We start from the raw sequence: 54282 nt of genomic DNA on the forward strand, positions 1-54282 counted from the left end.
CTTGAACGGAAACGTGTAGCGCACCAGCACCCACGCCACCAGAAAGCCGAACACCGCGTTGATCAGCGCGCCGCCCAACGCCGAGAAGAACGTCAGGCGATACGACGCGAGCACGCGCGGCGAACTCACCGCGCGCACGAACTGCGCCCAGTCGAGCGTCGCGGTCTTGAGGAAGGTTGCGGCAAGCGGAATCAGCACCACGAGGCTCAGATAAGCCACCGTGATGCCGAGTGTCAGGCCAAAACCGGGCAAGGCGCTCGGTTTTCGGAAGGTCAACGTCGTCATGCTCAATGCTCTTTCAGGGTTCACGCCTGCGTGTTCTGGCCGCCGGGCCCTGGCTGGCCAAAGCGCGCCACTGGGGCGCGCCCGGATTGGACGCGTTGCCGCGTCGCTCGGTCGATGCCGTTGCCGGCACCGGCGGTCTTACTGCGGCTGATAGATCGAATCGAATACGCCGCCGTCCGCGAAGTGCGTTTTCTGCGCGTTCGTCCAGCCGCCGAACGAGTCGTCCACCGTGTACAGCTTCAGCTTCGGAAACTTCGAGGTCAACTCCGCCGGCACCTTGTTCGAACGCGGCCGGTAGAAGTTCTTCGCGGCGATCTCCTGGCCCTGCTCGCTGTACAGGAAGTTCAGATACGCCTCGGCCAGCTTGCGCGTGCCGCGCTTGTCGACGACTTTGTCGACCACGGCAACCGGCGGCTCGGCCAGGATGCTCACGGACGGCACGACGATTTCGAACTTGTCCGTGCCGAACTCCTTCAGCGACAGGAACGCTTCGTTTTCCCACGCGATCAGCACGTCGCCGATGCCGCGTTGCACGAAGCTGGTGGTCGCGCCGCGCGCGCCCGAATCGAGCACGCCGGCATTCTTATAGAGCTTGCCGACGAACTCCTTCGCCTTCTGGTCGTTGCCGCCCGGCTGATGCGCGGCATACGACCACGCCGCGAGGTAGTTCCAGCGCGCGCCGCCCGAGGTTTTCGGGTTCGGCGTGACGATCGACACGCCCGGTTTGATCAGATCGTCCCAGTCCTTGATGTGCTTCGGGTTGCCCTTGCGCACCAGAAACACGATCGTCGACGTGTACGGCGATGCGTTGTCGGGCAGACGCTTTTGCCAGCCCTTGTCGAGCAGGCCCTTGTTAGCGAGGGCGTCGATGTCGTAGGCGAGCGCGAGAGTCACGACGTCCGCCTGCAGGCCGTCGAGCACGGAGCGCGCCTGCGCGCCCGAGCCGCCGTGCGACTGCTTGAAGGTGATCGTTTCGCCGGTTTTTGCCTTCCACTCCTTGCCGAACGCCTGGTTGACGTCCTGGTAGAGCTCGCGCGTCGGGTCGTAGGACACGTTCAGCAGCGTCGTGTCGGCGGCGTGCGCCTGCCCCGCGACGCCGAGCGCGGCTGCCGCGCCGAAGGCGAGCGCCGCGATCAGTTTCTTCGTCTTGCCTGCCAGCCCCGTGTGTCGATGGTTCATGCCAACTTTCTCCGCGTTGTGGTCCGTTGAAACGGCGTGTGATGTTGTTTTGCGTCGTCTGCGTGCGGCCACGCGTGCGTGGCGCCAACTGGAGGCCAGTCTATCGAAGGGCTTTCATCATTAAAAATAATGTTTCTTCATTCTTTAATACGCAAAAGTGGTAATGACAGCCAGATAAGGCGTTGCGGCACGAAAACGGGTGTTGGAGCGTCCGGTTCGGACGTTTCCACGACTCCACTTCGTCGCCTGCCCGCACGAACTTAAAGTAAAGCTTGAATTGCGCCGGATACTGTATAAAAATACAGCCACCTGTTCATACATACAGTGGCGCCATGACAAAACTCACCGCACGACAGCAGCAGGTTTTCGATCTGATCCGCCGGGCCATCGAACGCACCGGTTTTCCGCCCACCCGCGCGGAGATCGCCGCCGAACTGGGCTTCAGCTCGGCCAACTCGGCAGAAGAACATCTGCGCGCGCTCGCTCGCAAGGGTGTCATCGAACTGGCGGCCGGCGCATCGCGCGGCATACGCCTTCTCACCAGCCCCGAAGACTCGCCGCACCAGTTCACGCTGCCGCACGCGAGCATCATGCAACTGTCGTTGCCGCTGATCGGCCGGGTCGCCGCGGGTAGCCCGATACTCGCGCAGGAACATATCTCGCAGCATTACGCATGCGACCCGGCGCTCTTCTCGAGCAAGCCCGATTACCTGCTGAAAGTGCGCGGGCTGTCCATGCGCGACGCCGGCATCTTCGACGGCGACCTGCTCGCGGTGCAAAAGCGCAGCGAGGCGAAAGACGGCCAGATCATCATCGCCCGGCTCGGCGACGACGTCACGGTCAAGCGCCTGAAGCGCCGGCCAAACGGTATCGAGCTGATCGCCGAGAACCCCGATTACGACAACATCTTCGTTGAAACCGGCAGCGCGGATTTCGCGCTGGAGGGTATCGCCGTGGGGCTGATCCGCCCCGGAGAGTTTTAACCCGCCCGCTCGCCGGTTCGCCGGATCGCAGCCGCCCCAACGTTGAATCGCCTGGAGAGACTCATGGAACGCCTTGCCCGCCTGCTGCCCTTTCGCCAGTTCGGTCGTCTGCGCCGTCTGCGCAAGCTGGTGCCCTGCTCAGTGAGCGGAGCGCCCGCGGTCAGCACGCCATCGCTGTTCGACTCGCCCGACGGGGTATCGAGCTTGCCGTCGTCGTTGCCCGCCTTTGCCCGCGTGTCGTTGAATGCCGGGTTGAATATGGCGGAGCCGGAGCGGCGCGCACCGGTTCGGGTTTATCACGGGCCGTCGCGGCTCATCATGGTCGGCACCATGGAGGCCGTATGCCGCATGATCGATCGCTGCATCGCTGACGAGGCCAACGTGCACGGCGCCGTATTCGAGTCCTGATCGGCTTTCAGATACCGTTGTCGCGTGGGATCGTTTTTGCGTGGCCACGGTCCACGCTAGATCAAACGCGATGGAGAGTCCCACCCGATGGCAGTTTCGACACGCACGAAGCGCGGCGCCAACCGGCCCTTGATCGTCACTCTAGTTGTGATTGTGGTGATCGCCGCGCTGGGGTTCGTCTACGCGTCGCCGTATATCGCGCTGAATAATCTCAAGCGCGCGGCGGACGCGCGCGACGCGCAAACCGTCAATCAATACGTCGACTTTCCCGCGTTGCGCGAGAGCCTGAAGCAGGAGGTCACAGGCTTGCTGACACGCCGGCTCGACGCGCAGGGCAACGGCAATCCATTAGCCGCGATCGGCGCGATGATCGGCGTGGCATTGATCGGTCCGCTGGTGAACGCTTATGCGACGCCGGACGGCGTGGCGGCATTGCTGAACGGCATGCCGCCGCGCGGCAATCCTGGCGAGCGGCCGCCTGCTCCGCCCGCGGCCAACAATCCGCCCGCAACACCCGCGCCGGCGCCCGTGCCTGCATCGCCCACCGCGGGAGGCTCGGCCAACAGCGCGGCAAACAAGAACGCCGCGCCGCCGCAGCCGCCGGAAACCACGGCGGGCTATCGCGGCCTCAACCAGTTCGTCGTTACTTACCGGCATGGCGCCGGCGACGCACGTTATTCGGCGATCTTCCAGCGTGAAGGCCTGCTCACCTGGAAGCTGAGCGCTGTCAATTTGAATGAGTGATTGTCTGTTCGCATGAACGGAGCTGGAAGAGCAACCGTTTTCCTGTCAGGACCGCACTCGGCCACGCGCCACACTTGCCACACTTCCCGCGCATCAAGCCGCCGCTTGCTGCTGCTCCTGCGCGGAGGAACACGCCACCAGGATGCTGCACGATACGCGGTCGAGCAACGGCGTATTGCCCGCGCCCATCCACCATCGCGACAAACCGGTGCGGCAACGGTGACCGACCACCACGAGGTCCACGTTCAACTCGTTGGCGAGATTCGCGATCTCGTCGATTGGATGGCCGAACGCAAAGTGCCCTTGCGCGGTCACGCCACGCTCGGTGAGCCAGTCCACCCCTTCCTGCAGAATGTCGCGGGCGGTCTTCTCGAAACTGCCGCAGGCCACATCGGTCAGCAGGCCCGCGCTTTGCGCAATGCTCGAACGCATGTCGACCACGGACAACAGATGCGTTTCCGCCTTCAGATCCAACGCCAGGTCGGCGCCGCAACGCAACGCCTTGCGGCCTTCGCGCGAGCCGTCGTAGCACAGCAGGATTTTCTTGTAGCTCGCCATGATTTTCTCCCTACCCGCGAAAAGCGCGGTCTTCATGAATCATGGTGCGCCGCAATTCAGCTTGCAAGGGATGGAAAACGCTAAGTGCGCACCGATCCGGAGCGTGCGGGGTTTTGATCGGGATCGAGGCTGTCTTGCGAGGTTTGCGGCAGTGCAAGAAACGCGCTCGGAACGGCTGCGGGCTCGCCGACGGCAACTCGCCGATGCCCTAGAATAGACGGCCTTCCCGGCCCTTAGCACCATCGGCGAGTTTTTCCCGGAACCTCCATCGATCCCATGCCCGAAGCCCCCATTGAATTCCAGCAGGTCAAGAAAAGCTACGGCGACAAAACAGTCGTCGACGGGCTCTCGTTTCACGTCGATGCCGGCGAATGCTTCGGCTTGCTCGGCCCCAACGGCGCGGGCAAGACCACCACGCTGCGCATGCTGCTCGGCATCGCCGCACCGGATGCCGGCGTGATCCGCCTGTGCGGCGAGCCGATTCCGCGCCGCGCGCGGGTGGCGCGGGCGCGCGTCGGCGTGGTGCCGCAGTTCGACAATCTCGATCCCGACTTCACGGTGCGCGAGAACCTGCTGGTGTTCGGCCGTTACTTCGGACTGAGCGCCGCGCAATGCCGCGCGATGGTGCCGTCGCTGCTCGAATTCGCGCGCCTCGAAAGCAAGGCGGATGCGCGCGTGAGCGAGCTATCGGGCGGCATGAAGCGGCGCCTGACGCTCGCGCGGGCGCTCGTCAACGACCCCGACGTGCTGATCATGGACGAACCGACCACCGGCCTCGACCCCCAGGCGCGGCATCTGATCTGGGAGCGGCTGCGCTCGTTGCTCGCGCGCGGCAAGACGATCCTGCTGACCACGCATTTCATGGAAGAAGCCGAGCGGCTCTGCAACCGGCTGTGCGTGATCGAGGAAGGACGCAAGATCGCCGAGGGCGCGCCGAGCACGTTGATCGCGTCGGAGATCGGCTGCGACGTGATCGAGATCTTCGGTCCCGACCCGGTTGCGTTGCGCGACGAACTGGCGCCGCTTGTCGAGCGAACCGAGATCAGCGGTGAGACGCTCTTCTGCTATGTGAACGACGCGCAGCCGGTGCATGCGCGGCTCAAGCAACGCGCCGACCTGCGCTATCTGCATCGTCCGGCGAATCTGGAAGATGTGTTCCTGCGGCTCACCGGCCGCGAGATGCAGGACTGACGCCGGGCAAATCTGTTACGGCTACAACGACACCGCACGAGACACGCAATGGACGCACGCACTTACGAAACACACGGCAACGGCGACGCACCGTCGAGGCAGGAACCGTTCGCCGCGTTGCCCGCGAACGCCGTGAACTGGATTGCGGTGTGGCGCCGCAACTATCTGGTGTGGAGAAAGCTCGCGATCGCCTCGATGTTCGGCAATCTCGCCGATCCGATGATCTATCTGTTCGGGCTCGGCTTCGGGCCCGGCCTGATGGTCGGACACGTCGACGGCGTGTCGTATATCGCGTTTCTGGCGGCCGGCACGGTCGCGTCGAGCGTGATGATGTCCGCGAGTTTCGAGTCGATGTACTCGGGCTTCTCGCGCATGCACGTGCAGCGCACCTGGGAGGCGATCATGCACACGCCGCTCACGCTCGGCGACATCGTGCTCGGTGAAGTGATCTGGGCGGGCAGTAAGTCGGTGCTGTCCGGCACGGCGATCATGCTGGTGGCCGGCGCGCTCGGCTACGCGAACTTTCCGTCGATGCTGCTGGCGTTGCCGGTCATCGTGCTGACCGGGCTCGCGTTCGCCAGTATCGCGATGGTGGTGACGGCACTCGCGCCATCGTATGACTTCTTTATGTTTTATCAGACGCTGGTGTTGACGCCGATGCTGTTGCTCTCCGGCGTGTTCTTTCCCGCTTCGCAACTGCCCGCCGCCGCGCGTGCCGCGACCCAGGTGTTGCCCCTCGCGCACGCCGTCGATCTGATTCGCCCGGCAATGCTCGGGCGGCCCGTCGAGGACGCGGTTTTGCACGTCGCGGTGCTGGCGGTGTATGCGGTGGGTGGGTTCGTCGTCTCGGCGGTGCTGTTCCGGCGCCGGATGATGAAGTAGCGCGGGGTTATTTCCAACACGGCGGCGGACGGCGCGCTCCTGTCGCCCGCCGCGAATGGACTGTTCTCAGTCCTCGTCGTCCGTCCACGGAATATCCACGTCGGAGATGAACGCGACCGTCGCGAACGGCCCGCCATCCTGGCGGCCGATCTTGCCGTCGGCGCGCTGCCATTCAACGCGAAACACCGTGCCTGGGTCGTCGGCGATCAGCCTGACCGTGCGAAGCTCATCGGGATCCGCCTCTTCGACAGGACCGTCGAGCGAGATCAGCAATTCCTGCGGCCATAGTCCGTCGGCGGGATCGTAAATCTTGTCGCCGTCGGGTATCAGCGTGAACGCCTCCACGCCGATCGTCGCGGAAGCGTCGACGATCATCTTGGCCAATGCACGCAGCAATGCGGTCGCGCGCGCCGAGTTCGCCTGACGAATTGCAAGGTCCCCGCGCGTCAGCGCCTGCTCGAGTTTTGGGTTTGTTTTTTGTTGCGCCATTCGATGTCCTGAGTCCTATCGCTCTGTTGTAGGCGGCACGCCGCATTGATCCGCCGCCGCTCGCCGTTTTTCGGGCTGAATCCTACCATTGGCGTGCATCCCGGCATGGCGATCCGCGCGGCCCGGTCCGACAGCCCGCCCCGTCCACCACAGTTTAGGTCGTGATTCGTGTTCCGGCTTGGGAGATTTGGTTTTGAAGCGCCGGTCGAGCGCGGCGCCTGCAGCAATTCCGATGGTTTGCCGCATGCTTCGCATCGTTTGAAACGGTGCTGGCGAGCTTGATTGCCGCCGTCTGTCCGAAGCCGTGTGCGGTGGCGCGCGAAGCGAAAGATTCGCCGAACGCGATGGCGTTGAAGCAAGGCGCAACCAACCCACGCAACCCCACGCCACATCACTATCCCGGCAACGAGGCCGGGGCACGTTCCGACGACGTTCAGGCGCGTCGCTCGAATCGATCACGAGGCAACGCGCCCAGGCCACTCCATCAAGGCGCCGGGTTCGGCTGCAACTCGTGCAGCGCATCGATTTCCGCGAGCGCCTCAACCGGAAGCTTGACGTCCGCGCTCGCGATGTTTTCCCTCAGCTGATCGAGCGACGTGGCGCCGATCAGATTGCTGGTCAAAAACGGCCGGCTGTTGACGAACGCGAGCGCGAATTGCGCGGGCGACAAGCCGTGACGTTTCGCCAGTTCCACATAACGCGTGGTCGCCTGGATCGATTGCGGCTTGCTGTAGCGTTGAAAGCGCTCGAACAGCGAGATGCGGGCGCCCGCCGGCCGCGCGCCGCCTTCATACTTGCCCGACAGCCAGCCGAAGGCCAGCGGCGAATAAGCGAGCAAGCCGATGTTGTCGCGATGCGCGTATTCGGAGAGCCCCACTTCGTAGGTGCGATTGAGCAGGCTGTACGGATTCTGGATGCTGACGATGCGCGGCAAGCCGAGCTTTTCGGCCGCGCGCAGAAACTGCGCGACGCCCCACGGCGTTTCATTCGACACGCCGATGTGCCGCACCTTGCCCGCCTTCACGAACTCGGCGAGCACCGACAACGTCTCTTCGATCGGCACCGTGTACGCGTCGTCGACCCAAGGGTACGCCGTGCGGCCGAACGTCATCGTGCTGCGATCCGGCCAGTGCAATTGATACAGATCGACGTAATCCGTTTGCAAGCGCGTGAGGCTGTCGTTCAGCGCTTCCGTCAGATTCTTACGGTCGAACTGATTGCCTTCGCCGCGAATATGTCGCGGGTTGTGCGGTTGACGCGCGGGGCCGGCGATCTTGGTGGCGAGCACGATCTTCTCGCGCGCGCCGCGATGCCGCCCGAGCCACGTGCCGATGAAGCGCTCCGTCGAGCCTTGCGTTTCGGCGCGCGGCGGCACCGGGTACATTTCAGCGGTGTCGATCAGGTTGACGCCGTGGTCGAGCGCATAGTCGATCTGCGCATGCGCTTCCTGCTCGGTGTTCTGCTCGCCCCATGTCATGGTGCCGAGGCCGATCAGGCTGACCTGCACGTCGGAGTCGCCGAGTCTGCGGTATTCCATCGAACTTGTCCTGTTGATTTGTATGAACGGAAAGCGCTGACGTTACCACGCCGGCGTCATGCGTGCAGCACGGCTAAAATGCCGTTCGAACAGCGCCAACCGGCTCTGTCGACTCAGCCGCGCTCAATAATTTTTGCGTCGATCTCCCCACGATGAATCCCGAACACCTCGAACTGCTGGTCACGCGCGTGATGCCTTACGGGAAGTACAAAGGCCGTGTGATCGCGGACCTGCCCGGCCACTATCTGAACTGGTTCGCGAGCCAGGGCTTTCCGCCGGGCGAAATCGGCCGGCTGCTCGCCTTGATGCACGAGATCGATCACAACGGTTTGTCGTCCCTCATCGAGCCTTTGCGCAAGCGCTGAGGCGAAGCTTTCGTCTGATGGGAACGTGACAGCGCGCCTAGGGTTGCGGCTCGAAAAATTTAACTAACTGTTACGACGCGGAGAACCGCTGAGGCGCGAAAAGTTCGCGGCCTTGCCTTGCTGTCATGGCGTTGAACCGGGGTGCAGCGATAGTGCACGCCCAATGACGCGCGACGGCGGTAACTTGCGGACACAACCGCCGCTGAACTCTCTTACGCACGATCTTTCTGATCCTTATCCACGAAGGAGAAGATCGTGAGCAAGCTGATTGCATCGACGGCTCTATTGGCTGTAGTGGCGAGTCTCGCGGGATGCGCGGTCGCGCCGGGATATGACTACGCCTACGGTCAATCCTATTACCCCGGCTACGGTTACGCATACGGGCCGCCGTACCAACCGGTGTACGGCACGATAGGCATCTGGGGCGGCTCGTCCTGCTGTTATTACCGCGGCGACGGTGGGCGCTGGCATGGCGGCCACGGTGGTGGCGGCTGGCACGGTGGGAACGGCTGGCACGGCGGTGGATATGGCGGCTCCCACGGCGGAAGTTCATGGAGCGGCGGCGGGCGTGGGGGTCGTTGGCATTGACGCGGCTGGGTCGCGCATTCCGGGTCGCGCATCTGGGTCGCTCCGCCAGCGCGATAAACGGATCGGTAAGCGAGCCAGGACATCGGGTGCCTTGCGGTAAAATCGCATTTTGATTCAAGCCGCCTGGCCGCCATGTCTTCAGTTCAAACTCCCAGTCCGCGCCGCGTTTCGGTCGCACCCATGATGGACTGGACGGATCGTCACTGCCGCTCGCTGCATCGCATGATTTCGCGCCATACGTGGCTTTACACGGAGATGGTCACGACCGGTGCGCTGCTCCACGGCGACGTGCCGCGTCATCTAGCGTTTGCGCCGGAAGAAGCGCCGGTCGCGTTGCAACTCGGCGGCAGCGAGCCTGACGACCTCGCCCGTTCGGCCAAGCTGGGCGAGCAATGGGGCTACGACGAGATCAATCTGAACTGCGGCTGTCCGTCCGAGCGCGTGCAGCGCGGTGCGTTCGGCGCGTGTCTGATGAACGAGCCGCAACTCGTCGCCGACTGCGTGAAGGCAATGCGCGATGCCGTGTCGGTGCCGGTAACGGTCAAGCACCGGATCGGCGTCGACGCGGTCGAGGAGTATGGCTTCGTGCGCGATTTCGTCGGCACGATCGCGGACGCCGGCTGCAACGTCTTTGTCGTGCATGCGCGCAACGCGATTCTCAAGGGCTTGAGCCCGAAGGAGAACCGCGAGATCCCGCCGCTCAAATACGACTACGCGTATCGACTGAAGCGCGATTTCCCGCAGCTGGAGATCATCATCAACGGCGGCATCAAGACGCTCGACGAAGTAGAAACGCATCTTCAACACGTCGACGGCGTGATGCTTGGACGCGAGGCTTATCACAATCCCTATGTGCTGGCCGACGTCGATGCACGCTTTTATGGCTCGGCGCAAACGCCGCTCACGCGCGAGCAGGTCGAAGCGAAGCTGATCGACTATTGCGCGGCTGAAATGGCGCGCGGCACGTATCTCGGTGCAATCACGCGCCACGCGCTCGGCCTCTATCGCGGCGAGGCGGGCGCACGCGGATGGCGTCGTGTGTTATCCGACAGCAAACGGCTGGCTGCACGCGACCTGTCGATTTTCGACGAGGCAAGACAGCAACTGCGCGAGCCAGTCGAAATTTTTGAATAAAGGACTAGGCAAGTCGGATTCTTGTTCGTATAATCTCGTTTCTTCGTCGGCGAGCCATGTTTTTTAGGCAAGCCAAGCAGATGTCAGTGGTGGCTGTAGCTCAGTTGGTAGAGTCCAGGATTGTGATTCCTGTTGTCGTGGGTTCGAGCCCCATCAGCCACCCCAAAGAATTCAGACGCTTCAAAAGTTAGGCATTCAAAAGCCGTTCCGGAATATTCGGAACGGCTTTTTGTTTTCGGAAATCTACTCCGGGGCTTTTGTGTTTCTGGTTTCGCCCGGCTCGCGAAGTGGCCTACCCTCACGTGTCGCCGGATACATCGTTTCGCGTCATATGTGAGGAGCGGGTGGCATGCGCCCACCCTAACGGATCACGGCTATATGCCCATTCGGCACTGATGCCGTGGTCGAGATCCAATGGTTCCACGGTAGTTTTCATCGCGCGGATTTCGTCCATCGTATAAGTGCAGTTCGCGGGGTCTCGCTTTTGAGGCGTGGCATCTCTGCACGCGTGCGTTGCGGAATCCGGCATGTCTTTCGCCATCTCAGCCATGCGTCGCCATGACCTGGCAATAAGACGCCGGTCACTTGACGGGCGCAGCGATACAAAGAACTCGAACGTGTACTTCTCCGTGTCGTGGAAGCGGTCGCACGCAAAATCGAGCAATCCGACATCCGCCATTTGCGCCATTAAACCGCCGAACGATTTTGGCGTAAAGACCCAACAGTGCACGTCATGGTATGTACCGTTATCGAGGACGTCCCGCGCGATCTTTACTGCATTCTCGAACGTCTGAAATTTTACGAGTTCGCCAGTTTCAATTTTCCCGTCCCATGCGGCGGCGCAGTCTAGCCGAACTGCGTTCAACAGGAAGTCCAGCACGGAATGAGGCTGCGGAACACGGGCTCGCAACAGGAAGCTGTTCACGACATCCGCGAAGCGCGTTTCCTCGCGCAAATAATCGAACGTGAACCGTCTGTCTGGGATCATCAGACGGACTTCGCCGGTGTCTTTCAGAATGCTGCGAAGTTCGGCGAGCCACGTAATGAGGTCGGGCACGTGCTCAATGACGTGCGAGGCGATCACATAATCAACTTTTCGATGATCGACGGCGTCAGCCAGGGTGTTTTCGCCCCATATCGCGTCAACGCGGACGATATTTTCGACATTAACGTTGGGGTCCTGCCTGTATTTTTCGACGAGGCCCTCACGGTCGGTATAGTCGACGTAGAGGATATTCCCGTCATTTCGCTGGATGAACGGTTTGTCGAGCGCGCCGATTTCAATGCCCACCAATTTCGAAACATCGAGATTAAAAAGCAGTTTCTCCCGCCTCTGCATGCCCGATCCCCTTAGATTTTGTTCTAGCGGCAAGTCTAGTTCACTGCGCGAAACCGCGCGCGACAAATGATGAGCGATTTCCGACTTCCCAGGCATCCACCAGGAAAATGGCGAAAAGCAGTGCGGCACATGAGTTGTGATTTTTTGTTTTTTATTGAGCGTTGCACCTGTTTAATCGTTTGTCACCGTCGCGCCGAAAAACGCAAACAGCGGAAATTCGCGAACGGCACTGTGAAAACCCGTCGACCCATTTTTATTGTTAGGTGATCCGGAACGACAGCCCGATATATGTCTTGGGCATCAGTAACGTTGACGCGAAGTCCTCCGATAAACCGCGCTCCCAATCTGGTTTTTCAGTTACGAAAAGCCTTGCCAACCGGGGTCGAAACGCCGCGCAGGCTTGTCGCCTCTGCGTCTGACAGATTATTCCAGTATCGAGAATAGTAATTTCAGATTATCGGCACAAATCTTCGATAGTAGGGGTATACACTGCTTCACATCGACGTTGCAGACACACCTCCCGGCCTCTGTCGCGACGTCTTCCTGAACTGAAGTCGAAACGTTATCGGAGTCATACCATGAAGACCAAGCTCATCGCCGCCCTGTTGGTTGCTGTTTCCGCCTCGATCGCCGCCCCCGCTTTCGCGAGCGGCTACGGCCCGGCGCCGTTCTACCGTCCGTCGGTCGGCGCACCGGCCTCGCAACAAGGCCAGAACGCGCAGACCGTTGCGGCTGAACGCGCTAACGCTGAATCCAATGCTTACGGCGGCGTGCAAAACGTGTCGTCGCAATCGGGTACGCGTGAACCGGTGTCGGGCCCGCAATCGGTTTTCTTCGGCCACTAAGCACGCCTGGCCGATCACTGCCCGCCACGGGCAGTGATTGAAGCGGGCGCCGCGCATGATGAATGCCGGCGCCCGCTTCCGTTTACGCGGCATTGCGCCCGCAATACCGGCGAGCGGCATCGTTACTACGCAGCCTGATTCCGCTCGTGGCTGTGTTGGCTACTCGCAGAACCTGATCCGGTTACCGAACGGATCGACCGTCTCCAGCACCCTTCCCCACGGCAGCGCCTCGACGCCCGGTTTCGCGTACTTGTAGTTCTTGCCCTGAAGTTCCGCGTGCAACGCGTCGATGTCCTGCACGGGAACGAAAATCGTCGAACCCGGCGTCGCGTCGCCATGATGCTCGCTCAGATGCAGAACCAGGTCGGAGCGGCGCACCTGGGCATAGAGCGGAAAATTGTCTTCGAACCGATGTTCCCATTCGACGGTGAAGCCGAGAAAGTCCACATAGAACTCTCTCGCTTTTGCCTCGGAGAAGATACGAATGATCGGGATGGCACGCGCGAGATGCACAGCGCTCTCCTGCAAATGACGACGAGACAGCCAGCTTAATCGAACGCGCCCGCGATTTCACGCACCCGTGCTCAGGTCGCGAGGCCCGCGTCGATCACTTCGCGCGCGGCCTGGAAACCCGCTTCGGCGGCGGCGTGCTCGGTGGACCATAGGCTGTCGATATGGACGAGCCGCCAGTCGACCACCACCGCGTCGCCCCGCAGCACCCTGAAATGCGCCTTGACACCGGTGAGCACCTGCTCGACCGCGACCTCGATGTCGTAGTCCTGATAGCGCTCCTGGTAATCGCCCATGTCGATGCCTTTCGGCTCCATGCCCGCCTCCTTGTGATTGCAGGCGACGTGACGGCGGCCAAGCCCGTCCAGCCGGCGAGCGCACGGCTCGCGACTTGCACCGGCCCGCGTCCGCTTATCGCCGACGGATCAATCGCAATCGCCTGACAGATACTGCCGGCCGTTGCAGGTGATCTCGACCTCGTCGTCGCCCGCCTCGGCGACCAGGCCGCTTGCCAGCAATTCCGCCTTGACCGACTGCGCGAACTTCGGCGCGTGCTGTCCGACGCCGACGTCGTTCAGGCGCCGCAACGCTTCGACCGCTTCAGGACTCAATGACTTCGACATGGCCGTCTCCGTCGACTTGTTCAATTCATCCTAGCAAGTTTCGAGGGCGTATGCAGGTGCGGATGCGTCGACGCAGCGCGATGGGCATACGCATTGCGTGCCTGTTATCGCTTGGCCGGCGACGCGCTCCACGACGTGTGTCCGGCGTTACGCCCCGCGTTTGAAGCCGTGGGCGCATGAAAACCGCAACGCGATGCGGCCCGCGCGAATTTTCCTCGCGAGCGCGAGTCGCACGAACGTGGCCGCGTCAAATCCAGCAGGCGGCATGGCAATGGAGGACGAAATGGAGCGAAGCAGATTGACAGCGCTGACCGCGGGCGTCGCGCTCGCGGTGTTCGTAGCGAGCGGCACGACGGCGTTCGCGCAAACGACACAATCAAAGCAACCGACGCAACCAAAGCAACCGACGCAGAGCGACACCGCCTCGATGGTGAAGCCGCCTGAATCGGCCTCGGGGTCGGGCGGTTCGAGCAATCCGGACAATATGCCGATCAAGCGCCCGCGCCATCCGACCAACGACAAAATGATGCACGAGCCGCCCGCCAGCGGCGCAAACGCGAAGTAGCGCCGGCGCGCGGGAGCGGCTTTCGTCAGCGGTTCTACAAACGTGCGATCGACACCTCCGTCGACTTCACCAGCGCGACCACTTCCGAGCCGACCTTGAGTTCGAGTTCGTCGATCGAGCGGGTGGTGATGACCGAGGTGACGATACCGAACGGCGTATCCACATCGACTTCGGACACCACCGGTCCGCGGATGATTTCCTTGACCTTGCCTTTGAACTGATTGCGTACGTTGATAGCGGAAATGCTCATATCGAGTGACTCCAGGAAAGCGATCGAAACGGTCGATCAAGGAAGGTCAGACGGCCCAACGGACGTCTGTCGGCCGCGTGAGACGGCCTTCGTTAACTGCGTCGTACGCACGATAAGACAGCGCGTCGTCGTTCGGCGCGGTCTTCAATACCCGTTGCAACACATGGTCTTCGAGCGCGGCGAAGCCCGCCGATGCGCTCGCCCGCGGACGCGCGAGCGGCACCGGCTGATCGAGCGCGATGCGCCCGTCCTCGATCAGCAAAATCCGGTCGCCGAGCGCCACCGCTTCATGCACGTCATGCGTCACCAGCAGCGCGGTGAATCGATGCTCACGCCACAAGCGTTCGATCAGCGCGTGCATTTCGATGCGCGTCAACGCGTCGAGCGCTCCGAGCGGCTCGTCGAGCAGCAGCAATTGCGGCCGATGCACGAGCGCCCGCGCCAACGCCACGCGCTGCCGCTGGCCGCCCGAAAGCCGCGCGGGCCAATCGTCGGCGCGTTCGAGCAAGCCGACTTCGGCGAGCACAGCGCGCGCATCCTCACGCGCGCCGCGGCCGAGGCCGAGCATCACGTTTTGCAGCACGGTCTTCCAGGGCAACAGGCGCGCGTCCTGGAACATGATGCGCGTGTCGAGCGGACGGCCATCTTCAGTGCGCTTTTCCAGCACGCCCGAGGTGGACTTTTCCAGACCGGCGACGAGCCGCAGCAAGGTCGATTTTCCGCAGCCGCTGCGGCCGACGATCGCGACGAAACTGCCGCGCTCGATCGACAGATCCAGATCGGACAACACCTTGCGCTCGCCATACTGCTTGCCGACGCCGCGCAATTGCACTGAATAGTCGGCGCGACGGCGCGCGTCGTCGCGGGCGAGCGCGCCCGCCGGGGGCAGCCGGCCCGCGTGCTCGCGACCCTGCTTGAGATCGCGCACCTGATCCGCGCGCTCGAAGCCCGCGGCTTCGCCGGCGTCGTGATCGACGGTGCGCGGCTGTTCCAGTTCGGCTTCCAGATCACTGCCCGCGATGCCGCCGAACGACGCCGACAATGTCGTTGCGCTCATACTTTCGCTCCTCGTTGATAAGCCGGGTGCCAGCGCAGCGAGACGCGCTCGAGGCTCTTCGCCAGCACGTCGGCGAGCTTGCCGAGCGCCGCGTACAGCAGAATGCCGACCACCACCACATCGGTTTGCAGGAATTCGCGCGCGTTCATCGTCATGTAGCCGATGCCCGACTGCGCGGAGATGGTTTCCGCGACGATCAGCGTGACCCACATGAGCCCGAACGCGAAGCGCACGCCAACCAGAATCGACGGCAACGCGCCCGGCAGAATCACGTGCCGGTACAGCGCGAAACCTCTCACGCCGTAACTGCGCGCCATTTCGATCAGATTGGCGTCCACCGAGCGGATGCCGTGAAAGGTATTCACGTAGATCGGAAAGAACACGCCGAGCGCAACCAGGAACAGCTTGGCTTCTTCCTCGATGCCGAACCACAGAATCACGAGCGGAATCATCGCGAGCGCGGGGATGTTGCGCACCATCTGCACGGTCGAATCGAGCGCGATCTCGGCGGGCTTGAAGAGCCCCGTTGCGAGGCCGAGCACGAGTCCGATTCCGCCGCCGACCGCGAAGCCCGATACCGCGCGCCACGTGCTGACCTTCACGTCGGCCCACATTTCACCTGACTGAACCAACGACCACGCGGCCTTCACGACCGCGAGCGGTTCGGGCAGAACGCGTGTCGACAGAATCCCGCTGCGCGCGGCGAATTCCCACGCGAGCAGAATCGCGAGCGGCGCGAGCCAGGGCGCGAGATGCGCGCCGGCGCGGCGCAAGACGTCGAGAATCCCGCGGGCATTCGCGGCCGAGCTTGGGTCCGCATTGGCACGCGCATTCGCGCCAACGCCGCCGCCTGCATCGGCATTCAAACTGGATTGAGCCATGATCACTTTCCTCATTGCTTATCGATGAGCATCGCCGCCGTCGGCGGCACGCGCGCTCAACTGGAACTCGCCGCCTTCGGCAGATAGTTGTTGCCGACGATCTCGCCGAACGGCCCCGACAGCGGTCCATTCGAAGTCTTGCTCTGCCGGTTCGGCAGCAGCGGAAACACCAGCTCGGCGAAGCGATACGACTCTTCCAGATGCGGATAGCCGGACAGAATGAACGTCTCGATGCCGAGGTCCGCGTATTCCTTCATGCGCGCGGCCACCTGCTCGGGATTGCCGACCAGCGCCGTGCCCGCGCCGCCGCGCACCAGCCCCACGCCCGCCCACAGATTCGGATACACCTCGAGCTCGGCGCGCCCGCCGCGCTTGCCGCCGTGCAACGCGGCCATGCGGCGCTGTCCTTCGGAATCCATCTTCGAGAACGAGGCCTGCGCGCGTGCGATGGTGTCGTCGTCGAGCTTGCTGATCAGTTGGTCCGCGGCGGCCCATGCTTCTTCCTCGGTCTCGCGCACGATCACGTGCAGACGAATCCCGAACCGGATCGTGCGGCCGCGTGCCGCGGCGCGCGCGCGAATGTCGGCGATTTTCCTCGCGACGGCCGCGGGCGGTTCGCCCCACGTCAGATAGGTGTCGATATGGTCGCCCGCGATGTCGTGCGCCGCCGCCGACGAACCGCCGAACCACAGCGGCGGATGCGGCTTCTGCACCGGCGGATACAACGCCTTGCCGCCCTTCGAACTCAGATGCTTGCCGTCGAACGCGATCGCGTCGTTGGTATGCGAAGCGGCGAGCAGCTTGCGCCAGATGTGCAGGAATTCGTCGGTGATTTCATAGCGCGTGTCGTGATCGACGAACACGCCGTCGCCTTCCAGTTCCGCCGCATCGCCGCCGGTCACGACGTTGATCAGCAGACGCCCGTTCGACAACCGGTCGAAGGTCGCCGCCATGCGCGCGGCGAGACCCGGCGACGAAAGGCCCGGACGGATCGCCACCAGGAACTTCAGGCGTTGGGTCGCGGCGATCAGGCTCGACGCGACGACCCATGCGTCCTCGCACGAGCGGCCCGTCGGCAGCAGCACGCCTTCGTAGCCGAGCGTATCGGCGGCGATCGCGATCTGCCGGAAGTAGTCGTAATCGGCTGCGCGTGCGCCTTGGGACGTACCGAGATAGCGACTGTCGCCGTGAGTCGGAATGAACCAGAACACATTCATTTGCTGCTCCTGCCTGTTCGAAACTGCGTTGATTGGAGACGGTGCGTGAAGCGCCCGCGCACACGCCGGCCGCGCGCATCCCGCCGGCGCGCGGCCGGGTGAAGCAGGCGCAAGGGAGACGGAAGTGCCGCGCCTGGCGCGGCTTGGCGGCTTGGCGGCTTGGTATTGCGGCTTAGTATCGGCGGCGCGACCGCGAACGCGCGTGCGCCGTGGCGCGGCTGAAGATCGGCATCAGACAGGACATCGCGACGGCTTCCCTCGACAGAGACGTGCGCGTCATGCGCGCGATTAAACGGGCGACGGCGGCAAACGCCGTCTGCATGGAGAAACAGTCTATGGATCGGGCCGCGGCTTTTGAACGATTTTTTTTAGCTTAGGTTTTCCACTTCCGTGATTAGCCCGACGCTAAAGCATACGGATGTTGCGCTCGATGCACGCGGGAAAGCGGGTACCCATAGATATAATGGCGCACGTTTCCAATAATCCGGTACAGGCCATGCGAACCGCACCGCTTGTACCCTGGCGGTGCAATGCATGCAAAAACTCATCCTGCCGTTCGTCGCCGGTTTTCTGGCATCCCTCTTCTTTCATGAATCGACGCTGGCGCTGCTGCACGCAGCCGGGCTGATCGATCCGACCGGGTTTTCGACCGCGCCGTTTTTGCCGCTCGGTTTGCCCGAATTCATCGCCAACGCGATCTGGAGCGCGTTCTGGGCCGTGCTGATGGCGTGGCTCTTGCGCATCGCGCCGGAGAGGCGCGCGCCGTGGGTGCCGGCCTTCGTGTTCGGCGGCGTCGCGCTGACGGCGGCGAGCGTGTTCGTGGTCGATCCGCTGCGCGGCATCTGGCCGAGCGGCAACATGCTGCCGCGCCTCGCGGTGGGTTTCGCGGCGAATGCGATGTGGGGCTGGGGCGCGCTGGTGTTCATGCGCGCGTTCATGGCAAGCGAGTACGACGACTGAGCGGGCCGAGCGGACCGAACGTCAATGTCGAAATAACGCCGAAATAACGCCGAAACCTAACCGCGCAATTCGCGCAGCGGATGTTCGTTGGCCGGCCACGGGCTTTCGAACATTTTCTCCACCTCGACGGCGCTCACGTCTTCGATGCGATCGAAACGCCAACGCGGCGCGTTGTCCTTGTCGATGATGCGCGCGCGAATCCCTTCGATCGTATCGCCATGCAAGAAGCATGAGCGCGTCAGATCGAGATCGCCGCGCAGCACGTCGGCCATCGAGCCCTCGGCGCGCGTCACCACTTCCAGCGATACCGCCATCGACAACGGCGAGCGTTCGCGCAACACGGCGATCGTTTGCTCGGCCCATTCGGCGGCATCGGGATCGGCGTCGCCATCGCGCGCCCGTTCGAGCGAAGCGAGAATCCGCGCGAGTTCGGGCAACGCGAAATGCCGGTCGATCAACGCGCGCGCGTTGGCGAGCGGCGACGCGTCGGGCTCCGGCACGACCCGATGCGCGGCCGTCTCACGCTCGACGCACGCCACCACGTCCGCGCCTCGCTCGAACAGTTCGCCGCGCAAGGTGTCGACTAGCGCGGGCAACGCCGCGTCCTCGATGTAGGTGTCGGCGAGACCCGCGTAAAGCGCGTCGGCCGCGCCGATCGCCTCGCCGGTTACCGCGAGATAACGGCCGATCGCACCCGGCGTGCGGGCCAGAAACCAGCTCGCGCCGACATCGGGAAAGAGCCCGATGCGGGTCTCGGGCATCGCCATCTTCGTCGAATCGGTGACGACGCGCAGGCCGCCCGTGCGGTGCGCGCCTTGCGAAATGCCCATGCCGCCGCCCATCACGACGCCGTTCATCAACGCGATATACGGCTTCGGATACGTGAAAATCGCGTGATTCAGGCGGTATTCCTCGATGAAAAACGTGTCGCGCGGGTCCTGCTCGCCGCGCTGCGCCGACTCGTACAGGAAGCGCACGTCGCCGCCCGCGCAGAACGCGCGCGGGTGCTGGCTGCGCACCACCACGGCGAGCACGTCGGGATCCTCGCGCCATTGGTCGAGCGCCGCGTGCATCGCGCGAATCATGCCGGTGGAGAGCGCGTTGAGCGCCTTCGGCCTCTCCAGTTCGATGAAGCCGATGCGGTTGGCTACGTAAGTCGCGATTTCGTCGCTGACGGCGGGCGAGGTGGAAATGGACATGGAGTGCTAGGCGGGCTGGCGCGAAGTGAATTGGGATTGAACGTTATCACGCACTCGATGATTTGACCTTGGCGGCGGGTTCGGCGGCTCGGCGGTTATGCAGGTATGCCGCGCTGCATCCGTCCCGATGTCGGTTCTTGCCGGCCTTCCACGCGGACTTTGGATCGACGGCTGGGTCAGCGGAGTTGTTGCCCGTGCGCCGCCCGTTTGCTCGGCCGACATGCTTGCCGCCAACGACCTGCCAACAACGTCCCACCAGGCGTTCGATGCGACGCATGAAATCGCATCGGGCCCGCTCAACCCGCCGCGTTACCCGGTGGAAAGTGGCCGCTCTTGAGCAGCACGGGCGTGCCGTTGCTGATCTGCAAGTGCTCGCGCGCCACTGCCTCGATGCGCCGACGCCCGGCGTCGAACGCACGCATCCAGCCTTCGGGATCCTCGGAGTAGGCGCCGAAGTGATCTTCGAGCGCTTCGACCGAAATGGCGCACGGCACCGTTTCGCCGTCCACCAGCGCGGGAAACACAACGGTCAGATTGGAGTCGCGGTAAGCAGGTGCGTCCGCGGGAAACCGAATTTCCATGGTCGCCTCATCAGAAGTATCCGGCAGGAAACCGGCGCCGGCGAGAACCGGCCGGCTCCGGACAACCCCGATATGGTACTCGCGCGGCCGGACCTCGGTCCAGCCTGGCGGGGCGTCCTGCTCGACCTCACGCGCCGCCATCAATGGCCTCCGAGCAGACGGTCGACGTAATCGCGCGCGGCCTGTTCGACGAACGCAAGCGCTTCTTCCTCGCTGCCGAAGCGCTGTGCGTCGCCGAGTTCGAGCAGGGTTTCGATGCGATGCGGATCGTCCGGACCGAGTTCGGCGAGACTCACCGTGCCGACGTAGGTGCCGCTCCTGGCGGTGCCCTTTGCGTCAACGCCGACGCCGGCGCCCGTGGCCGGCGCGTCGGCCGCGGGCACGAGACGCGCGGCGGCGCTGATGTAGTAGCCGCGATAAGGGCCACTGACCCGTTCAGCCATGTTCGCTCTCCTCGTTGTGTGTATCGCTTTGTGTGTGATAAGCGGACGCTGCCGCCGTAGCGCATCGAGCCCGCGTGAATCTGAACGGGCCGTTGCATGCATGCGCTCGCGGCAGGTCAATCAGTAAGGCGCGCCTCAAGGCGATAAGTTCTGCGGCCTGCATGCGGTGACGGCGTCAGCAAGCCGATGACCCGTTGCGGGCGGCGCGAGACGCCGATTCGCACTTGTTCGGCATGCGCCGGTCGAACGGACTGTCGGCATGGTCCATGCTGAAGCAGTCACCCGGTTTCGAGTCCAGCGAGCGCAATATGGGAAAATATTTTCCGCGGAACTACGAATTACCGGAGCAGGAGGCGGCGAACGCATGGTTTGCTTATGCGGAAAGCCACGGCATCGACATGTCGAAAGCCATCGGCATCTGCGAAGACGCCGCCACCGAAAACGGCACGTAAAGCCGCCGGCTGGTCGGCGCGGCGGGCACCACGATCGACATGCCCTAGCCGGGCAGGCGCACTCTCTGTGTACCTGGCGGGCCGCGATCTCTCTTTGAAAGGAAAACATCACGATGCATTTCATGACGCACTTGGGCCTCGTTGTCCGCGCCGGCCGCTTGCAGCGACTGCGAGCCAGCGTAGCGCTCGCTCGGGTCCGCCGGGCGTCCCGGTTCGCCGCCCTGCCCGCCGCTGTATTGCTGGCAACGGGGCTTGGCGGCTGCGCATCGTCGAACACCACTTCGCTGATCAACCTGCCGAACGGCCAGACAGGATTCGCCGTGAACTGCAGCGGCGCCGACGCCGCTTCCAGTTGGGCCTCGTGCTACGTGCAAGCCGGCAACGCCTGCGGCGCGACCGGCTACGACATCGTGTCGAAAGACAACGACGAAGGCGGCATGGCGGGCGGCAGCATCACTAACGTCGTCTCGGCCAACGTGAAGAACCGTTCGATGATCGTGCGCTGCAAATAACGCCGGGCGCGTTCATGCAGGCTCATGCAGGCGACGATTCAATGCGCCTGCATCTTTGAAAACATGTTCAGCACCGCGACGCCCGAAATGATCAGTCCGAGTCCGATCACGGCCGGCACGTCGGGCACCTGGCGATACAGCAGCAGCGCGACCAGCGTGATCAGCACGATGCCGGCGCCCGACCACACCGCGTAGACGATGCCGACCGGAATGCTCTTGAGCGTGAGCGACAGGCAATAGAACGCGACGCCGTAGCCGAGCACGACCACCGCCGACGGCACGAACCGCGAGAAACCCTCCGACGCCCGCATCGCCGAGGTGGCAATCACTTCGGCAACGATGGCGATGCCGAGCAACGCATAAGGAGGCACGCGCATCGCCTCAGGCCTTTGCAAGCGCGAGCTTGCCGTAGTCGACGCCGAGGTGCGCGCACAACGCTTCCACGACCAGTTCGTGATCGGCGCGCTGCGGCAGGCCGGACACCGTGATCGAGCCGATCACGCCGGCGCCCGCCACCGTCAAGGGAAACGCGCCGCCGTGCGACGCGTATTCGGCGGCCGGCAAGCCGTGCTTGTCGGCGAGCGTGCTGCCCGCCAGCTGCATCTTCAGGCCGATCGCGTACGAACTGCGCCGGAAATGCGCAACCGTATTGCCCTTGCGGCGCGCCCAGTCGACGTTGTCCGGCGTCGCGCCCTCGAGCAGACTGAAGAACAGCGGCTGACCGAAGGTGCGCACGTCGATGGCGGCCGCGATGCCGCGCGCCTTGGCGACTTCGTGCAGATAGGCGCCGACCTGCCATGCCCGGTCGGCGTCGAATCGTGGGAACACCAGCGCGTGTTCCTGAGCGGTAATCACCTGCAGATCGTGAGCGATGTCCATGAGGTTCGAGCAAGGAAAGAGTTGGAGCGTGCGCCGGCGATGAAGGCCTGGGCGGCGCCGCGCGAAAGAGAACCCGATTCTAGCGCAGCCCCTTGCGACGGCCTGCCCGCATGCGACGCCACCCGTGCGCACCGCGACTTCGAAGCGCGCCACAGACTGGCCGCCAGCGGCGCGCACGCACGATTGAAGCCGGCTCTTAAATAGCTATTGCACGGCCATCCGCATTGTTCTATAATCTTTTCTTCGACGGACGCGGGGTGGAGCAGTCTGGCAGCTCGTCGGGCTCATAACCCGAAGGTCGTAGGTTCAAATCCTACCCCCGCAACCAAGTGTCTCGAAACGTCGAAAACAACATTGAAGGCTTGCCCAACCGGCAGGCCTTTTTTGTTTTCCCCCGCCACTTCGTCGCGTTTCGTCCCGATGTTTCTTCACGGTGCCGCGCTCGGCACCGCATCGCCAACCCGGCCATCGCCGAGGTCAGAAAACCCCCGTCCCGGTGATAAACTCCTATCACCCTTTCTCGTCCCCTTCCTATGAAATTCTGTTCTGTCTGCGGCCAGGGCGTCAGCCTGAGCATTCCGCCGGGCGACAACCGCGAGCGCTTCGTCTGCGGCAGTTGCGGCACGGTGCACTATCAGAATCCGCGCAACGTGGTCGGCACCGTCCCGGTGTGGGACGACAAGGTGCTGCTGTGCCGTCGCGCGATCGAACCGCGCTACGGCTACTGGACGCTGCCGGCAGGCTTCATGGAAATGGGTGAAACCACGGCCGAGGCCGCCTCGCGCGAAACGCTGGAAGAAGCCGGCGCGCGCGTCGAGGTGCAGAACCTGTTCTCGCTGCTGAACGTGCCGCACGTGCATCAGGTGCATCTGTTCTACATGGCGCGGCTGCTCGACCTCGACATCGCCGCCGGCGAGGAAAGTCTCGAAGTGCAACTCTTCGAGGAACACGAAATTCCGTGGGACGAGATCGCCTTTCCCACCGTCGGCCAGACCCTGCGTTTCTTCTTCGCCGACCGCGCCGCCGGCAGCTTCGGCCTGCACACGGGCGACATCTTCCGCTCGCTGCGCGAAGGTTGAGCGGCGCGCATGGTTCCCTGGCTCGGACCTGACGATCCGTTCCCGCCCGTCGAGCGCGCGCTCGGCGCGTCGAGCGGCGCACCGGGCCTGCTTGCCGCGAGCGGCGACCTGCTGCCGTCGCGCCTCATCGACGCCTACCGGCGCGGCATCTTCCCTTGGTACTCCGACGGTCAACCCGTGTTGTGGTGGAGCCCCGATCCCCGCATGGTGCTCGTCCCCGCCGAATTCAAGGTATCGCCGTCGCTGCGCAAGACGCTCAAGCGGGTGTTGCGCGACGACGCCTGGGAGATTCGCGTCGACCATGATTTCGCCGCCGTCATGCGCGCGTGCGCGCAGGCGCCGCGACGCGGACAGCGCGGCACCTGGATCACCGCGGACGTGGTCGAGGCGTATTCGTCGCTGCATCGGATCGGTGATGCGCACAGCATCGAAACGTGGTTCGAGGGCAAGCGCGTGGGTGGTTTGTACGGCGTGTCGTTCGGCAAGATGTTCTTCGGCGAATCGATGTTCGCGGACGTCACCGATGCGTCGAAAATGGCGCTGGCCGCGCTTGTCGGGCACTTGCGCCGTCACGAAATAGAAATGATAGACTGCCAGCAGAACACGTCGCATCTGGCGTCGCTCGGCGGTCGCGAGATAGCGCGCAAGGCGTTCATCGCGCATGTTCGCGCGGCTGTTGAGGCACCGCCGATTCCATGGCGTTTCGACAAGACCGCGCTGCTCGATGTGCTCGCGCGAGCGGCGTAGGAAGATCAGGCCGAATCCGGATTCGCCGCCCATCGAGCCGCGGGTCACGAGCCGCGGGTCGTCAACCGCAAGGCGCCGGGTTTGCATCACAGAGACGCTTCGAGAGCTGCCAACGTGACTCATCCCAACGAGCTGCCTCTTTCCCCGCTTTCGGCGCTGCAATTTTATGCAACGGCGCCTTATCCCTGCAGTTATCTGGATGGGCGCATCGCGCGCTCGCAAGTCGCCACGCCCAGTCACCTGATCAACTCCGACGTCTACACCGACCTCGTCAAGGCGGGCTTCCGGCGCTCGGGCGTGTTCACCTACCGCCCCTATTGCGACGGTTGCCGCGCATGCGTGCCGGTGCGCGTGCCGGTCGACCGGTTCGAGCCGAACCGCACGCAACGGCGGGTCTGGAAAAAGCATGGCGAGATGGTCGCCACCGTCGCGCCGCTCCATTACGACGAAGAGCATTACGCGCTCTATATGCGCTATCAGTCGGCGCGGCATGCGGGCGGCGGCATGGATCGCGACAGCCGCGATCAATACGAGCAGTTCCTGCTGCAAAGCCGGATCAACTCGCGGCTGGTCGAATTCCGCGAGCCGCTGCCGAATCAACCGGACGCGCCCGGCATCCTGCGCATGATCAGCATGATCGACATTCTCGGCGACGGACTCTCGTCCGTGTACACGTTCTTCGAGCCGGGACTGCCGCACACCAGCTTCGGCACCTACAACATCTACTGGCAGATCGAGCAGGCGCGCAGCCTGAAGCTGCCCTACGTGTACCTCGGCTACTGGATTCGCGAGAGTCCGAAGATGGCGTACAAAGCGAATTTCCGGCCGCTCGAAGGCTTGATCGACGGCGCGTGGCGAGTGCTCGACCCGAACGGCGTCGATCTGCCGCCGGTCGATCTGGCGATTCACGGCAGGCGCGGCGGACCGCTCAGGCCTTGACCGTCTGGTGGCACGCCGGGCTCGCGAATACGTTCGCAAGCCGCCCGGCCCCTGCGCCATGCGAGCGACGGCTACCGCACTACTTTCGCCACCCACCGGCCAGGCAATGAAACGGCGCGCGCCCGCTTTCCAACGCGTCTCCCTGAAACCCCAAAGCCGGTAAAATAGCGGGTTCCCATTTTCCGGCCGCCCGGCTTCGTCCCGTGTTCAGTTCCCTCTACCCGCTCGTACGCGCCCAACTCTTTCGCATGGACGCGGAAGACGCACATCACCTCACCTTGCGTATGCTCGGCGCGGCCGGCCGCGCCGGCCTCGCCGGCGTCCTCGCGCCGCACGTGCCGGATGCGCCGCGCACCGTGATGGGCCTGACGTTCCGCAATCCGGTCGGGCTCGCCGCGGGGCTCGACAAGGACGGCGCGTGCATCGACGGCCTGGCCGCGCTCGGCTTCGGCTTCATCGAGGTCGGCACGGTGACGCCGCGCGCGCAGCCGGGCAATCCGCGTCCGCGCATGTTTCGTCTGCCGCAGGCGAACGCCGTGATCAACCGGATGGGTTTCAACAACGCGGGCGTCGACCAGTTCGTGAAGAACGTGCAGGCCGCGCGCTATCGCGGCATTCTCGGGCTGAACATCGGCAAGAACGCCGACACGCCGATCGAGCGCGCCGCCGACGACTATCTGTACTGCCTCGAACGCGTGTACCCGTTCGCGAGCTACGTGACGGTCAACATCTCGTCGCCGAACACGAAGAACCTGCGCCAGTTGCAAGGCGCGGGCGAACTCGACGCGCTGCTCGCGGCGCTCAAGGACAAGCAGCAGCGTCTCGCCGACATGCACGGCAAGCTCGTGCCGCTCGCGCTGAAGATCGCGCCGGACCTCGACGACGAACAGGTGAAGTCGATCGCCGACACGCTCTTGCGCCACCGCTTCGAAGGCGTGATCGCGACCAACACCACGCTCTCGCGCACGGCGGTCGCCGGCATGCAATACGGCGACGAGGCCGGCGGCCTGTCGGGCAAGCCGGTGTTCGACGCGTCGAATGAAGTGATCCGCAAGCTGCGCGCCGAACTCGGCGAGACCGTGCCGATCATCGGCGTCGGCGGAATTTTCTCGGGCGACGACGCGCGCGCGAAGATCGCGGCGGGAGCCTCGCTGGTGCAGCTCTATACCGGCTTCATCTATCGCGGGCCGGCGCTGGTGGGCGAATGCGTGCGTGCGCTGCGTCAGTAATATAGGCATGAACAAACGGTATTTTGGTTTCGATAGTCTGCTTTGTTAAGCTTTCGTCTGCTAAAACGCCAGGCGAACAAAAAAGGAACACGATGAAATTTGGCTTGCTGAAAAAGGTTGTCGTCGCCGGTCTGATCGGCGCGTCGTTCACCGCCGTTACTTCCGTCACCGCGCACGCGGAGGATCTGTTCGATCAGGTCAAGCAACGCGGCACGCTGCGCGTCGGTCTCGAGGGCACCTTCCCGCCGTTCAATTCAAAGGCGCCGTCGGGCGAACTGGTCGGCTACGACGTCGACATCGCCAGGGCGGTGGCGGCGAAACTCGGCGTGAAACCGGAATTCGTCACGACCGAATGGAGCGGCATCATCGCCGGTCTGCAGGCGGGCAAGTTCGACGTGATCGTCAACCAGGTCGGCATTACCGACCCGCGCAAGCAGGCGCTCGACTTTTCGCCGGCCTACACGTACTCGGCCGCGCAACTGATCCAGCGCAAGGACGACTCGCGCCAGTTCAAATCGCTCGACGAACTGAAGGGCAAGAAGCTCGGCGTCGGTCTGGGCACCAACTACATGGACATGGCGAAGTCGGTGCCGGGCATCGACGTGAAGACGTATCCGGGCGCGCCCGAATACCTGCGTGATCTGGCCGCCGGCCGGCTGGACGCGGCGCTCAACGACCGCCTGATGCTCGCGTATCTGCTGAAGAACTCGCAACTGCCGCTGCGCACGGGCGCAACCGTCGGCGCGGGCAACCCGTCGGGCATTCCGTTCAAAAAGGGCAATCCGAAGTTCGCCAAGGCGATCGACGAAGCAATGATCCAGCTCGAAGCGGACGGCACGTTCTCGAAGATCTCGGACAAGTGGTTCGGCATCGACGTCAGCAAGCCGATCAAGTAACGGGCGCGAGGTAAACCGAAGGGCGGCATCGGCGATGGTGCCGCCCTTCGCTTTTGTGTCGCGCGGTTTTGCTTGCGGTCCACGTTGCGCGTCAACGGCGCTTCGCTCTCCGCCCCGCCCTCCGCCCCGCCCCCCGCTCAAGTTTATGATGTGCGCTTTGCGCGCCAACCCGACTTCCGCTCATGTCCATCACTTCCCTGCTGGTCCAATCGCTTCCCGTGCTCGCGCAGGGCGCTGTCCTGACGGTCAAGTTCGCGGTTCTGTCGATGTTCTTCGGCCTGCTTGCCGGCGCCGTGCTCGCCTTGATGGGCGTGAGCCACAACCGCGTGCTCAACTGGCTCGCGCGCCTCTACGTGAGCGTGATGCGCGGCACGCCGCTGCTCGTGCAGATCTTCGTGATCTATTACGGCTTGCCGAGTTTCGGCATTTCACTCGACCCCACGCCGGCCGGCGTGATCGCATTGTCGGCGAACGTGGCGGCGTATCTGTCGGAGAGCATGCGCGGCGCGATCCTCGGCATTCACAACGGCCAGTGGCTCGCCGCCTACAGCCTCGGACTCTCGCGCCGTCAGACGCTGCGCTATGTGGTCGCGCCGCAAGCCTTGCGCATTGCCGTGCCGAGTTTGTCGAACAGCTTGATCAGCCTGATCAAGGACACCTCGCTGGTATCGGTGATTACCGTGACCGAACTGCTGCGCAGCGCGCAGGAAATCATTGCGTCGACCTATCAGCCGCTGCCGCTGTATCTCGCGGCCGCCGCGATTTATTGGGTGTTGTGCCAGCTGCTCGAATGGGTGCAGCGCTGGTACGAGCGGCGCCTCGCGCTGCCCTCGCGCCACTGAGCAACGCTGGCGTCGGCTAGCGGCTCACTCATGCTTCGCTAACGGCTCGCCATGGGCGACACCGGGTCCAGCGGCGCGCCGAAGCGCTCGAAGCGCGGCGCGTAGTAGCGATCCGGGTCGAGCGAGAACGCCACGCGGCGCGTGCGGCCCATCAACTCCTTGCGCGGAAAGAAACCGAAGTAACGCGAATCGGCGCTGTTGTCGCGATTGTCGCCGAGCATCAGATATTCGCCCGGCGGCACGATCACCGGCCCGAACGAGTCACGCGGACTCGGCGCATTCGGCGCGAGCCGCACGGTATGCGCGACGCCCTCGAAGCGTTCGGTCAGATAGTCGCCGGGCGAAGCGGTGTCGCCAGGCAGCGGCTTTAGTTTCAGCGGCTGATAATCGGCGCGCACGCCGTTCACATACAGCACGTTGTCGCGCATCGCGACGCTGTCGCCGGGCAAGCCGATCAGCCGCTTGACGATCAAGTCATGCGCCACCGACGAATCGATCGTGACGATATCGCCGCGCTGCGGCTCGTGCAGATGCGCGATCGCGATATGCGTGAGCGGCACGCGCAGATCGTAGGCCATCTTGTCGACGAAGATCCGGTCGCCTTCGCGGATCGTCGGCAGCATCGAGCCGCTCGGCACGCTATTCCAGTCGGCCACGGCGCTGCGAAACAGCACCATCAGGAAGAGAAACGCGACAGGACTCTTGTTGTCGCGCCAAAGTTTTCCGAGCATGCGCATCGTGGACGGCTCCCATGGAAGAGGTTCGAAAGCTGCGGACATGCGGACGATTCTTGCGCCTTGCATGCGCGCGCAAATCGTACCACCGCTAACCTTCACTTGCCCTTCACTTGCCCTTAACGCGCCCCTCACTCTCCCGCGAACCTGAGCCCCAGCGCGGCGCGCGCGGCATCGGCCATGGCGATCATCCGCAGCGAGGTGGCATGCGGCATCACCGGACTCTCCAGTTGCCCGGCACGAATCAGCTCGCAGAAATGCGCGGTCTCATAGTTCAGGCCGCCGCCTTCGAACGGCTCGTCGAGTTCGACCACATGAGCGTCGGCGTAACGGATCGTCGCGCGCGACGGATTCCACCAGGGCTCGTGAATCGTCACATGCCCGCCTTTCGCCATCAACAGCGCATCGCCCTTGCCGTGCAGATCGAGGCCGCAGAACAGTTGCGCGATGCCGCGCTCATGCCGGCTGTTCAGGCTCGCGAACGTATCGACGCCGGTCGGGCCGAGCCGTCCGAGCGTCTGCACCTCATGAGGCACGCCGAGCCAGTCGACGGCGAGAAACATTTCGTAGACGCCGATGTCGAGCAGCGCGCCGCCCGCATGCTCGAACGACAGCGACGGATGATCGTCCGGCACGCCCGGCACCGAACAGCCGGCGCGCACGAGCCCCACCTCGCCGATCGGTTCGGCGGCGAGCTGCGCGCGCAGCTTTTGGTAGAGCGGATAGAACGGCGGCTTCATGGCTTCCATGAAGAGCCGTTGCGCGGCGCGCGCGGCATCGAGCACGCGCTCGAGTTGCGGCTGATTGATGGCGGCGGGTTTCTCGCACAGCACATGCAGGCCCGCTTCGAGCGCGGCGACCGCGTAGTCGGCGTGGCTGTCCTGGATGGTGGCGATATAGAGCGCGTCGATACCGCTCGCGAGCAGCGCGTCGAAACTCGCGCACGCCTCGCCGCCGAATTCCGCGGCGAAGGCCGCGGCCGGTTCGGCGCGGCGCGACCACAGCGCGGTGAGCGACGCCTGCGGCACATGAGCGAGGCTTTGAGCAAAACGGCGGGCAATGCGGCCCGTGCCGACGATTCCCCAGCGAATCACGTCGTTCGCGAGGGTTTCCTGCGGTGGGTTTGTCATCGTTCCTTCGAATCCGTGCAGTTCAGAACAGGCGCTATTGTCGCGCACGTCGCCCACGTCGCGCACTTTCGCGCGCGCCCATGAGCGCACCGTCCGTCATGCAAGGTCTCTTAGGAAAGAAGCCGGCGTGCCGCGGCGTTCAGCCACGCACCGGCGGTGGTTCGGAAAGCGTGCTGCCCATCTCTTCCGCGGTGTGGTCGATCATGGCGAGCGACGCGGCTTCCGCTGCTTTGGGATCGCGCCGTTCGATCGCCTCGACCACGCGTTGACGCGCACTCACCGCGCCTTCCCATGCGCCTTCCTTCTGGTTGACGATCGGATTGACCGTCGACAGCGCGCCGCGAATGATCGCGGCCATCTGCTTGAAGAACTGATTGCCGCTCGCGATCACGATGCGGGTGTGGAACAGCTCGTCGGCTTCCTGATAGCCGGGCTCGTTCGGGCGGATCGCGCGGAACGCCTCGAACGCCTCGCGCAGCGCCGCGATGTCCGCCGCGCTGCCGCGCGCGGCCGCCTGCGCCGACGCACGCGGTTCGATCAGGCTGCGAAACTCGATCACGTCGCGCACGAACAGCGGATCGGGCTTCGCGCGAAAACGCCAGCTCACGACGTCCTCGTCGATCATGCGCCAGTCGCTCATCGGCCGGATGCGCGTGCCGATCTTCGGCCGCACGTCCAGCATGTCGCGCGCGAGCAGCATCGACAGCGCCTCGCGCATGACGGTGCGGCTGACGTCGAACTCTTTCGACAGCACATCCTGCGGCGGCAGAATGGCGCCGTATTTCTCCTCGACGATCCCTGTGACGAGTCCATCCATCACCTTGCTGACCAACGATCGATCCTTGTTTGCCTGATCCATGACGACTCTCCCCGAAGCGGTGTTGATCCCCGCGTAGCCTGTTGATAAAACGGCCCTTATGTTTCTTCTATATCGACATCGTTATGCTCTTTCGATACGTTGCTAGCTTCAAAACGGTTGCGCCAGTTGGGGGACTTCCTGACAGGGTTATCCCTCTGAAGAATTGTTTCTTCTGTGTAACGCCGGACCTTTTGACGGACCTTAAGCTTGCGTATCAAGCGTGCCTGCTTCGAACTACTTGCATCGTGCGAAGACGCACGCAATCGGATGAATTGTCTGACCCATGAGCGAATGGCGGCTAGGGGCAGGCCGAAAAAGACTTACGGATCGGACAGCGCGCGGCGCTGAGTTCTGTCGATCCCCATGATTCAGATCGTGTGGTGGAAGGTGTGATCGGCCTTCGCCCCATCACAACAGTTCGACGGTGTCGATGTCCGCCGCGCCGCCGCGCTCGCGCGGCCGCGTGCCGAAGCGCAGCGGGTTGCCGCGCAACTGGCGCGTCAGAACGATGAACGGCACGCCATGCGCGAGGTACGGCCCCTCGGTCTTGCGAAAGCCGAATTGCTCATAGAAGTCGCGCAAGCCGAGCGGCGCCTTCACGCGCGCGGCGTGGCCGGGCCAACGCTCGGCGATCGTCTGCAGCACGCGCTCCATCAGCCGTTCGGCGGTGCCGTCGCCACGCCGCAGCGGGCTCGTCAGTACTTTGTCGATGGTGATGTCCGGATCTTCGGCGTCGCCTGGTTGCAGGCGTGCATAGGCGAGGATCGGCATGGATCGCGTCATGTCGTCCGCCGCGAACACATGCAACGCGTGTTCGTCACGAGCGTCGGCGTCGAGACAAACGTGCGCCTGTTCGACGACGAACACCGCGCTACGCGCCCGCAGGATGAGATACAACTCGCGTGCCGAAAGCTGCTCGAATTCCAGCGTTTTCCAGTTCATCACGTTCCCTTGCGGTCAATGAGTTCAGCGACACGGGCCTTCGCGCGTCGGTCCGTTGTCATGGCTACACGGTACGTCCGCCATAGGCGTGTTTCCGTGCGGCATCGCACCGACGTTCGGCTTCGACACTTCGTCTAATACAAGGCATCGTGCGCGGCCTCGCGACAGCCTCGGCACCGGACTCCACGCACAGCAAAACGCGGCGACGAGGCGCGCCTTGTCCGAGCGATGCGCAGTAATGGCGTCAGCCGCCTCGATAAGCACCCATGCACGCCCAGGCGTCAGAAACGATCCGATGTGTTCGTTAGACGCCTGCCCGATTCGAGGCCGTTGAAAACGACACGGGCCACCCGCCATGAATAACGCATCGCGACGCATCCTTTTCGAACCGGCCGGTTTATCCTCGCTCGCGACGGCGCCCGCTCAACGCGGCACGCCCGCGCCTGAAACCCGGCCGCGCCAGCACGCGCCGCACGCATTGCATCAAGGCGAGCGCGTATGGCAGGAGACCCATTGCTACGTCGATTTGTGGATCGAACTGCTGCACGGCTTCGGACTCGAGCCGCGCGCGGCGTTCGGCTTCACCGTCACGCAGGATTTCGAAGGCGACCAGTTCACGTTCATCAAATTTCCGCTCGATGATCTCGACCGGCTCTACGGCACCCAGGTACAGGAGCTGGCCATCTACGATTCGCTCGAGGCGCGCGTGCTCGCGCAAACCTCGCGCGGCCATACGGTGCTCGTGGACGTGGACGGCTACTACCTGCCGAACACGCGCGCCACGTCGTACCGGCGCGAGCATTCGAAAACCATCGTGGGCATCGATTTCGTCGACCCCGCCGCGCGCCGCCTCGGCTATTTTCACAACACCGGCTATCACCGGCTGGACGGCGACGACTACGACGGCGTGTTCCGCAAGCTGCCGCAATTCGCGCAGCAGCCCGATCTGCTGCTTCCTTATGTGGAGTTCGCCAAGCAGGCGCGCCCCGCACTGGAAGGCACCGCGCTCGCGGACGCGTCGGCGAAATCGTTGTGCGCCCATCTGCGCCGCCGGCCGCTCGCCAATCCGATTTCGCAATGGCGTGCCGCGTTTCCCGCGCATCTCGAGACGTTGCTCGAACGCGGCGAGGCGTTCTTCCATCCGTACTCGTTCAATCTGACGCGACAACTCGGCGCGAACTTCGAGTTTCTCTCGAAGTATCTGCTGTGGCTGACCGCACAGGGCTTCGACATTCCGGCATCGATTCCGGCGGCGGCGCAGAGCATCGCGTCGGAGTCGATGGCGATGCAGTTCCGGCTCCTGCGCGCGATCGCACGCGCACGCCGCGACCTGTGCGAGGACTGCTTCGACGAACTAGAAAGCGCGTATGAAAAGACGCTGCCGCCGCTCGCCGCGCTGGTGTTGTGACGCGCCGTCTCGCGCTCGGGGCTTGAGCGATGCCACAGGGCCGACTTGGAAGCGCGCGGCACGGCCTCGCGCGAGCGCGGCAACCCATCCAGGCCATTCGGGCCGTCGATGGCCTCAACGCCCTCGATATTCGTCTGCTCGACAGGCGCGCGCAAACGTTTCACGCGCGGTTCGAACCCGTCTGTCTACGCGACGGCGGCGTGGAGTGTCCGGCGCCGAATCGCTCCTGCGTCGTGCCGTTTGTTTCCTCCATTTCCTCTCGTTCCCGAACGATTCATTGCGCACGCAACCGACCGCGCGTTTAACGCGGACGCAACATGCGCGGCGCCCCCGGCGAAGTGCGCGCGGTCAATGCGTTATCCGCCACGCTTCAGGGTTAAATGTCCGACGCATCCGGGTATGCGGTCGCGACCTGCCTAATACCTGGCGCCACACGCAGCCCCCTGTCTGGACTGCGGAGTCACTGTTGGTTTTTTCACGACTTCCGAGCCGTCAAAAAGACGATCCGTACGACAGCGCACGCAGTGTACTGAACACATCTGAATCAATTCCGGCACATCCCGGACGCGCCTTCACCACGCCCATCCAGAGGCCATTGCCGCCGCGAGACGGCTCGCTTGAAGCCGCGCCCGAGCGCATCTAAGCCAGTCCGATCAAGGACTTGGCTCGAAGAACCCCGCCCCGCGAGGCGTCGGCGCGCGAGGTCGGCGCTGTACAGAATTGAAACAAAAAGACACGTTTGGCTTCGCGCATCGCTAAGGCTATGTTCGTTGTGCCGCACCAGCACTCACTTTTCCGATCATTGGCACGCTCCTCGCTAAGAACAAAGCGCAACACAGCATGCCGCGAACGACAACAACTGCGGCTGCGTATCAGGCCAAGACGGGGCCGATCCTGTTCATCCTCTTCGTTGCTCGCGGGGCAGCGCTGTTTTAAAGGATGCAGGCGTCGGATCAAAAAACAAGGAAGCCGCGGCACGCGGCTTCCACGCGAGGACCGATCATGTTGACACTCCAATCAGATCTGCACGGCAACCATTTGCTCGGTGCATTACCGTCGCACGAATGGCAAGCGCTGGCTCCGCATCTCGAACTGGTTCATCTGCGTACGGAGCAACTGCTGTGCGACTCCGGTCAACGCATTCATCACGTCTACTTCCCCACCACCGCGATCATCTCCATGCTCTCGACGATGGAAGACGGCAGCTCGGTGGAAATCGCCGCAGTCGGCCGCGAGGGCATGACCGGCGTACCGGTGCTCACGGGCGGCGAAACCATGCCGAACCGCGTGCAGGTGCAATGCGCCGGCTTCGCGTATCGCATGAACGCGCAGGCGCTCAAGCAGCAATTTGCCCGCTCCGATTTTCTGCGCCGCCTGATGCTGCTGTACATGCACGCGCTGCTCACGCAAGTCGCGCAGACCGCGGCCTGCAATCGCCACCATGCGCTGAACAAACAGTTGTGCCGCTGGCTGCTGATCGAAGTGGACCGGGTGGCGTCGAACGATCTGACGGTCACGCAGCAACTGATCGCCGACATGCTCGGCGTACGCCGCGAGGGCATCACCGAAGCGGCCGGCAAGTTGCACGACGAAGGGCTGATCCATCACAGCCGCGGCCATATCAAGGTGCTCGACCGCAAGGGACTCGAAGCGCGCGCATGCGAATGCTATGGCCTCGTCAAGCGCGAATTCGACCGCCTTTTGCCGCGCTTGCGCCAGGCCGAGGCCGTCGAGTAAGCGTTGAATCATTCGACTCCCGCGCTGGGTCGACCAGGTTCAGGAATACCGCGCGATGCCTCGACGCGCGCTTCGTGGTCGCGCGAGGCGGGTTCGCTCCCACGATGCGCATTGCGAGGCCCGCCACCCTGTGCGGCGGCTTTGCCGGCCACAACGCATTCCGACCATGCCACTACGCGAACCGCTGGTGAAAGTCTCCGTGATCGTGCCGACGTACCGGCGCACCGCCGACCTCGCGCGCTGCCTCGCGGCGCTCGACGCGCAGGAGCGCCGCGCCGACGAGGTGATCGTGGTCGTGCGTCACGACGATTACGCGACGCTCGACTGGCTGCGCACGCGTGACGCGACGCGCCCCGACCCGCGCCGCTGGATCGTGCTGGTGCGCAACCCGGGCGTGGTCGCCGCGTACAACCTCGGCATCGAGAGCGCGAGCAGCGACGTGCTCTGCTTCACCGACGATGACGCCGCACCGCATCCCGACTGGGTCGCGCGCATCGCACGCGCCTTCGAAAACGATCCGGCGCTGGGCGGCCTCGGCGGACGCGACATCGTGCATGAACGCAACGGCATTCCGCAGGGGCAGAAGCCCTGCGTGGGCCTCGTGCGCTGGTATGGCCGGACCATCGGCAATCACCATATCGGCCACGGCAAGGCGCGCAAGGTTCAGGTGCTCAAGGGCGTGAACATGGCGTTTCGCCGCGAGGCGATCGGCGCGCTGCGCTTCGACTCGCGCTTGCGCGGCACCGGCGCGCAGGCTCACTGCGAGATGGCCTTCAGTCTGGACGTGCAGCGGCGCGGCTGGACGCTGATCTACGACCCGTCGCTGCTGGTCGAGCATTTTCCCGCGCAGCGCAGCGATGAAGATCAGCACTTCACATTCAACGACGCGGCTTTCTATAACGCGTCATTCAATCTCCGGCTCATCATGTGCGAATACCTGACGCCGCACGGCAGATGGGCCTTCGTCGTTTACTCGACGCTGATCGGCGATCGCGCGGACCCGGGGTTCCTGCGCGCATTGTCGTTGGCATTCGAGCGCGGCGGAGTGGCGCTTGCGCTTCGCAAATGGCGAGTGGGCCTACGCGCAATGCGCGGGGCATGGCAGGAGGCGGCGCGCTGAGCGAACCGACGCGCGGCCTCATACGCGGCCTCACAAAAAGAGGCAAGGCCGCTGCGCGTATGTGGACGCCTATCCCACCGGCGACCGGTTCGATACGCCCATGCCGCGATAAAACGCGTCAACGCATCACGACGACATGCCGCGCAAAAAAGGGGCTGCGCCGTAACCAGGCGCCGCTCTCTTTTCCGTCGACACTGCGCGCGGCGCAAGGCTCGCGCGGCGCCGCTTTTACAGAAACGCGCTGACGTCGGTACGGAAACGCTGCGCCAACGCCTTCGCCACCTTTTTGCTGATGGCGCGCCGGCCTGCGAGAATGTCGCTCACCACGGTGGGCGACGCGATGCCGATCAGGTCCTTCTGCTTGAGGCCATGCGTTTCCAGCAGATGCCGCAACACCTCGCGCGGCTCCGCTTTCGGAATCGTCACGTTGTGCGCTTCCCAGCTTTCGATCAGGTCGGTGACGATCGCGAACAGATCGGCAAGCGGATCCTCTTCGTTGCCGTTCAGATGGTCGGCCAGCGAGTTGGCGAGCCGCACCATCTTCTGGTAGTCCTCTTCGTTGCGAATGGGCGTGATCGGCAACTGGGTTTGCAGCGCAGTCCAGGTTTGCGCGATGTCGGGAAAAGCTCCCGGGAGGCGATCGGCGTTCATGAGTTTAGATTCTTCCTCGTCCAAAGGTCGTATTCCGCATGCGTCAGTACATGACGAACGAATAACGACTGCCTGTTGTAGTGAATCGCCGCGACGATGCGGAACCGGTTGCCGCCTACGTTAAAAACCGTGTATTGCGGCGGCACGTAATCCACGCCGGCGAACGTCTGCTTCAGGTCGTTATAGCCATACGCGAGACAAGCCTGCGCCAGTGAGTACCACGTCAATAGCGCACCGCGCGCCCCCGGATGTCTGTTTATAAAGTCCAGCAACGCTTTCTTCGAAATGACCCGCATCGTATTTCCTCGCACGTATTCGCGCACTGAACATGCGCGATCTGCCTGCAAGGCTAAACGCAGCGGAGGGGTGCCGATAGCTAGCCGGATGGCATAGCCAAGGCACCCGGATACGACCTACAGCGGTATGACGAAAACCATTTTATTCGCAAACTGCGAAGTTCGCAACCCGCGAATAAAGAGACGAACTCCCTCTTCTTCTTTTGATGCCAAACCACGCGAGACCGCAGTCGAGCGCGTCAACGTCCCCAACTGCTTTCCCGCGCCGGCTCGCCTGGCCAGGCAATATCCCCGATGGCCACCGGTTCGATGCGCTCCACGAGGTCGATCCGCCGACGCCGGCCGCGCGCCGCGATCGTGCGCGTGACTTCCGCCATGAAGGCGCGGCGAAACACCGCCGGCGAAAAGCGCTCGGCATTCGCGCGGCAGGCCGCCGGTGTGATCTGTTCGCGCAGCCGTTCGAAGCGCCCGATTGCATCGAGCATCGACACGACCGTTTGGCGCGCGAAATAGACGCCCGTGGGATGCGCGTCGCCCACCGGCACTACCGTTTCGAGCGCCCCGCCCTTGCCGAATGCGATGACCGGCGTGCCGCATGCCTGCGCTTGCAGCGCGAGGAGGTCGAAGTCTTCCTCGGCGGCCAGCACGAAGGCTCGCGCGCGTTGCAGATAATCCTTGAGAACGTCGAACGGCTGATGGCCGAGGATCGTCACGTTCGGAGCGGCCCTGGCACGAATCGCCGCCATCTCCGGGCCCTCGCCGATCACGATCAACGAACGGTGCGGCGTCGCGTTGAAGGCCTCGACGATCAGTTCGATGCGTTGATACGGCACGTTCCGCGAGGCGGCCAGATAGAAGTCTTCCTTGTGCGTGCACAGTTCGAATTCGCCTGCGTCGACGGGCGGCGGAATCACGGCCGCATCGCGCCGGTAAGTTTTCATCATGCACCGCGCGACGAAATGCGAGTTCGCGATCAGACGGTCGACGCTGTTCGCCGAATTCGCGTCCCAGCCGCGCAGATAATGAAGCAGCATGCGCGCGACCCAGGACTTCGGTCCGCGCGTCAGATTGGCCTCGCGCAGATACTGATGTTGCAGATCCCACGCGTAGCGCATCGGCGAATGCACGTAGCTCACGTGCGTCTGATGCGGGCGAACCCGCACACCCTTGGCGACCGCATGGGAACTCGTGATGATGAGATCGTAGCCGGACAAATCGAACTGTTCGACCGCGAGCGGCATCAACGGTAAATACGCGCGATAACGGCGCCGCGCAAACGGCAGGCGTTGGATGAAGGAGGTCGTGACAGCTTTGCCGCCGAGCGGCCGGCGGTCTTCGAGGAAATCGACGAGAGTGAAAAGATCCGCGTCGGGAAAGCACTCGATGATCTGTTCGAGGACCTTCTCCGCGCCGCCTGGTGCGACCAGCCAGTCGTGCACGATCGCCACTCTCATGACATCCCACCTTTAGATAAGCGCCCCATGGCCATTGCAACGAGTGTATGGGGCACACCGTTTGCTGTGCGTGCGCGTGCCCACATTCAACGCACGACAGCACGCGAATAATGAAGACCCGCGCTTAGCCTCTTGCGAACCTGCATCCCACTCCTCGCGTTCCTATGCGGCCGATGATCGATGCCTCGTCATTTGCCCGCTCGTCGCTGATGGTTCGGCGGGCGCTGATTGATCCAACGCGGCCTTTCCTTCGCCGATCTCCAGCGCAACAGCGCCGACGCGCGCATGCGCTGCCGTGTCTGAGCCGTTCAGGCGAATGATCGTCGAAGGAATGGCGGCGGCACGCCCGGTGATCGCCGCCGCCAGAGGCGTGACCGGGATTGCGCGGCGGCGGAGCAATGGCTGGCTGGTGAAACCGGAGATGGGGTCGCGCTGGCCGACGCGATCGGCGCATTGCGCGCCGCGCAGGCGCTTGCGGACGCGCAAACGGAATTTTCGGTGGATCGGTGTTTGCAACGGATGATGCAAGCGATCGGACTGGCCGCGAGCTAATGCGAGTCGTTGCAACGGGGTGCGGGTAGAACTCTTGCGGGTAGAACTCTTAAAGCGGCTCTTGAAGCGGCTTCAAAAGCCGCTCGTTGAAGCGGGCCTGCCGAAACCGGCCCGCATGCGGCGACAAGAGACGAGCGCGTACGCTCAGGTCCTGCTGAACTCGATCGTCTCGACGCCGCTATCGGAGCCGAGCAGGCACAGATTCGCGCCACGGCCCGCGAAGAGCCCCACCGTCACCACGCCGGGCCATGCGTTCACATGCATTTCCAGCGTGCGCGGATCGCTGATGCGCAATCCCTTCACGTCGATGATCTCGTTGCCGTTGTCGGTAATGAACGGCACGCCCTCTTTCGTGACGCGCACGATCGGCACGCCGCCGAGCGCCGTGACGCGGCGGCCGATGGAGGTCCGCGCCATCGGCACCACTTCGATCGGCAGCGGAAAATTGCCGAGCGTCTCGACGAGCTTGCTTGCGTCCGCGATGCAGACGAACACGTCCGACACCGAGGCGACGATTTTCTCGCGCGTCAGCGCGCCGCCGCCGCCCTTGATCATCGCGCCGCTGTGGTCGATTTCGTCGGCGCCGTCCACGTAGACCGGCAGCGAGTCGATTTCGTTGAGATCGAGCACCTTGATGCCGTGCGATTGCAAGCGCGCGGTGGTGGCGAGCGAACTCGACACCGCGCCGCGATAGCGTGCCTTGCTGGCGGCCAGCGCGTCGATGAAACAGTTCGCGGTGGAGCCGGTGCCGACGCCGATCACCGCGCCTTCGGGCACGTTGGCGTTCACATAATCGGCGGCGGCCTGGCCGACCAGTTGCTTGAGTTCGTCTTGGGTCATGGGGAATGCTGGCGAGCAGTAAAAACGGCTAGTTTACCGGAGCGGCACATGAGCGCCGCCTGCAATCACTTCTTCACCGACCGCTGCCGCACCGCTTCGAACAGGCACACGCCGCTCGCGACGGAGACGTTCAGGCTTTCGACGGTGCCCGCCATCGGAATCTGCATCACCACATCGCAGGTATCGCGCGTGAGGCGGCGCATGCCCTCGCCTTCGGCGCCCATCACCAGAGCCACCGGACCGTCGAACTCGGTGTCGTAGAGACTCCTGGTGGCCTCGCCGGCCGTGCCGACGATCCACACGCCCGCGTCCTTCAATTCACGCAGCGCGCGCGCCAGGTTCGTGACGGTGATGTACGGCACGGTGTCGGCCGCTCCGCTCGCCACCTTGGCGGCCGTTGCGTTCAAACCCACCGCGCGGTCGCGCGGCGCGATCACCGCGTGCGCGCCGGCCGCGTCGGCGACCCGCAGGCACGCGCCGAGATTGTGCGGATCGGTCACGCCGTCCAGCACCAGCAGCAACGGCGAACCGTTGATGCCGTCGAGCAGTTCGGCCAGGTTCTGCGCGAGCGGCATGTCGCTCGCGCGCGCGACCACGCCCTGGTGGCGCTCGGTATGCGAGAGCCCCCACAGACGCGTTTCGTCGGCGGCGATCAGACGCACGCCGGCTTCTTTCGCCGCGTGCAGGAATTCGGTCATGCGACGGTCCTTGCGCGTCGCGTCGAAATAGACATCCTCGACTGTCGACGCATCGTGCCGGATGCGCGCGGTCACTGCGTGAAAACCGTATAGAACCTTGAGACGTGCCATGACTGATACAACCTTTGATTGAACGCGCCTTCAATACGCGCTGCTGTGATGAATACGAGTTGCGTGCCGCGCTTGCTGCCCGGCCACGATGAAATGCAGACCGCGCGCAACCGGTGCGTCTTGACGCACCCGATGCGCGCGGTGTCAGCCGTGATGCGGCTTCAGCGCTTCTTGCGCGTCTGCGGTTTCGATGCCGGCTTGGCCGTGGCGCCGTGCTTCTTCGCCGCGCCGCGCGCGGCGCGCGCTTCCTGCACCGCCGCGGACTGCGCGGGCGCCGCCTTCTTGCGCCGCCCGACCGGCGCCGGCACGGCGCCTTCGATCGGCGGCAGCACGCGCACGCGTGCGCCGCCGTTTTCACCGGACGACTTGTCGGCGAGCGGCGTACGATTCACCGGCGGCTTGATCGGCGTATCGCGCACGAGACGGAAATCGATCTTGCGCGCGTCGAGATCGACGCGGCTCACCTGCACGCGCACGCGATCCGACAGGCGATAACGAATGCCGGTGCGCTCGCCGCGCAACTCGTTCTTGATCTCGTCGTACTGGAAGTAGTCGGAGCCGAGTTCGGTGACATGCACGAGGCCCTCGATAAAGAGCGAATCGAGCTGCACGAAGATGCCGAACGACGTCACGCCGTTCACCATGCCGCCGTACTCCTCGCCGAGCTTGTCGCGCATGAAATAGCACTTCAGCCACGCTTCGACGTCGCGCGAGGCTTCGTCGGCGCGGCGTTCGTTGGCCGAGCAATGCAGGCCGAGCTCTTCCCAGATCGCCACGTTGTTGCCGCGCACGCGGCCGCGCTTTTCGTCGTCGGCCTTTTGCATGGCGCGGGCACGCGGCGAGAGCGCCGTGTTCAATTCGATGCCTTGCGCCGGTTCGGGCTGGTACTTGCGGCCCTGCAGGATCGCGTAGATCGCGCGGTGCGTGAGCAGGTCGGGATAACGGCGAATCGGACTCGTGAAGTGCGCATACGCCTCATACGCGAGGCCGAAGTGACCGATGTTCTCCGGGCTGTAGACGGCCTGCTGCATCGAGCGCAGCAACATGGTTTGCAGCATGGGCGCGTCCGGCCGCTCGCGGATTTGCGCCATCAGCGCGGCGTAGTCGCTGGCGTGCGGCGTCTCGCCGCCGGCGAGCGTGAGGCCCATGCCGCGCAGGAAGGTGCGCAGGTTCTCGAGCTTCTCGGCGGTCGGGCCGGCGTGCACGCGGAACAGCCCCGGATGCTTGTTGCGCTTCAGGAAGTCGGCCGCGCAAACGTTCGCGGCCAGCATGCATTCCTCGATCAGCTTGTGCGCCTCGTTGCGGGTGCGCGGCACGATCTGCTCGATCTTGCCCTGCGCATTGCAGACGATGTAGGTCTCGGTCGTATCGAAGTCGATCGCGCCGCGTTTCTGGCGCGCCGCGAACAGCGACTTGTATACGCCGTAAAGATTCTGCAGTTGCGGCAGCAAGGCGGCCCGGCGCGCGGCCTCGGGACCCTTGGTGTTTTTCAGCACCGCGGCGACTTCGGTGTACGTGAGTCGCGCGGCCGAATGCATCACGCCGGGGTAGAACTGATACGCCTTCACTTCGCCGCGCGCGGTGACGATCATGTCGCACACCAGCACGCAACGGTCGACGTTCGGATTCAGCGAGCACAGGCCGTTGGAGAGCTTCTCCGGCAGCATCGGGATCACGCGGCGCGGGAAATACACCGAGGTGCTGCGTTCGATCGCGTCGGCGTCGAGCCCGCTTTTCGGGTGCACGTAGTGCGAGACGTCCGCGATCGCGACGATCAGGCGAAAGCCCTCGCCGCGGCCGACCTGAACCGGCTCGCAGTACACCGCGTCGTCGAAGTCGCGGGCGTCCTCGCCGTCGATCGTGACGAGCGGCACGTCGCGCAGATCGATGCGATGACGCGCGTCGACCGGACGGACTTCGTCGGGCAGCTTCGATGCTTCGTCGAGCGCGGCCTGGCTGAACTCGTGCGGCACGCCGTATTTGCGCACCGCGATTTCGATTTCCATGCCGGGGTCGTCGATATCGCCGAGCACTTCCGCCACGCGGCCGAGCGGCTGCGAATGGCGGCTCGGGAAATCGGTCAGCTCGACCACCACCACCTGGCCGACCTTGGCCTTCTTGGTGTTCTGCGTGATCAGAATGTCGTGGCCGATACGTTTGTCTTCGGGCGCGACGATCAGCGCGCCGTTCTCGTTCAGCAGACGGCCGATCACGCGCTTGTTTGCGCGGTCGGTCACCTCGACGATGTGCCCTTCCGGACGCCCGCGCCGGTCGTAGCCGACGATGCGCGCAAGCACGCGGTCGTTGTGCATGACCTTCTGCATTTCGCCGGTGGGCAGGAACAGATCGTCCTGGCCGTCGTCGCGAATCAGGAAGCCGTAACCGTCGCGATGGCCTTGCACGCGGCCCGCCACGAAGTTCGACGGATGGGTCAACTGATAGAGATTGCGCTGATCGAGCCGGATCTGGCCGTCGCGCTCCATCGCGCCTAAGCGCTTGAAAAATCCCTCGCGCTCCTGGCGCTTGATCGACAATGCTTCGGCGATCTCGTTCGCGGCAAGCGGCGCTTCGCTCGTGCGCAGGACGCCCAGGATTTCTTCGCGGCTTGGGATCGGATACGGAAATTTGCTCAAGGGCTTGTCGATGGTTTTTTCTCGTTGCATGGACGTCGGTCGGCGATATGGCTCGGCTTAAGAAGCGTTGAAATTGCGCTTAAGTTGCACTTGCAATTGCACTGGAAAGACTGCTCGGGTCCGGCTCGTTCAAGGCTGAGTCCGACGGGCGTGTGCACCGTGCCAACGAACTATGCGAGGCATTCTAACACCCGTCTCGCGCGCCTTGCGGCCCGTCAATAGTCGCTGCGGGGCGCATGCGGACGCACGGTCGCGTCGTTTAAGCGACTTTTGAGAAACACTTGACAGGGGTGAATCTGTCGCTATAATGGCGTTCTTTGCTGTTCATCACCTGCCCAGGTGGCGAAATTGGTAGACGCACTAGGTTCAGGTCCTAGCGGTGGCAACACTGTGGAGGTTCGAGTCCTCTCTTGGGCACCAATAGTTGTTCCGGCGCAAGCCGGAGAAGTCCGAGGAACCCCGTAAGATCAATGTCTTACGGGGTTTTTTGTTCTCTACAGTTCTCTTGCGTTCCACTGACATCGACCATTTTTGCGTATACTGTTGCGTATACCAGATTCGGGGGCAAACCCATGCCCAGACGCGTCGAACCGAAGTCAGAGTTAGTGTTCCGTGCCGCCAAACCGGGCGCCCGTTCCTACCTTCTCGCGGATGGAAACGGACTCGCCCTGAGGGTCCAGCCGAACGGCACCAAAACCTGGCTGTTCCGCTATCGACGACCGGGCACAGGCAAGGAGAACTTCCACAGCCTCGGCCCCTACCCGGATATCACGCTCGCTGATGCCCGACGGTCGGCCGCTATCGCACGCAATCTCGTACGCGAAGGCATCGATCCGGTTGCATATCGCCAGGCCGAGTTCATCGCCCGCAAACGCGTGGCCGAAGGCGCCTTCCATCTCGTGGCCCAGCGCTGGCTCGACTTCAAACGCAAGGAGTGGGCGGACGAAACCTATCGGAAGGCGGAGTTTGTCGTGCGCGAATACCTGACTCCCGCACTCCGCAACAAGCCCATTTCGACGCTTGCCACGCCAGAGGTCAAGCCCGTACTTGAAGCGATTGCAGCTCATGCGCCTAACCTCGCGACCAAAGCACGGCAGTACGTCGGTGGAATCGTGACCTACGCCGTCCAGAACGGGCTGCGCGAAGATGGCGCAGCCTTGATACTGCGTGGCGTTGTGCCTCGCCACAGGAAAGGTCACATACCAGCGATCACCAGGCCTGCGGACATCGCTCCGCTCGTTCTTGCTATCGATGCTTACAAGTCGCCCATCACCCGCGCCGCCCTCAAGCTCACCATGTTGACCGGCCTTCGCCCCGGCGTCGTTGCAGCGGTGCCGTGGACCGAGGTGAACCTCGAGACAGCTGAATGGCACGTTGCAGCCGAGCGAATGAAAATGCGGCACGATCACATCGTGCCATTGCCAAAGCAGGCCATCGCCGTCCTGAACGAATTGCAGTCACTCACCGGCAAGGGGCACTACGTCTTTCCCTCCCCTGCCCGCCAAAAGACTCCTCATTTGCATCGAGATGCATTGAGCAAAGCACTGCGAGAGATGGGCTTTCAAGGAAAGCACGCAACGCACGGTTTCCGGGGCATGCTTCGTACGGTCGGACGAGAACGGCTCGGTATGGATATCGATGTACTGGAAGCGCAACTGGCACACGCCAAACGTGGCGATGTGCAAAAGGCCTACGATAGAACAACGTTTGACGATGATCGTCGCAGGGTCATGCAGGAGTGGGCCGACTATATCGATCGGCTAAGCATGCCAACGACGGAAGCAGGATCGAGCAAGCGGACCTGAGCGGCATACCCACTCGATTGTCAATCCAACGGCTGGAGCCTCGTGTAGACGGCCTCTCCGTTTTTTGCCATTGCAACGATACCGCCAGCGATACCGAAAAATCTCGTCAGCACTTCTCGGCTTCCGGTGGAATGCAATAGAAGACAACGCCTCTTTTCTCACTCACCTGTGGGGGAAAGGATACGTCAAAGCATTGGACAAACGTGATGCCGTTGCGAGTACCGTCAGGCTACTTCCGACGCGGCCCGCTCAAAGCCAACAGATGCCGTGATATTCAAGGTCACGCACTTCCAACGTGCACCGTCATAGTGAGGAGAAGCATAGCGTATCGACACGTTCGCTGATTCGGCTGTCAACTGCCGCGCGTCAATCAAGATGAGAACTCTCATCCAGATCGTCGCGCCATAGTCAACCGCGGTTCGGACACGAGATCACGGGCGGCCGGCGGCGGCCCAATGCAGTCTACCGTAGCCGCCCCATAACTGCCCCTCGATCCTCTATCGCGGCTTCCACGGTAGTACGGCCGTTCGAGCAATCGTGTCGGTCTCGATGTCCGGCTTAGACTTGCCGCCGACACCGCCGTGCGCAACGCTGCCGCCGGTTCGGAGTGGTGGCGCATCTGCCCTGGCCCGCCACACAGGACGCCGACTATACTCGCGCAAAAGCAGTGGTGGGCCCGACGGCGGCCTTGATAGGATTGATCTTGCGCGATGACCGGGTCGAAGTTGGAGCCGTCAGCAAATGGAGGAAGTAGGTCCGCTCTACTGCCGTCCGATGTCGAACTGCCACGTAGGCCAAAACCTTATAATTCTCGTCTGTCTACGAATTAGCAATTCGCTACGAGAAATGATGAATCCGATGTTGCCGAGCAGGGAACAGTTTTTCCAAGATCCGGGAGGCTACAGCCGTTCGGGGTGGATGCGTTGGGCGATGATTGCGTCCATAAATGGCGCTGAGCTTGATCCTTCCAAACAGCCGACCAGTGAATACTTGAAGAATCCGCTGTTATGGCTGACACAGGCAGAAGCTATGTCGCAAGCCGCGCTCGTTTTAATTCGAACCGAGCCGTCCTTCGACAACTTACCAGCAGAAATGCGAGGCATTTGCGACAGTCAGTATTGTGCCGTTGCTCTCATGCTGGTTGGCTACAGTCTAGAGATATGCCTGAAGGCAATGATCATCGTTAAAGAAGGCGTTAAGGCGTATTCGGAAGCAGAGCGAAAGTATCTAAGCCATGACCTGAAGAAGCTCGCAACGTTCATTGTCGATCTCGACGTGAAGGATCTGGCAACTCTCGAACTGTTGACTCACTTCGTCGCGTGGGCCGGGCGATACCCTGATCCCGGAAGCCGGTATATTGACAAACACGACATCGTCTTCGAGCTCGCCGAACAGAATCAAATCTCGGGACATGACCTCTTTAAGCTTGCCGCAAAGGTGATGGGCCACGTACGGAATCTTACGGAGCCACAGGGTTGACCTTAAAGCGCAGTGAGCGTGTTCGTGCCCGACGAGGCAGCGGACCGCGCTATTCGGCAGGCTTGATTAGTTGGCATGCCAGTTTGGCGATCTCGCTTGCATCGAATTTGGATAGGTGATCAATAAGCGCAATCTTTTTCCCGATCCCATTTAAGGAGGTTCCCATAACTATGCCAACGCTATTTGCCGCATCTATCCAAAAACGATCATGGAATTCATCGGTAACAACGTCCTTGATCGAAATCTTTGGCGCAACGGCCTTCAGAACCGAATGCATAGGTGATCTCTTGCTCGCCTTACTACCGTTTGTGAAGAATGTCACAGAGCTAAGCTGCTCAGAGAGCGCAGACATCATTTTCCCAAAAAGGGCGACGCAATCAGGATCATCCGAATAAAAATAGGGGTCTATAATGAAAAGATCTTTTACGCCATTCAGCTTTTTTACAAATTCAAGAACGATGTCCGCGATTTCATCTACATGAATCCCACCATGCATTACCGCATCGCAAGTCAGCGAAAAATTGAACAACGAGGAAATCCCGTTCTCAACAATATATTCACGAAAGTAATTGCGAGCGTTGATCGCATCAAACCTCGTGACGAGAAAATTCGAGAACTCTGGATGTCTGTATACCTCTTTGAGAAAATCCACAACATCTAAACCTTCCTTGTAGCTTTTAACATAAACAATGCCGGAGTCCATAGTCCCTTCTTTATATTGTTGGTGTCGAAGTTTCAGTCTCTTGACAAGCCTCGGTGCGTAGAAAGCTCGAAGGCTCGATCCTTCAGTCGTCCGCGAGTAACGATCCAGTGAAGTTTCTGATGCGAGCCCTAGCGCTCAACTTTAGCGGCACGAGTTCCAACTCGGTCTATGAGACAACTACTTCACCCAATTCGCAAAAGAGTCGTAGCCATCGTCAGTTGACCAGCAGTAGGTCTTGTAGCCTAGAGAAGACAGCGATACGGTCTTGCCCCAATGCCGCTCCGGCGCTTCCTGTTTGAGCTTGTATGCTCCAAACTCCGCAAACGGGATCCACTTGCTATCTTTCGCCTCCATCGGCTCGACGGACTTTCCGTCTGCACTATATTTCAACGCAAGATAGTCAAAGGGATTTGGCCCGTTTGCCTTGATCTTCCCATCTTTCCCTTTAATCTGGTTGATGTGTACACCAAACACGTGATTTCCACGCCAGATGCTATAGAAGATTTCATAGCGAACCCAAGGACGAGCGTACGTCTGCGACCCGATTAGCACGCAGGTATTCGTCGTGTTTTCGAGGCCGTCGTGAATCAACTTTTTGAGCGAAGCGGTCCCCTTCTTCTTGCTCTCCTCCCAGATCGACGCATCGAAGAAACCTGCGTCCTCCCGGTCATCCTTTGCCACCCAATGATTACGGATGACGTTCGCGCGAAAGTCGATTACATCCTGATAGTGAAAGCTGAAAAATACTCTCTTTGCCATGAATTTCCCCGTAGATTCGATAACGTACATATCCACCAACGCAGACCAGAAGGTGGTCGACTTCGGTGGCGCCGCGCATTATAGAAACGCGCGCTCTGCGGCGTGGAGTCACCCGTATCTACATCGACGCCGCCGAAACACTCCTGCCCTTTTTGGGTGCACCTGCTTCATGCTTCCAACCGTGGCTGCTTGATTTTTTCTGAAACATCAAAACCGAAATTACATGAACGCGGCCACCACGATTTGTCCAATCCGGGCTGATCAGTATCTTTTCCAGTCGGGCGCATGCATGCCATCCAGAAACCGGGATCGAACGGATGCAAACGAGTCCTTGCCTGCTTCGTTTCCCCTGGCTGCCATCTCGGCGATCGCCTCGGCATCATCGAGTTTGACCTCCATCGGAGTTTGCTGATTAACCCGGAGATGGCGCGTCGGCCCCAGAAAGCTCTCCGCCAGGAGTAATGCGCCATGTTGCTGGGCGGCGAAGAAAAGGTCTGCGCCGTGCGACGCCCAACCCAACTTCCCTTTTCCGTACGAGTCTGTGAAGTCGGATTCGCTACTCAACGTACCGATACTCAGAACATCAATCCGGTCCATCGGAATTTTCAGATATCGCACGGATTCGGCCAGTGCCGGCAGAATCGGATTGTTTGCCCAAACACCGCCGTCCAGAAAAGCTTCGGGCACAATCGGTCCATTCCATTGCGAATCATCAAAATAGGTAGGCGCAGCTGACGAAGCCAGCGCGGCATCGACCGACGAAATATCCCGAAACGCAGTGCGGTCGGGACTGTGCGGCGTAACGAGGGCCTCGGCCTGACCATGTTTTGCCCTTACTGTCGGGATGACGAGCCTGCAGGAAGACTCCGACATCTTTCGATCTTTATAGACTTCCTGCAGCAATCCACGCAGTGTCGAGGACTCGTGTTTCGAACGTAACCAGTGCCTCAGCGCTCTGTCTTTTGGGAAAATCTGCGGCCCCTTTTCCCGGTAAAAGCCCAGTATGTCGGCTGGCCTGATCCCCAACCCAAGACCAATGGCAAGAATGGCGCCGGTTGACGTTCCGGCCACCAGGTCGAAGTGGGACACCAGACTATTACCACCGCCGCTGCCGAGCATGTCATCCCACTTCGCCAGAACGGCTGCGGTAAACGTTCCGCGCAATCCGCCCCCGTCGAGCGCAAGGATTCTGAAATTGCGTCCCCTCTCGACGCTGCGCCGCACCAGGGGCAGGCGCTTTAACTGGTTGACAATTGAACCGACGATGCTCTCAACGGAAGTTTCATGCGCAATCTTCCTGTTTTCTTCGTCGGGCAGCCCGTTTTGCAGGCTCGACAGCAATCCCGGATTGTCGTTTAGGTAGCTCGAGATGGCGCCGCCAAAGCCAGCGACGACAAAGCCGGGCTTGCCGAGATCAAGCATCGCATCGAGCTCGGTCGGAACGCCGGCCTTGGCCTTGTTTGTATCCCACCATCTTCCACCCACGCAGACCACGACGTCGGATCGCTCCGCCATCCAGTCGCGCATCGGAGTCAGCTCGCCGCCATGCTCGCCCTCCGCCTCGGCAGGCACCACCTGGACCACAGCGAATTGCCGCTGCCCTTCTATCTCCTCAATCTGCTCAGGGGTCTGGGCAAACTTCTGCGCGCGCACAAGCGTCAAGGCGCCGACTTCTCCGCCGGCGTCAATAAACGCCCGCGCGGCTTCTTCCAATGGTTTGGTAAAGCTCGGATGACTGCCGTGAATAACGGCGCCTCCCTCATTGAATATCGTCGTACATAGCCGTTTGACGAATAGACATATTTCCTCATTGTGCGTGTCCGGGACAGATCCCGAAAGATGAACACGTACGCCTGCAAGAGGTTGCCTGGAAGCCATTGTGATGTCCTGTTGATGAGCGGTTGGTTTGACGAACCGGTCGCCGCAGCGCTGCCGACGACAACCACGCAGTCGTGTCGGGGGGACGGCGAGGCCAGGTCGTCATCGATTGCAGGGAAAGCTGCAACATGGACGCGAGCTTCGTCTGTCGAGCAACCCCGTATTCGGCAAGGGAAGTAACGGGTCAAAACAGTGAGTCCGCCCTCGCCGAATGCCCATACAGTTCGGCGATCTGCTGCTGAAACTGCGTCTGCCCTCCATAGCTGGGATGTCTCACGCAGATCACGGGTACGGAACCGGTAATGCGATTCGCCGCGGCTGCGGCGTCGTTGCCGATGGCAACGATCCGGGCCGGCCGTAACAGGACGATGAGTTGCTGCAGCAGTTCTTCTCCGGCACGTCTTTCACGGGCGTTGTGTTGCCGGTTGGAGAAAGGATCGCCCGCATCATGCGGATGAAGCGGGAAGACATTCCACAGGAAAATGCGGGCATCAATGTGCTCCAGCATGTTCCATATCACCGCGGCAGTCCGTTCCGACACCGCGCTGCCTTTCGTCGGGCGCTCTTCGGAAAGCTCAAGATTCCATCGTCTGGCATGCTGAGTGATATGAACGTCGTCAGTCAGCGCCAGCCCTGTCCGACGCCCTCCCCGGTATCCGAGGTCCCGCCCGATCCAGATTGCGTCCACCGGTTCCTGCACCGCACACCGCACCATGGCGGAAAGCGCGGCTGCGCGGCGACGCGGCGCGTCGCGCCGGTCATGCACTTCGCAACGATCCGAATAGGGATTGAAACAGTCTTCAAACTGCAGAGAGGCCACTGCCTCAACAAACGGATGGATCTTCATTCCCTTGACTCAAGTGGCAGATAGGCAATGGTGCGTTGTTCCCGGTTACCAACGATCCAGCCACCTTCATTTTCTTTCATTTGACGGAATACCGCATAACCGTCCAGGATTGCCCGCTCCCAAAGCTTGAGCGGGCATTTTTCGACTTCGTAGCCACTCACGAATTCAGCGATGGTCTTCAGGATCCCAAGAGAAACCTTCTTCTGGTTCTCGAAGAAATTGAGTTCCTTGGCCTTCGAGAAAATCCAGGCCGTAAGCCCTTCTTCAACAACGATCGCCCGGCCGCCATCCTGCTCTTCATCGTACCTCGAATTGCTCTTTCGCTTGTGCTTGATCAACGCGCGTATCACGGGCGACCAGTGCAATATCGCCGCATACGCGAAATGGAAGACGTCGTGAAACCGGTAACCATCACGGTCCGCGATGTTGTCGGTCAGAGGATCCCCGATGAAAACGTCGTTCCACTGAAGGTAGCTCTTGCCGCTGCCGCGCTGGTTGACCCTGATCCGGAATTCCCTGGGCAGCTGCTCTTCGCGTCCGAACGCCCTGTCGAAATCAAGACTGGCCAGATCGGCCGTCCCGGGCTCCAGAAACGCCCCGCGCGCTTTCCGGATATTGCCACGCGCCACGTCCGAGAAAGCGAGTTTTGCCGCATGCATCGCATCCAGATAGGCCCGGGCAAATGCGACCAGACCGGCGCGATCCGGCGCGACCGATCCGAGCAGGGCTGCGGCCGACTGCCCCAATCGCACCAGCGTCGTGTCAAGCGGAACGGGAACGGCGACCGGCACCGCGATGTAGGCCATCGCGCCTTCCATGACGTCGCTCGCCGCTCCCACATTCCTGAAGTTGCCGTGATTCGCCGCCTCGGCGAACACTTCTTCAAGCGGGACGTCGAGACGTCGGCAGATGGCAGCCAGGTACCACAGTGTATCGCCGAATTCTTCTTCCGCGGCCTTCCGGAAACCCGGGAAAGCGGATTGCTCGCGCACGTGCTTCTTGGCCGTCGTCATGATCCCGCCGACCTCGCCATACAGCCCTTGGAGCACGGGGCTGAAATCGCTTCGGCCAAGAACGTCCGTGGGTGCAATCTGCGCCGCGTAGTCGGACAGCAATAGGGTGCCTTCCTTCTTCATCGATCACCTGCGAAGCGTCAACCATTCGAACGGCGCACCCTGATACCCCGTCGCCCCCAGACTGCGAATCCACTGTTCAAGCCCGGCGACCAGCTGTGGATCGTCGAACGTCGTCAAGCCGATCCCCGACTTGCACAGCAGACGACCTTGCTGGTCCTTCAGGTCTTCGGGAAAGGCGGGCCCCTCGCCGCCAAAATAGATAAAGTCGTCACTGACCAGCACCCGGTTTACACCCGTGTCCCTAGACACGTGATCCGGATTGAGCGAGCCGTCGGGCAGCGAGTGGAACGAATCGCGCTGTTCCCATGGTGCCTGCGGCCCGTCCCTGAAGTAGATGTTGTCGCCACAACTTTGCTTGCGGCTTCCGTGACGAAACGGCTTCTTCGGGCCGAAACGCGGATCTGCGCCATATTCATCGAATGTGAGCGTGTCCGTGACCCGCATCGCGTACACCAGATGCCCGCCACGACGCACGCTTCGATCGTTGCTGCCGCTGCCAACCACCCAGTCGCCAACGGATGCGCTGCGCCGGATCGAGGGCTTGCAGGTGGCGAGTGTGCAGTAGCCGTAGAAGGGATTGGGTGCGAAGCCGCTGTCGTAGCGCACCACGTAAGAGTGAACGCGGGCCATCAGCAGGGATGCCGCTTGAGGGGAACCGGATCGCAGGGACCGCCATCCGGCTTTTCCCACGTGTCCTTGCCGTTGATCGCATCGATGATGGCATCGCCATTCCAGCCCACCATCGCATCGGCATACTGCTTCAACGCCTCGGGAAGATCGCATTCCTTCTCGCCATGCTCCCAGACACCGACGATACGCTTCCCCTGCTTGGCCGCATATTCGATCTCCCAGTTCACCCATTCACTGTCCTTCGTGAGCGGGGAGACGTAGCAGACGAACACGCCGGCCCAGTTGATCGCAGGCGCGAGGATCTGCGTCTTGATGTAATGCTCGTCGGTCGCGTTGTTGAATTTCCCCGTGTGGATCGAGGAATCCCGGACGTCAACGCCTTTTGGCGCCAGCAGATCCTTGAACTTCTGGAGCCCCGCATCGTCCTCATGGACGTGACTGATAAATACGTTTCTTTGTTCTGCCACTTCCCGCCCCCGTAGACGTATGACAAACATCAACGATCGTCACCGATTTGCACGATCGACTGCATTTTGGAAAACTGTTCTCAATCTGATCAAAAAATGGCCGCCATCGGCCGCTCCCCGAAACACAGACTACTTGATCCGGACCAGCGCGACGACTGTCATCAGCCGCCACTTCCCGCACGGTCGCTGCCATCCATCAGGAGTCCTGCTTCCTGTGAGGTGTCCAGAAACGATCCTGCACCGTATCGGGCTGCATCTCAGGCGTGGGATAGCGCTCCTCCTTTACCGATATGTCAAGATGCCGATGGAACAGCGCGACATAGTCGTGATCATTCGACAGGTCCGCCGGCAGGTGCCCGATGCGTTCAGCCAGCCGCAGTGCCGCACCGCCCGTTGAGAGCACCGGGATCACGCTGGCGTGCGGCTGATGTTGCCGGAACAGTTCATACTCTTCCAAGATCCCGCCCATACCGCCGATAAACACGGCCGCCTTGAACTGGTTTTCGGAAAACATGCGCTCACGCATCAGGAGCAGGCTTTTGTCACGGTCCGCCTCCACGGCGTCGGTGAACGTGACGTTCTGGAATCGCGCGTTCTCTTGGGGAAACTCATCCGTGAAGAAGCTCGACTGATAGAGCCGGACCCATTTCTCGTACTGGACGCCAATATCCTGCGCGACGACCCAGATCATCGGCGTGATGGCGGGGTGACCGCCCCAGACCAGCGCCCGGCGACCGAGGACCACATGCACGAGCGCAGAAACGGCAGCTGCGATCGCCACGCTGTCGGCAGTCGCCGCATAGTCGGCCCCCCTGCGCGGATCTGGGACCCCGGCCGAAAGGAAGATGGCGTCGTTCATGATCAGTCTCCCCACGCAGCAAGTGTCCACCCCGCCTCGGAGACCTTGATCGCACGAACCGCGCGGATATGCTCGTCAAGCCAGCGCAGGTGCGAAGTCCAGGCATCGCGGATCCCGATGTGGTCATAGACGAGCACGGGGGCTTCGCGCTGCGCTGCACGCTGCG

Annotated in this window: 63 protein-coding genes and 3 tRNA genes (2 of these 66 cut by a window edge); 28 read left to right on the forward strand and 38 right to left on the reverse strand. The window is 62.5% G+C overall.

Annotation, left to right across the window (positions count from 1 at the left end):
* Positions 1-285: the 5' portion of a sulfate ABC transporter permease subunit CysT gene (gene cysT, locus BUE39_RS01250; RefSeq protein ID WP_073426833.1), read on the reverse strand. 612 nt of this gene lie to the left of the window's left edge; 285 of the gene's 897 nt are visible here — the first part of the coding sequence; its start codon is at positions 283-285; its stop codon lies off the left edge, out of view.
* Positions 286-423: 138 nt separating this feature from the next.
* Entirely contained in the window at positions 424-1464 is a 1041-nt protein-coding gene (locus BUE39_RS01255; protein ID WP_073426834.1) for a sulfate ABC transporter substrate-binding protein, read from the reverse strand.
* Between the two features lie 332 nt (positions 1465-1796).
* Here BUE39_RS01255 and lexA point away from each other — a divergent pair, with 332 nt between their 5' ends.
* The 3 genes from lexA (at position 1797) to BUE39_RS01270 (ending at position 3599) form a co-directional block, all read left to right on the forward strand.
* On the forward strand, positions 1797-2447 hold the full coding sequence (gene lexA, locus BUE39_RS01260) for a transcriptional repressor LexA (protein WP_073426835.1): 651 nt from the start codon (positions 1797-1799) through the stop codon (positions 2445-2447).
* A 63-nt stretch (positions 2448-2510) separates the two neighbouring features.
* A complete protein-coding gene (locus BUE39_RS01265) occupies positions 2511-2855 on the forward strand; it encodes a hypothetical protein (RefSeq protein WP_073426836.1) in 345 nt (114 codons plus the stop codon).
* An 87-nt stretch (positions 2856-2942) separates the two neighbouring features.
* Positions 2943-3599 (forward strand): DUF2939 domain-containing protein, encoded by a 657-nt coding sequence (locus BUE39_RS01270; protein ID WP_073426837.1) that lies wholly within the window; start codon positions 2943-2945, stop codon positions 3597-3599.
* A 93-nt stretch (positions 3600-3692) separates the two neighbouring features.
* Here the strand turns inward: BUE39_RS01270 and BUE39_RS01275 are convergent, their stop codons facing one another.
* Positions 3693-4157, reverse strand: coding sequence for a universal stress protein (locus BUE39_RS01275; RefSeq protein ID WP_073426945.1), 465 nt, complete (start codon positions 4155-4157; stop codon positions 3693-3695).
* Positions 4158-4433: 276 nt separating this feature from the next.
* Between BUE39_RS01275 and nodI the strand changes: the two genes are divergently transcribed.
* Positions 4434-5348, forward strand: a complete 915-nt coding sequence (nodI, locus tag BUE39_RS01280; RefSeq protein ID WP_073426838.1) for a nodulation factor ABC transporter ATP-binding protein NodI — start codon at positions 4434-4436, stop codon at positions 5346-5348.
* Between the two features lie 48 nt (positions 5349-5396).
* Complete coding sequence (locus BUE39_RS01285; RefSeq protein WP_073426839.1) at positions 5397-6230, forward strand: ABC transporter permease; 834 nt, start codon at positions 5397-5399, stop codon at positions 6228-6230.
* A 66-nt stretch (positions 6231-6296) separates the two neighbouring features.
* Here BUE39_RS01285 and BUE39_RS01290 read toward each other — a convergent pair whose 3' ends face one another.
* Entirely contained in the window at positions 6297-6719 is a 423-nt protein-coding gene (locus BUE39_RS01290; RefSeq protein ID WP_073426840.1) for a hypothetical protein, read from the reverse strand.
* A gap of 484 nt (positions 6720-7203) precedes the next feature.
* Positions 7204-8256, reverse strand: a complete 1053-nt coding sequence (locus BUE39_RS01295) for an NADP(H)-dependent aldo-keto reductase (protein ID WP_073426841.1) — start codon at positions 8254-8256, stop codon at positions 7204-7206.
* A 152-nt stretch (positions 8257-8408) separates the two neighbouring features.
* On the opposite strand from BUE39_RS01295, the gene BUE39_RS01300 reads away from it, so the two are divergent.
* The 4 genes from BUE39_RS01300 to BUE39_RS01315 all read left to right on the forward strand — a co-directional run bounded on the left by BUE39_RS01300 (position 8409) and on the right by BUE39_RS01315 (position 10508).
* The gene (locus BUE39_RS01300) at positions 8409-8621 is read left to right on the forward strand and encodes a DUF3820 family protein (RefSeq protein WP_027798895.1); all 213 of its coding nucleotides are present in this window, start codon (positions 8409-8411) and stop codon (positions 8619-8621) included.
* A gap of 255 nt (positions 8622-8876) precedes the next feature.
* Positions 8877-9209 carry a hypothetical protein gene (locus BUE39_RS01305; protein WP_073426842.1) on the forward strand — a complete coding sequence of 111 codons (333 nt, stop codon included), beginning with the start codon at positions 8877-8879 and terminating at the stop codon, positions 9207-9209.
* A gap of 132 nt (positions 9210-9341) precedes the next feature.
* Entirely contained in the window at positions 9342-10343 is a 1002-nt protein-coding gene (dusA, locus tag BUE39_RS01310) for a tRNA dihydrouridine(20/20a) synthase DusA (RefSeq protein ID WP_073426843.1), read from the forward strand.
* A gap of 89 nt (positions 10344-10432) precedes the next feature.
* Positions 10433-10508: transfer RNA gene (locus BUE39_RS01315), tRNA-His, on the forward strand.
* Positions 10509-10641: 133 nt separating this feature from the next.
* Here the strand turns inward: BUE39_RS01315 and BUE39_RS01320 are convergent.
* A complete protein-coding gene (locus tag BUE39_RS01320; RefSeq protein WP_073426844.1) occupies positions 10642-11682 on the reverse strand; it encodes a methyltransferase domain-containing protein in 1041 nt (346 codons plus the stop codon).
* Between the two features lie 578 nt (positions 11683-12260).
* Here BUE39_RS01320 and BUE39_RS01325 point away from each other — a divergent pair.
* Positions 12261-12527 (forward strand): hypothetical protein, encoded by a 267-nt coding sequence (locus BUE39_RS01325; RefSeq protein WP_073426845.1) that lies wholly within the window; start codon positions 12261-12263, stop codon positions 12525-12527.
* 159 nt (positions 12528-12686) lie between these two features.
* Here the strand turns inward: BUE39_RS01325 and BUE39_RS01330 are convergent, their stop codons facing one another.
* The 3 genes from BUE39_RS01330 to BUE39_RS01340 form a co-directional block, all read right to left on the reverse strand.
* Entirely contained in the window at positions 12687-13040 is a 354-nt protein-coding gene (locus tag BUE39_RS01330) for a glyoxalase superfamily protein (protein ID WP_073426846.1), read from the reverse strand.
* 71 nt (positions 13041-13111) lie between these two features.
* On the reverse strand, positions 13112-13354 hold the full coding sequence (locus BUE39_RS01335) for a DUF6566 family protein (protein ID WP_073426847.1): 243 nt from the start codon (positions 13352-13354) through the stop codon (positions 13112-13114).
* 108 nt (positions 13355-13462) lie between these two features.
* Positions 13463-13660, reverse strand: coding sequence for a hypothetical protein (locus BUE39_RS01340; RefSeq protein ID WP_073426848.1), 198 nt, complete (start codon positions 13658-13660; stop codon positions 13463-13465).
* A gap of 283 nt (positions 13661-13943) precedes the next feature.
* Here BUE39_RS01340 and BUE39_RS01345 point away from each other — a divergent pair, with 283 nt between their 5' ends.
* On the forward strand, positions 13944-14225 hold the full coding sequence (locus BUE39_RS01345; protein ID WP_073426946.1) for a hypothetical protein: 282 nt from the start codon (positions 13944-13946) through the stop codon (positions 14223-14225).
* Positions 14226-14259: 34 nt separating this feature from the next.
* Here the strand turns inward: BUE39_RS01345 and BUE39_RS01350 are convergent, their stop codons facing one another.
* Genes BUE39_RS01350 through ssuD form a run of 4 tightly spaced genes read right to left on the reverse strand, consistent with a single transcriptional unit; the run spans position 14260 to position 17630 of the window.
* Positions 14260-14475, reverse strand: a complete 216-nt coding sequence (locus tag BUE39_RS01350; RefSeq protein WP_073426849.1) for a TOBE domain-containing protein — start codon at positions 14473-14475, stop codon at positions 14260-14262.
* Between the two features lie 46 nt (positions 14476-14521).
* Positions 14522-15532, reverse strand: coding sequence for an ATP-binding cassette domain-containing protein (locus BUE39_RS01355; RefSeq protein WP_073426850.1), 1011 nt, complete (start codon positions 15530-15532; stop codon positions 14522-14524).
* Positions 15529-16413 (reverse strand): aliphatic sulfonate ABC transporter permease SsuC, encoded by an 885-nt coding sequence (gene ssuC, locus BUE39_RS01360; RefSeq protein ID WP_073426851.1) that lies wholly within the window; start codon positions 16411-16413, stop codon positions 15529-15531. Before ssuC ends, BUE39_RS01355 begins: the two co-directional genes overlap by 4 nt.
* Before the next feature lie 56 nt (positions 16414-16469).
* Positions 16470-17630, reverse strand: a complete 1161-nt coding sequence (gene ssuD / locus BUE39_RS01365; protein WP_073426852.1) for an FMNH2-dependent alkanesulfonate monooxygenase — start codon at positions 17628-17630, stop codon at positions 16470-16472.
* 209 nt (positions 17631-17839) lie between these two features.
* Here ssuD and BUE39_RS34775 point away from each other — a divergent pair, with 209 nt between their 5' ends.
* Both BUE39_RS34775 and BUE39_RS35075 read left to right on the forward strand, forming a co-directional pair.
* On the forward strand, positions 17840-18007 hold the full coding sequence (locus BUE39_RS34775) for a hypothetical protein (protein WP_159442539.1): 168 nt from the start codon (positions 17840-17842) through the stop codon (positions 18005-18007).
* A gap of 157 nt (positions 18008-18164) precedes the next feature.
* Positions 18165-18590, forward strand: a complete 426-nt coding sequence (locus BUE39_RS35075) for a hypothetical protein (protein ID WP_073426853.1) — start codon at positions 18165-18167, stop codon at positions 18588-18590.
* Between the two features lie 56 nt (positions 18591-18646).
* Here the strand turns inward: BUE39_RS35075 and BUE39_RS01375 are convergent, their stop codons facing one another.
* The 3 genes from BUE39_RS01375 to BUE39_RS01385 form a co-directional block, all read right to left on the reverse strand.
* Complete coding sequence (locus BUE39_RS01375; protein WP_073426854.1) at positions 18647-19789, reverse strand: enoyl-CoA hydratase/isomerase family protein; 1143 nt, start codon at positions 19787-19789, stop codon at positions 18647-18649.
* Positions 19790-20085: 296 nt separating this feature from the next.
* A complete protein-coding gene (locus BUE39_RS01380) occupies positions 20086-20511 on the reverse strand; it encodes a DUF1488 family protein (protein WP_235004786.1) in 426 nt (141 codons plus the stop codon).
* Positions 20511-20813 carry a hypothetical protein gene (locus BUE39_RS01385; protein ID WP_073426855.1) on the reverse strand — a complete coding sequence of 101 codons (303 nt, stop codon included), beginning with the start codon at positions 20811-20813 and terminating at the stop codon, positions 20511-20513. Before BUE39_RS01385 ends, BUE39_RS01380 begins: the two co-directional genes overlap by 1 nt.
* Before the next feature lie 224 nt (positions 20814-21037).
* Between BUE39_RS01385 and BUE39_RS01390 the strand changes: the two genes are divergently transcribed.
* Complete coding sequence (locus tag BUE39_RS01390) at positions 21038-21265, forward strand: hypothetical protein (RefSeq protein ID WP_090518671.1); 228 nt, start codon at positions 21038-21040, stop codon at positions 21263-21265.
* A 113-nt stretch (positions 21266-21378) separates the two neighbouring features.
* Entirely contained in the window at positions 21379-21777 is a 399-nt protein-coding gene (locus BUE39_RS01395) for a hypothetical protein (protein ID WP_073426857.1), read from the forward strand.
* 38 nt (positions 21778-21815) lie between these two features.
* On the opposite strand, the gene BUE39_RS01400 is transcribed toward BUE39_RS01395, so the two are convergent.
* Together BUE39_RS01400 and BUE39_RS01405 are read right to left on the reverse strand one after the other, a co-directional pair.
* A complete protein-coding gene (locus BUE39_RS01400) occupies positions 21816-22148 on the reverse strand; it encodes a DMT family transporter (protein WP_374709854.1) in 333 nt (110 codons plus the stop codon).
* Positions 22149-22158: 10 nt separating this feature from the next.
* Complete coding sequence (locus BUE39_RS01405; RefSeq protein ID WP_073426859.1) at positions 22159-22656, reverse strand: heme-degrading domain-containing protein; 498 nt, start codon at positions 22654-22656, stop codon at positions 22159-22161.
* 251 nt (positions 22657-22907) lie between these two features.
* Here BUE39_RS01405 and BUE39_RS01410 point away from each other — a divergent pair.
* The 7 genes from BUE39_RS01410 to BUE39_RS01440 all read left to right on the forward strand — a co-directional run bounded on the left by BUE39_RS01410 (position 22908) and on the right by BUE39_RS01440 (position 28388).
* Positions 22908-22984: transfer RNA gene (locus BUE39_RS01410), tRNA-Met, on the forward strand.
* A gap of 205 nt (positions 22985-23189) precedes the next feature.
* Positions 23190-23735 carry an NUDIX hydrolase gene (locus BUE39_RS01415; protein WP_073426860.1) on the forward strand — a complete coding sequence of 182 codons (546 nt, stop codon included), beginning with the start codon at positions 23190-23192 and terminating at the stop codon, positions 23733-23735.
* A gap of 9 nt (positions 23736-23744) precedes the next feature.
* Positions 23745-24482 (forward strand): leucyl/phenylalanyl-tRNA--protein transferase, encoded by a 738-nt coding sequence (gene aat / locus BUE39_RS01420; protein ID WP_073426861.1) that lies wholly within the window; start codon positions 23745-23747, stop codon positions 24480-24482.
* 114 nt (positions 24483-24596) lie between these two features.
* Positions 24597-25421 carry an arginyltransferase gene (locus BUE39_RS01425; RefSeq protein ID WP_073426862.1) on the forward strand — a complete coding sequence of 275 codons (825 nt, stop codon included), beginning with the start codon at positions 24597-24599 and terminating at the stop codon, positions 25419-25421.
* 203 nt (positions 25422-25624) lie between these two features.
* On the forward strand, positions 25625-26650 hold the full coding sequence (locus BUE39_RS01430) for a quinone-dependent dihydroorotate dehydrogenase (protein ID WP_073426863.1): 1026 nt from the start codon (positions 25625-25627) through the stop codon (positions 26648-26650).
* A 92-nt stretch (positions 26651-26742) separates the two neighbouring features.
* The gene (locus tag BUE39_RS01435) at positions 26743-27546 is read left to right on the forward strand and encodes a cystine ABC transporter substrate-binding protein (RefSeq protein ID WP_073426864.1); all 804 of its coding nucleotides are present in this window, start codon (positions 26743-26745) and stop codon (positions 27544-27546) included.
* Positions 27547-27728: 182 nt separating this feature from the next.
* The gene (locus tag BUE39_RS01440; protein WP_073426865.1) at positions 27729-28388 is read left to right on the forward strand and encodes an amino acid ABC transporter permease; all 660 of its coding nucleotides are present in this window, start codon (positions 27729-27731) and stop codon (positions 28386-28388) included.
* A 38-nt stretch (positions 28389-28426) separates the two neighbouring features.
* Here the strand turns inward: BUE39_RS01440 and lepB are convergent, their stop codons facing one another.
* The 4 genes from lepB to BUE39_RS01460 form a co-directional block, all read right to left on the reverse strand.
* The gene (gene lepB / locus BUE39_RS01445; protein WP_073426866.1) at positions 28427-29125 is read right to left on the reverse strand and encodes a signal peptidase I; all 699 of its coding nucleotides are present in this window, start codon (positions 29123-29125) and stop codon (positions 28427-28429) included.
* Positions 29126-29253: 128 nt separating this feature from the next.
* Complete coding sequence (locus BUE39_RS01450) at positions 29254-30252, reverse strand: Gfo/Idh/MocA family protein (protein WP_073426948.1); 999 nt, start codon at positions 30250-30252, stop codon at positions 29254-29256.
* A 139-nt stretch (positions 30253-30391) separates the two neighbouring features.
* Positions 30392-31111 (reverse strand): FadR/GntR family transcriptional regulator, encoded by a 720-nt coding sequence (locus BUE39_RS01455; protein WP_073426867.1) that lies wholly within the window; start codon positions 31109-31111, stop codon positions 30392-30394.
* A 408-nt stretch (positions 31112-31519) separates the two neighbouring features.
* The gene (locus tag BUE39_RS01460; RefSeq protein WP_073426868.1) at positions 31520-32053 is read right to left on the reverse strand and encodes a GNAT family N-acetyltransferase; all 534 of its coding nucleotides are present in this window, start codon (positions 32051-32053) and stop codon (positions 31520-31522) included.
* A 355-nt stretch (positions 32054-32408) separates the two neighbouring features.
* Between BUE39_RS01460 and BUE39_RS01465 the strand changes: the two genes are divergently transcribed.
* The 3 genes from BUE39_RS01465 (at position 32409) to BUE39_RS01475 (ending at position 36318) form a co-directional block, all read left to right on the forward strand.
* Positions 32409-33461: a DUF1839 family protein gene (locus tag BUE39_RS01465; protein ID WP_073426869.1), complete on the forward strand. Its 1053-nt coding sequence runs from the start codon at positions 32409-32411 to the stop codon at positions 33459-33461.
* 1002 nt (positions 33462-34463) lie between these two features.
* Positions 34464-35198, forward strand: coding sequence for a Crp/Fnr family transcriptional regulator (locus tag BUE39_RS01470; RefSeq protein ID WP_073426870.1), 735 nt, complete (start codon positions 34464-34466; stop codon positions 35196-35198).
* 166 nt (positions 35199-35364) lie between these two features.
* Positions 35365-36318 carry a glycosyltransferase family 2 protein gene (locus BUE39_RS01475; protein ID WP_073426871.1) on the forward strand — a complete coding sequence of 318 codons (954 nt, stop codon included), beginning with the start codon at positions 35365-35367 and terminating at the stop codon, positions 36316-36318.
* A 228-nt stretch (positions 36319-36546) separates the two neighbouring features.
* Here BUE39_RS01475 and BUE39_RS01480 read toward each other — a convergent pair whose 3' ends face one another.
* The 7 genes from BUE39_RS01480 to rnr all read right to left on the reverse strand — a co-directional run bounded on the left by BUE39_RS01480 (position 36547) and on the right by rnr (position 43583).
* Positions 36547-36969, reverse strand: coding sequence for a helix-turn-helix domain-containing protein (locus BUE39_RS01480; protein WP_073426872.1), 423 nt, complete (start codon positions 36967-36969; stop codon positions 36547-36549).
* Positions 36966-37265, reverse strand: coding sequence for a type II toxin-antitoxin system HigB family toxin (locus BUE39_RS01485; RefSeq protein WP_073426873.1), 300 nt, complete (start codon positions 37263-37265; stop codon positions 36966-36968). The genes BUE39_RS01480 and BUE39_RS01485 overlap by 4 nt, the downstream gene beginning before the upstream one ends.
* A gap of 239 nt (positions 37266-37504) precedes the next feature.
* Entirely contained in the window at positions 37505-38719 is a 1215-nt protein-coding gene (locus BUE39_RS01490) for a glycosyltransferase family 4 protein (protein ID WP_073426874.1), read from the reverse strand.
* 162 nt (positions 38720-38881) lie between these two features.
* Positions 38882-39286: a hypothetical protein gene (locus tag BUE39_RS34780; RefSeq protein ID WP_159442541.1), complete on the reverse strand. Its 405-nt coding sequence runs from the start codon at positions 39284-39286 to the stop codon at positions 38882-38884.
* Between the two features lie 129 nt (positions 39287-39415).
* A complete protein-coding gene (gene rpiA, locus BUE39_RS01500; RefSeq protein ID WP_073426876.1) occupies positions 39416-40111 on the reverse strand; it encodes a ribose-5-phosphate isomerase RpiA in 696 nt (231 codons plus the stop codon).
* A gap of 65 nt (positions 40112-40176) precedes the next feature.
* Positions 40177-40920, reverse strand: a complete 744-nt coding sequence (rlmB, locus tag BUE39_RS01505) for a 23S rRNA (guanosine(2251)-2'-O)-methyltransferase RlmB (RefSeq protein ID WP_073426877.1) — start codon at positions 40918-40920, stop codon at positions 40177-40179.
* 161 nt (positions 40921-41081) lie between these two features.
* Positions 41082-43583: a ribonuclease R gene (rnr, locus tag BUE39_RS01510; protein WP_073426878.1), complete on the reverse strand. Its 2502-nt coding sequence runs from the start codon at positions 43581-43583 to the stop codon at positions 41082-41084.
* Positions 43584-43886: 303 nt separating this feature from the next.
* On the opposite strand from rnr, the gene BUE39_RS01515 reads away from it, so the two are divergent.
* From BUE39_RS01515 to BUE39_RS01525, 3 genes are all read left to right on the forward strand, one after another.
* Positions 43887-43973 (forward strand) — tRNA-Leu (locus BUE39_RS01515).
* A 152-nt stretch (positions 43974-44125) separates the two neighbouring features.
* Positions 44126-45358, forward strand: coding sequence for a tyrosine-type recombinase/integrase (locus BUE39_RS01520; RefSeq protein ID WP_073426879.1), 1233 nt, complete (start codon positions 44126-44128; stop codon positions 45356-45358).
* A gap of 849 nt (positions 45359-46207) precedes the next feature.
* Positions 46208-46837: a hypothetical protein gene (locus BUE39_RS01525; protein ID WP_235004787.1), complete on the forward strand. Its 630-nt coding sequence runs from the start codon at positions 46208-46210 to the stop codon at positions 46835-46837.
* A 49-nt stretch (positions 46838-46886) separates the two neighbouring features.
* Here BUE39_RS01525 and BUE39_RS01530 read toward each other — a convergent pair whose 3' ends face one another.
* From BUE39_RS01530 to BUE39_RS01570, 9 genes are all read right to left on the reverse strand, one after another.
* Complete coding sequence (locus BUE39_RS01530) at positions 46887-47540, reverse strand: hypothetical protein (RefSeq protein ID WP_073426881.1); 654 nt, start codon at positions 47538-47540, stop codon at positions 46887-46889.
* Positions 47541-47717: 177 nt separating this feature from the next.
* A complete protein-coding gene (locus BUE39_RS01535; protein ID WP_073426949.1) occupies positions 47718-48299 on the reverse strand; it encodes a TIR domain-containing protein in 582 nt (193 codons plus the stop codon).
* A 261-nt stretch (positions 48300-48560) separates the two neighbouring features.
* Entirely contained in the window at positions 48561-50177 is a 1617-nt protein-coding gene (locus tag BUE39_RS01540; RefSeq protein WP_073426882.1) for a CBASS cGAMP-activated phospholipase, read from the reverse strand.
* Positions 50178-50361: 184 nt separating this feature from the next.
* Positions 50362-51024, reverse strand: coding sequence for a uracil-DNA glycosylase (locus BUE39_RS01545; RefSeq protein WP_073426883.1), 663 nt, complete (start codon positions 51022-51024; stop codon positions 50362-50364).
* Positions 51021-52160: a nucleoside triphosphate pyrophosphohydrolase family protein gene (locus BUE39_RS01550; RefSeq protein WP_073426884.1), complete on the reverse strand. Its 1140-nt coding sequence runs from the start codon at positions 52158-52160 to the stop codon at positions 51021-51023. The genes BUE39_RS01545 and BUE39_RS01550 overlap by 4 nt, the downstream gene beginning before the upstream one ends.
* Before the next feature lie 3 nt (positions 52161-52163).
* On the reverse strand, positions 52164-52790 hold the full coding sequence (locus tag BUE39_RS01555; RefSeq protein WP_073426885.1) for an Nmad2 family putative nucleotide modification protein: 627 nt from the start codon (positions 52788-52790) through the stop codon (positions 52164-52166).
* Positions 52790-53257 (reverse strand): TIR domain-containing protein, encoded by a 468-nt coding sequence (locus BUE39_RS01560; RefSeq protein WP_073426886.1) that lies wholly within the window; start codon positions 53255-53257, stop codon positions 52790-52792. The genes BUE39_RS01555 and BUE39_RS01560 overlap by 1 nt, the downstream gene beginning before the upstream one ends.
* A 196-nt stretch (positions 53258-53453) precedes the next feature.
* Positions 53454-54116, reverse strand: a complete 663-nt coding sequence (locus BUE39_RS01565) for an SLOG domain-containing protein (protein WP_073426887.1) — start codon at positions 54114-54116, stop codon at positions 53454-53456.
* A 2-nt stretch (positions 54117-54118) separates the two neighbouring features.
* Positions 54119-54282, reverse strand: the 3' end of a protein-coding gene (locus BUE39_RS01570) for a toll/interleukin-1 receptor domain-containing protein (RefSeq protein ID WP_073426888.1). Its footprint extends 997 nt past the window's final position; the window shows 164 of its 1161 coding nt (coding positions 998-1161); its start codon lies off the right edge, out of view; it ends in the stop codon at positions 54119-54121.

Origin of the sequence: Paraburkholderia terricola, assembly GCF_900142195.1 — a bacterium.
Lineage (GTDB): Bacteria > Pseudomonadota > Gammaproteobacteria > Burkholderiales > Burkholderiaceae > Paraburkholderia > Paraburkholderia terricola.

Bases quoted from the DNA above. Each gene is read 5' to 3' on its own strand.
- BUE39_RS01255 (WP_073426834.1), bottom strand. From the start codon at position 1,464: ATGAACCATCGACACACGGGGCTGGCAGGCAAGACGAAGAAACTGATC.
- lexA (WP_073426835.1), top strand. From the start codon at position 1,797: ATGACAAAACTCACCGCACGACAGCAGCAGGTTTTCGATCTGATCCGC.
- BUE39_RS01265 (WP_073426836.1), top strand. From the start codon at position 2,511: ATGGAACGCCTTGCCCGCCTGCTGCCCTTTCGCCAGTTCGGTCGTCTG.
- BUE39_RS01270 (WP_073426837.1), top strand. From the start codon at position 2,943: ATGGCAGTTTCGACACGCACGAAGCGCGGCGCCAACCGGCCCTTGATC.
- BUE39_RS01275 (WP_073426945.1), bottom strand. From the start codon at position 4,157: ATGGCGAGCTACAAGAAAATCCTGCTGTGCTACGACGGCTCGCGCGAA.
- nodI (WP_073426838.1), top strand. From the start codon at position 4,434: ATGCCCGAAGCCCCCATTGAATTCCAGCAGGTCAAGAAAAGCTACGGC.
- BUE39_RS01285 (WP_073426839.1), top strand. From the start codon at position 5,397: ATGGACGCACGCACTTACGAAACACACGGCAACGGCGACGCACCGTCG.
- BUE39_RS01290 (WP_073426840.1), bottom strand. From the start codon at position 6,719: ATGGCGCAACAAAAAACAAACCCAAAACTCGAGCAGGCGCTGACGCGC.
- BUE39_RS01295 (WP_073426841.1), bottom strand. From the start codon at position 8,256: ATGGAATACCGCAGACTCGGCGACTCCGACGTGCAGGTCAGCCTGATC.
- BUE39_RS01300 (WP_027798895.1), top strand. From the start codon at position 8,409: ATGAATCCCGAACACCTCGAACTGCTGGTCACGCGCGTGATGCCTTAC.
- dusA (WP_073426843.1), top strand. From the start codon at position 9,342: ATGTCTTCAGTTCAAACTCCCAGTCCGCGCCGCGTTTCGGTCGCACCC.
- BUE39_RS01320 (WP_073426844.1), bottom strand. From the start codon at position 11,682: ATGCAGAGGCGGGAGAAACTGCTTTTTAATCTCGATGTTTCGAAATTG.
- BUE39_RS01325 (WP_073426845.1), top strand. From the start codon at position 12,261: ATGAAGACCAAGCTCATCGCCGCCCTGTTGGTTGCTGTTTCCGCCTCG.
- BUE39_RS01335 (WP_073426847.1), bottom strand. From the start codon at position 13,354: ATGGAGCCGAAAGGCATCGACATGGGCGATTACCAGGAGCGCTATCAG.
- BUE39_RS01340 (WP_073426848.1), bottom strand. From the start codon at position 13,660: ATGTCGAAGTCATTGAGTCCTGAAGCGGTCGAAGCGTTGCGGCGCCTG.
- BUE39_RS01345 (WP_073426946.1), top strand. From the start codon at position 13,944: ATGGAGCGAAGCAGATTGACAGCGCTGACCGCGGGCGTCGCGCTCGCG.
- BUE39_RS01350 (WP_073426849.1), bottom strand. From the start codon at position 14,475: ATGAGCATTTCCGCTATCAACGTACGCAATCAGTTCAAAGGCAAGGTC.
- BUE39_RS01355 (WP_073426850.1), bottom strand. From the start codon at position 15,532: ATGAGCGCAACGACATTGTCGGCGTCGTTCGGCGGCATCGCGGGCAGT.
- ssuC (WP_073426851.1), bottom strand. From the start codon at position 16,413: ATGGCTCAATCCAGTTTGAATGCCGATGCAGGCGGCGGCGTTGGCGCG.
- ssuD (WP_073426852.1), bottom strand. From the start codon at position 17,630: ATGAATGTGTTCTGGTTCATTCCGACTCACGGCGACAGTCGCTATCTC.
- BUE39_RS35075 (WP_073426853.1), top strand. From the start codon at position 18,165: ATGCAAAAACTCATCCTGCCGTTCGTCGCCGGTTTTCTGGCATCCCTC.
- BUE39_RS01375 (WP_073426854.1), bottom strand. From the start codon at position 19,789: ATGTCCATTTCCACCTCGCCCGCCGTCAGCGACGAAATCGCGACTTAC.
- BUE39_RS01380 (WP_235004786.1), bottom strand. From the start codon at position 20,511: ATGGCGGCGCGTGAGGTCGAGCAGGACGCCCCGCCAGGCTGGACCGAG.
- BUE39_RS01385 (WP_073426855.1), bottom strand. From the start codon at position 20,813: ATGGCTGAACGGGTCAGTGGCCCTTATCGCGGCTACTACATCAGCGCC.
- BUE39_RS01395 (WP_073426857.1), top strand. From the start codon at position 21,379: ATGCATTTCATGACGCACTTGGGCCTCGTTGTCCGCGCCGGCCGCTTG.
- BUE39_RS01405 (WP_073426859.1), bottom strand. From the start codon at position 22,656: ATGGACATCGCTCACGATCTGCAGGTGATTACCGCTCAGGAACACGCG.
- BUE39_RS01415 (WP_073426860.1), top strand. From the start codon at position 23,190: ATGAAATTCTGTTCTGTCTGCGGCCAGGGCGTCAGCCTGAGCATTCCG.
- aat (WP_073426861.1), top strand. From the start codon at position 23,745: ATGGTTCCCTGGCTCGGACCTGACGATCCGTTCCCGCCCGTCGAGCGC.
- BUE39_RS01435 (WP_073426864.1), top strand. From the start codon at position 26,743: ATGAAATTTGGCTTGCTGAAAAAGGTTGTCGTCGCCGGTCTGATCGGC.
- BUE39_RS01440 (WP_073426865.1), top strand. From the start codon at position 27,729: ATGTCCATCACTTCCCTGCTGGTCCAATCGCTTCCCGTGCTCGCGCAG.
- lepB (WP_073426866.1), bottom strand. From the start codon at position 29,125: ATGCGCATGCTCGGAAAACTTTGGCGCGACAACAAGAGTCCTGTCGCG.
- BUE39_RS01450 (WP_073426948.1), bottom strand. From the start codon at position 30,252: ATGACAAACCCACCGCAGGAAACCCTCGCGAACGACGTGATTCGCTGG.
- BUE39_RS01455 (WP_073426867.1), bottom strand. From the start codon at position 31,111: ATGGATCAGGCAAACAAGGATCGATCGTTGGTCAGCAAGGTGATGGAT.
- BUE39_RS01460 (WP_073426868.1), bottom strand. From the start codon at position 32,053: ATGAACTGGAAAACGCTGGAATTCGAGCAGCTTTCGGCACGCGAGTTG.
- BUE39_RS01465 (WP_073426869.1), top strand. From the start codon at position 32,409: ATGAATAACGCATCGCGACGCATCCTTTTCGAACCGGCCGGTTTATCC.
- BUE39_RS01470 (WP_073426870.1), top strand. From the start codon at position 34,464: ATGTTGACACTCCAATCAGATCTGCACGGCAACCATTTGCTCGGTGCA.
- BUE39_RS01475 (WP_073426871.1), top strand. From the start codon at position 35,365: ATGCCACTACGCGAACCGCTGGTGAAAGTCTCCGTGATCGTGCCGACG.
- BUE39_RS01480 (WP_073426872.1), bottom strand. From the start codon at position 36,969: ATGAACGCCGATCGCCTCCCGGGAGCTTTTCCCGACATCGCGCAAACC.
- BUE39_RS01485 (WP_073426873.1), bottom strand. From the start codon at position 37,265: ATGCGGGTCATTTCGAAGAAAGCGTTGCTGGACTTTATAAACAGACAT.
- BUE39_RS01490 (WP_073426874.1), bottom strand. From the start codon at position 38,719: ATGAGAGTGGCGATCGTGCACGACTGGCTGGTCGCACCAGGCGGCGCG.
- rpiA (WP_073426876.1), bottom strand. From the start codon at position 40,111: ATGACCCAAGACGAACTCAAGCAACTGGTCGGCCAGGCCGCCGCCGAT.
- rlmB (WP_073426877.1), bottom strand. From the start codon at position 40,920: ATGGCACGTCTCAAGGTTCTATACGGTTTTCACGCAGTGACCGCGCGC.
- rnr (WP_073426878.1), bottom strand. From the start codon at position 43,583: ATGCAACGAGAAAAAACCATCGACAAGCCCTTGAGCAAATTTCCGTAT.
- BUE39_RS01520 (WP_073426879.1), top strand. From the start codon at position 44,126: ATGCCCAGACGCGTCGAACCGAAGTCAGAGTTAGTGTTCCGTGCCGCC.
- BUE39_RS01525 (WP_235004787.1), top strand. From the start codon at position 46,208: ATGAATCCGATGTTGCCGAGCAGGGAACAGTTTTTCCAAGATCCGGGA.
- BUE39_RS01530 (WP_073426881.1), bottom strand. From the start codon at position 47,540: ATGGACTCCGGCATTGTTTATGTTAAAAGCTACAAGGAAGGTTTAGAT.
- BUE39_RS01535 (WP_073426949.1), bottom strand. From the start codon at position 48,299: ATGGCAAAGAGAGTATTTTTCAGCTTTCACTATCAGGATGTAATCGAC.
- BUE39_RS01540 (WP_073426882.1), bottom strand. From the start codon at position 50,177: ATGGCTTCCAGGCAACCTCTTGCAGGCGTACGTGTTCATCTTTCGGGA.
- BUE39_RS01545 (WP_073426883.1), bottom strand. From the start codon at position 51,024: ATGAAGATCCATCCGTTTGTTGAGGCAGTGGCCTCTCTGCAGTTTGAA.
- BUE39_RS01550 (WP_073426884.1), bottom strand. From the start codon at position 52,160: ATGAAGAAGGAAGGCACCCTATTGCTGTCCGACTACGCGGCGCAGATT.
- BUE39_RS01555 (WP_073426885.1), bottom strand. From the start codon at position 52,790: ATGGCCCGCGTTCACTCTTACGTGGTGCGCTACGACAGCGGCTTCGCA.
- BUE39_RS01565 (WP_073426887.1), bottom strand. From the start codon at position 54,116: ATGAACGACGCCATCTTCCTTTCGGCCGGGGTCCCAGATCCGCGCAGG.